The sequence below is a fragment of the Vibrio harveyi NBRC 15634 = ATCC 14126 = KCTC 12724 genome (assembly GCF_001591145.1).
Classification (GTDB): domain Bacteria; phylum Pseudomonadota; class Gammaproteobacteria; order Enterobacterales; family Vibrionaceae; genus Vibrio; species Vibrio harveyi.
The window spans coordinates 1-57671 of record NZ_BCUF01000010.1 but is presented as its reverse complement, the minus strand read 5'-3'; the positions used below and the strand labels follow the sequence as shown (position 1 = coordinate 57671).

General features: G+C 43.3%; 47 protein-coding genes and 1 pseudogene (1 of these 48 running past the window's edge). 33 read left to right on the top strand and 15 right to left on the bottom strand.

What is annotated here, in order from left to right:
* Together VHA02S_RS07605 and VHA02S_RS07600 are read right to left on the bottom strand one after the other, a co-directional pair.
* A protein-coding gene (locus VHA02S_RS07605; RefSeq protein WP_009697491.1) for a TolC family protein crosses the window boundary here: on the bottom strand, positions 1-514 show its beginning. Its footprint begins 902 nt before the window's first position; only the first 514 of its 1416 coding nucleotides appear in the window; it begins with the start codon at positions 512-514; its stop codon lies off the left edge, out of view.
* Positions 515-664: 150 nt separating this feature from the next.
* Positions 665-892, bottom strand: a complete 228-nt coding sequence (locus VHA02S_RS07600; protein ID WP_005446009.1) for a hypothetical protein — start codon at positions 890-892, stop codon at positions 665-667.
* A 580-nt stretch (positions 893-1472) separates the two neighbouring features.
* Between VHA02S_RS07600 and VHA02S_RS07595 the strand changes: the two genes are divergently transcribed.
* On the top strand, positions 1473-3092 hold the full coding sequence (locus VHA02S_RS07595) for an ATP-binding protein (RefSeq protein WP_038897902.1): 1620 nt from the start codon (positions 1473-1475) through the stop codon (positions 3090-3092).
* On the top strand, positions 3089-3775 hold the full coding sequence (locus tag VHA02S_RS07590; RefSeq protein ID WP_017818094.1) for a response regulator: 687 nt from the start codon (positions 3089-3091) through the stop codon (positions 3773-3775). Before VHA02S_RS07595 ends, VHA02S_RS07590 begins: the two co-directional genes overlap by 4 nt.
* Positions 3776-3935: 160 nt before the next feature.
* Here the strand turns inward: VHA02S_RS07590 and VHA02S_RS07585 are convergent, their stop codons facing one another.
* Together VHA02S_RS07585 and VHA02S_RS07580 are read right to left on the bottom strand one after the other, a co-directional pair.
* Positions 3936-6071, bottom strand: a complete 2136-nt coding sequence (locus VHA02S_RS07585; protein ID WP_038897903.1) for a TonB-dependent siderophore receptor — start codon at positions 6069-6071, stop codon at positions 3936-3938.
* A gap of 122 nt (positions 6072-6193) precedes the next feature.
* A complete protein-coding gene (locus VHA02S_RS07580) occupies positions 6194-7132 on the bottom strand; it encodes an AraC family transcriptional regulator (protein WP_038897904.1) in 939 nt (312 codons plus the stop codon).
* Between the two features lie 545 nt (positions 7133-7677).
* On the opposite strand from VHA02S_RS07580, the gene zwf reads away from it, so the two are divergent.
* From zwf to gnd, 3 genes are read left to right on the top strand one after another with little or no spacing between them, the layout of a single operon-like run.
* Complete coding sequence (gene zwf, locus VHA02S_RS07575; protein WP_005445999.1) at positions 7678-9180, top strand: glucose-6-phosphate dehydrogenase; 1503 nt, start codon at positions 7678-7680, stop codon at positions 9178-9180.
* Positions 9177-9893, top strand: a complete 717-nt coding sequence (gene pgl, locus VHA02S_RS07570) for a 6-phosphogluconolactonase (RefSeq protein WP_009697496.1) — start codon at positions 9177-9179, stop codon at positions 9891-9893. The genes zwf and pgl overlap by 4 nt, the downstream gene beginning before the upstream one ends.
* A 40-nt stretch (positions 9894-9933) precedes the next feature.
* Positions 9934-11382, top strand: coding sequence for a decarboxylating NADP(+)-dependent phosphogluconate dehydrogenase (gene gnd / locus VHA02S_RS07565; protein ID WP_005445995.1), 1449 nt, complete (start codon positions 9934-9936; stop codon positions 11380-11382).
* 178 nt (positions 11383-11560) lie between these two features.
* On the opposite strand, the gene VHA02S_RS07560 is transcribed toward gnd, so the two are convergent.
* The 3 genes from VHA02S_RS07560 to VHA02S_RS07550 all read right to left on the bottom strand — a co-directional run bounded on the left by VHA02S_RS07560 (position 11561) and on the right by VHA02S_RS07550 (position 15910).
* Positions 11561-12499 carry a universal stress protein gene (locus tag VHA02S_RS07560; RefSeq protein ID WP_038897905.1) on the bottom strand — a complete coding sequence of 313 codons (939 nt, stop codon included), beginning with the start codon at positions 12497-12499 and terminating at the stop codon, positions 11561-11563.
* 229 nt (positions 12500-12728) lie between these two features.
* Positions 12729-13439, bottom strand: a complete 711-nt coding sequence (locus VHA02S_RS07555; protein WP_038897906.1) for an EAL domain-containing protein — start codon at positions 13437-13439, stop codon at positions 12729-12731.
* 173 nt (positions 13440-13612) lie between these two features.
* On the bottom strand, positions 13613-15910 hold the full coding sequence (locus tag VHA02S_RS07550; RefSeq protein WP_038897907.1) for a M9 family metallopeptidase: 2298 nt from the start codon (positions 15908-15910) through the stop codon (positions 13613-13615).
* Positions 15911-16175: 265 nt separating this feature from the next.
* On the opposite strand from VHA02S_RS07550, the gene VHA02S_RS07545 reads away from it, so the two are divergent.
* The 3 genes from VHA02S_RS07545 to VHA02S_RS07535 all read left to right on the top strand — a co-directional run bounded on the left by VHA02S_RS07545 (position 16176) and on the right by VHA02S_RS07535 (position 21760).
* Positions 16176-19211 (top strand): M6 family metalloprotease domain-containing protein, encoded by a 3036-nt coding sequence (locus tag VHA02S_RS07545; RefSeq protein ID WP_102949581.1) that lies wholly within the window; start codon positions 16176-16178, stop codon positions 19209-19211.
* Between the two features lie 46 nt (positions 19212-19257).
* Positions 19258-20238, top strand: a complete 981-nt coding sequence (locus VHA02S_RS07540) for a GlxA family transcriptional regulator (protein WP_017190213.1) — start codon at positions 19258-19260, stop codon at positions 20236-20238.
* Positions 20239-20851: 613 nt separating this feature from the next.
* Complete coding sequence (locus VHA02S_RS07535) at positions 20852-21760, top strand: LysR family transcriptional regulator (RefSeq protein ID WP_009697503.1); 909 nt, start codon at positions 20852-20854, stop codon at positions 21758-21760.
* A 47-nt stretch (positions 21761-21807) separates the two neighbouring features.
* Here VHA02S_RS07535 and VHA02S_RS07530 read toward each other — a convergent pair whose 3' ends face one another.
* On the bottom strand, positions 21808-22254 hold the full coding sequence (locus VHA02S_RS07530; protein ID WP_038897909.1) for an A24 family peptidase: 447 nt from the start codon (positions 22252-22254) through the stop codon (positions 21808-21810).
* Positions 22255-22446: 192 nt separating this feature from the next.
* Between VHA02S_RS07530 and VHA02S_RS07525 the strand changes: the two genes are divergently transcribed.
* The 16 genes from VHA02S_RS07525 to VHA02S_RS07450 all read left to right on the top strand — a co-directional run bounded on the left by VHA02S_RS07525 (position 22447) and on the right by VHA02S_RS07450 (position 36375).
* Positions 22447-22701 carry a Flp family type IVb pilin gene (locus tag VHA02S_RS07525; RefSeq protein ID WP_038897910.1) on the top strand — a complete coding sequence of 85 codons (255 nt, stop codon included), beginning with the start codon at positions 22447-22449 and terminating at the stop codon, positions 22699-22701.
* A 56-nt stretch (positions 22702-22757) separates the two neighbouring features.
* Entirely contained in the window at positions 22758-23513 is a 756-nt protein-coding gene (locus VHA02S_RS07520; RefSeq protein ID WP_038897911.1) for a CpaB family protein, read from the top strand.
* 2 nt (positions 23514-23515) lie between these two features.
* Complete coding sequence (locus VHA02S_RS07515; protein ID WP_009697506.1) at positions 23516-24859, top strand: type II and III secretion system protein family protein; 1344 nt, start codon at positions 23516-23518, stop codon at positions 24857-24859.
* Complete coding sequence (locus tag VHA02S_RS07510; RefSeq protein ID WP_005445974.1) at positions 24859-25308, top strand: hypothetical protein; 450 nt, start codon at positions 24859-24861, stop codon at positions 25306-25308. The genes VHA02S_RS07515 and VHA02S_RS07510 overlap by 1 nt, the downstream gene beginning before the upstream one ends.
* 3 nt (positions 25309-25311) lie before the next feature.
* A complete protein-coding gene (locus VHA02S_RS07505) occupies positions 25312-26511 on the top strand; it encodes a CpaE/TadZ family protein (RefSeq protein ID WP_038897913.1) in 1200 nt (399 codons plus the stop codon).
* Entirely contained in the window at positions 26508-27773 is a 1266-nt protein-coding gene (locus VHA02S_RS07500; RefSeq protein WP_005445970.1) for a TadA family conjugal transfer-associated ATPase, read from the top strand. Before VHA02S_RS07505 ends, VHA02S_RS07500 begins: the two co-directional genes overlap by 4 nt.
* On the top strand, positions 27770-28684 hold the full coding sequence (locus tag VHA02S_RS07495; protein ID WP_038897914.1) for a type II secretion system F family protein: 915 nt from the start codon (positions 27770-27772) through the stop codon (positions 28682-28684). Before VHA02S_RS07500 ends, VHA02S_RS07495 begins: the two co-directional genes overlap by 4 nt.
* Positions 28684-29550: a type II secretion system F family protein gene (locus tag VHA02S_RS07490; RefSeq protein WP_017818104.1), complete on the top strand. Its 867-nt coding sequence runs from the start codon at positions 28684-28686 to the stop codon at positions 29548-29550. The genes VHA02S_RS07495 and VHA02S_RS07490 overlap by 1 nt, the downstream gene beginning before the upstream one ends.
* Entirely contained in the window at positions 29550-30638 is a 1089-nt protein-coding gene (locus VHA02S_RS07485) for a tetratricopeptide repeat protein (protein ID WP_038897915.1), read from the top strand. The genes VHA02S_RS07490 and VHA02S_RS07485 overlap by 1 nt, the downstream gene beginning before the upstream one ends.
* Positions 30635-31177 (top strand): TadE family protein, encoded by a 543-nt coding sequence (locus VHA02S_RS07480; RefSeq protein ID WP_005445962.1) that lies wholly within the window; start codon positions 30635-30637, stop codon positions 31175-31177. The genes VHA02S_RS07485 and VHA02S_RS07480 overlap by 4 nt, the downstream gene beginning before the upstream one ends.
* The gene (gene tadF / locus VHA02S_RS07475; protein ID WP_017190205.1) at positions 31167-31745 is read left to right on the top strand and encodes a tight adherence pilus pseudopilin TadF; all 579 of its coding nucleotides are present in this window, start codon (positions 31167-31169) and stop codon (positions 31743-31745) included. Before VHA02S_RS07480 ends, tadF begins: the two co-directional genes overlap by 11 nt.
* Position 31746: 1 nt before the next feature.
* Positions 31747-33129 (top strand): TadE/TadG family type IV pilus assembly protein, encoded by a 1383-nt coding sequence (locus VHA02S_RS07470; RefSeq protein ID WP_005445959.1) that lies wholly within the window; start codon positions 31747-31749, stop codon positions 33127-33129.
* 1 nt (position 33130) lies between these two features.
* The gene (locus VHA02S_RS07465) at positions 33131-33694 is read left to right on the top strand and encodes an OmpA family protein (RefSeq protein WP_005445957.1); all 564 of its coding nucleotides are present in this window, start codon (positions 33131-33133) and stop codon (positions 33692-33694) included.
* Positions 33695-33979: 285 nt separating this feature from the next.
* Positions 33980-34420: a hypothetical protein gene (locus VHA02S_RS07460; RefSeq protein ID WP_017818106.1), complete on the top strand. Its 441-nt coding sequence runs from the start codon at positions 33980-33982 to the stop codon at positions 34418-34420.
* A 247-nt stretch (positions 34421-34667) separates the two neighbouring features.
* Entirely contained in the window at positions 34668-35759 is a 1092-nt protein-coding gene (locus tag VHA02S_RS07455) for a linear amide C-N hydrolase (RefSeq protein WP_038897924.1), read from the top strand.
* A 427-nt stretch (positions 35760-36186) separates the two neighbouring features.
* Positions 36187-36375: a hypothetical protein gene (locus tag VHA02S_RS07450; protein ID WP_005445954.1), complete on the top strand. Its 189-nt coding sequence runs from the start codon at positions 36187-36189 to the stop codon at positions 36373-36375.
* Between the two features lie 20 nt (positions 36376-36395).
* On the opposite strand, the gene VHA02S_RS07445 is transcribed toward VHA02S_RS07450, so the two are convergent.
* Positions 36396-37679 (bottom strand): mechanosensitive ion channel family protein, encoded by a 1284-nt coding sequence (locus tag VHA02S_RS07445; RefSeq protein ID WP_038897925.1) that lies wholly within the window; start codon positions 37677-37679, stop codon positions 36396-36398.
* Between the two features lie 292 nt (positions 37680-37971).
* On the opposite strand from VHA02S_RS07445, the gene VHA02S_RS07440 reads away from it, so the two are divergent.
* Complete coding sequence (locus VHA02S_RS07440) at positions 37972-38532, top strand: HdeD family acid-resistance protein (RefSeq protein ID WP_009697518.1); 561 nt, start codon at positions 37972-37974, stop codon at positions 38530-38532.
* Between the two features lie 176 nt (positions 38533-38708).
* Here the strand turns inward: VHA02S_RS07440 and VHA02S_RS07435 are convergent, their stop codons facing one another.
* Positions 38709-39614: a DMT family transporter gene (locus tag VHA02S_RS07435; protein WP_009697519.1), complete on the bottom strand. Its 906-nt coding sequence runs from the start codon at positions 39612-39614 to the stop codon at positions 38709-38711.
* A 121-nt stretch (positions 39615-39735) separates the two neighbouring features.
* Between VHA02S_RS07435 and VHA02S_RS07430 the strand changes: the two genes are divergently transcribed.
* The 6 genes and pseudogenes from VHA02S_RS07430 (at position 39736) to VHA02S_RS07410 (ending at position 43135) form a co-directional block, all read left to right on the top strand.
* A complete protein-coding gene (locus tag VHA02S_RS07430) occupies positions 39736-40218 on the top strand; it encodes a MarR family winged helix-turn-helix transcriptional regulator (protein WP_038897916.1) in 483 nt (160 codons plus the stop codon).
* A 66-nt stretch (positions 40219-40284) separates the two neighbouring features.
* Positions 40285-40503 (top strand): annotated as a pseudogene (locus VHA02S_RS26315) (MmcQ/YjbR family DNA-binding protein).
* A gap of 116 nt (positions 40504-40619) precedes the next feature.
* Complete coding sequence (locus tag VHA02S_RS07425) at positions 40620-41054, top strand: Mpo1 family 2-hydroxy fatty acid dioxygenase (protein WP_038897918.1); 435 nt, start codon at positions 40620-40622, stop codon at positions 41052-41054.
* 103 nt (positions 41055-41157) lie between these two features.
* Positions 41158-41706, top strand: a complete 549-nt coding sequence (locus VHA02S_RS07420) for a class IV adenylate cyclase (protein ID WP_038897919.1) — start codon at positions 41158-41160, stop codon at positions 41704-41706.
* Positions 41707-41858: 152 nt separating this feature from the next.
* Positions 41859-42179, top strand: coding sequence for a hypothetical protein (locus tag VHA02S_RS07415; protein WP_005445937.1), 321 nt, complete (start codon positions 41859-41861; stop codon positions 42177-42179).
* Between the two features lie 341 nt (positions 42180-42520).
* Positions 42521-43135, top strand: coding sequence for a sugar O-acetyltransferase (locus VHA02S_RS07410; protein ID WP_005445935.1), 615 nt, complete (start codon positions 42521-42523; stop codon positions 43133-43135).
* 71 nt (positions 43136-43206) lie between these two features.
* On the opposite strand, the gene VHA02S_RS07405 is transcribed toward VHA02S_RS07410, so the two are convergent.
* From VHA02S_RS07405 to VHA02S_RS07395, 3 genes are read right to left on the bottom strand one after another with little or no spacing between them, the layout of a single operon-like run.
* Positions 43207-44310: a porin family protein gene (locus VHA02S_RS07405; RefSeq protein ID WP_005445933.1), complete on the bottom strand. Its 1104-nt coding sequence runs from the start codon at positions 44308-44310 to the stop codon at positions 43207-43209.
* A 1-nt stretch (position 44311) separates the two neighbouring features.
* Positions 44312-44791 (bottom strand): hypothetical protein, encoded by a 480-nt coding sequence (locus tag VHA02S_RS07400; protein ID WP_038897920.1) that lies wholly within the window; start codon positions 44789-44791, stop codon positions 44312-44314.
* Between the two features lie 11 nt (positions 44792-44802).
* Positions 44803-47964 (bottom strand): response regulator, encoded by a 3162-nt coding sequence (locus VHA02S_RS07395; protein ID WP_038897921.1) that lies wholly within the window; start codon positions 47962-47964, stop codon positions 44803-44805.
* 439 nt (positions 47965-48403) lie between these two features.
* Here VHA02S_RS07395 and VHA02S_RS07390 point away from each other — a divergent pair, with 439 nt between their 5' ends.
* The gene (locus tag VHA02S_RS07390; RefSeq protein WP_038897922.1) at positions 48404-49945 is read left to right on the top strand and encodes a diguanylate cyclase; all 1542 of its coding nucleotides are present in this window, start codon (positions 48404-48406) and stop codon (positions 49943-49945) included.
* A gap of 86 nt (positions 49946-50031) precedes the next feature.
* Here VHA02S_RS07390 and VHA02S_RS07385 read toward each other — a convergent pair whose 3' ends face one another.
* The gene (locus VHA02S_RS07385; RefSeq protein WP_005445925.1) at positions 50032-50658 is read right to left on the bottom strand and encodes an OmpA family protein; all 627 of its coding nucleotides are present in this window, start codon (positions 50656-50658) and stop codon (positions 50032-50034) included.
* Between the two features lies 1 nt (position 50659).
* Positions 50660-51976 (bottom strand): TolC family outer membrane protein, encoded by a 1317-nt coding sequence (locus VHA02S_RS07380; protein ID WP_038897923.1) that lies wholly within the window; start codon positions 51974-51976, stop codon positions 50660-50662.
* 403 nt (positions 51977-52379) lie between these two features.
* On the opposite strand from VHA02S_RS07380, the gene VHA02S_RS07375 reads away from it, so the two are divergent.
* Positions 52380-57671, top strand: a 5292-nt coding sequence (locus VHA02S_RS07375; RefSeq protein ID WP_155725046.1) for a Calx-beta domain-containing protein, incomplete at its 3' end; no start/stop codon positions are given.

Below are 57671 nucleotides of genomic sequence, written 5' to 3'. Positions count from 1 at the left end.
AGAAGTAGTATTTGGAGAGATCTTCAAAGCGAGCTTGCTGCTCCATTGCGAGTTGGCTTTTTGCCTCGTCCGTTTTACCTTCTGCGGCGGTTTGAGCTGCATTGATGCGACCACCAGTAAATATCGGCCAGATAGCACGAATCGAAGAAGAGAAGATGTCGCGTTCGGTGATCGTCGATGTGGTATTCGCAAGAGCGCTAAAAATAGGTTGGAAAACAGGTGGCACGCTAATGTGTTGCCCAGTGCTGTCGAGAATTTGCTGACCAGACAGTGTTACGTCGGTATCTAAGCGTGTGTAGTTCGCACCAATACTGACTTGCGGCAAATTGAGGTTATCAGTTGCGCTTTGTTGGTATTCGTAGCTTTCAACATTGGCACGTTGTGCTTTAAGGGAATAGTTGTTTTCTAACAACAAATTCCATGCATCATCGAATGTGATGGGAGCCGAGTGACAGGCAAGGGAAATTGAGCTGCTGAGAAGACCCAAAATCCAGAACTTTCCGGTTTGTTTCATAGTGGCTACTTTGCTTTAGAGTATAAGCTCTAATATAAAGTATTCACTACAAAGTGTTAAGTGATTGGGCAAAAGAAATGTTGGTTAAATGTTGCGCCCAGTTAAGTGGGGCTTAGCTGGACGCACCGTTGTTGTGTGACTTGTACTGATTCACTTCATCGAAGGGCAGTGAAATTCTGCTCTCCACTCAAGCTGACGAGAGCCTCGCATAGTATTCAGTAAGTCTTTACCACTCATCTGTGGGAATGAAAGCAGCACCTTGAGATCAGAAGAACTGGTGTCACTCTTTTCATAAGCCCTGACGTGCGTAAACGTTGAATACATATTCTCTGACAGCATAGCCTTATTCAGGCAAATTCCAAATGTATCGCGTTCCATGTTTTGGTGTTCCTTCTAACTATAAAAGCACCTCTGTTTATAGTTATTGCAGTTGCAGATGGTGTCTAAGTGGTTGTCCTACGGTCAGTATTTGTATTTTTATCAATGTATCTTCAATTTACTGACGCAAGTGTTGAGCGTTAAATAGACTTCCAGTTGGCTGCTTTCTTTATTCGAAGCTCTGCTAGGCTTCTTGACTAAAAATTATACGATCGAAAGTCTAAAAACGCCTCAAAAACCGCTAAATTTGGTGTGATCATGTTCAAGATTTAGATGGCAATTTATGTATGATGTTGAATAAATTACAACATTATTTCGTTAGCATTATGATTGAATTTTGATATTTCACGGCGGCTATAAATGCGCTAAATGAGCCATGAGTGACAAAGCTAAGTGTTGGAACGGGTTTGTTCGAACTGAAGAAAGCACGGCACGCCTATAAATTAACCGTAAACCGTTCAGAACGTTTCGTCTGTTCACAGATTTGTCATTTGATTAGAGCGAGCATGTTAACTCAGTGTTAACTTAGGCAAGTGTGCCACAGTGACGTGGAAAACTGGCGAAGATAAAGGAAATATCAATGAGTTGGAGTCGGATCAGCTTTCGTAAGCGCATGCTTATTATTATGACGCTGTCGGGTTTGATCGAACTTCTTATTCTGGTGGCTGCGGGCTTTACCTACCTAAAATTCGACCAAGAACAAGAGATGGGGGAGAAAGCGCTTGGCGTTGCTCGTTTCTTGTCTACTTCTCATATTGTTCGCGAAATGATTGAGTCTCAGAATACCGACCCTTATCAACAGCGGTTTCGTGAAATGACTGAGGCACTTGGTGCTGCGTTCATTGTGATTGGGGATAAAAATGGTGTGCGTTTGATTCACCCTGTCGACGAGCGCATCGGTAAGCCAATGAAAGGCGGCGACAACCAACGAGCGCTGGTGGAAGGTAAATCATACATCTCGACGGCTCAAGGATCATTGGGTTATTCCGTCCGTGGTAAAGCGGCAATTTTCGATCAACAAGGCAACATCATTGGTGTGGTTTCGGTCGGTTATTTGCTGGAACGCTTACAAGACCGCATCGAGCCTTTCTTTGCATTCCTTATCTTAATGGCATTGATCGTTGTTGCTGCCAACGCGATTGTTTCCAACTATGCATCCCGAAAATTTCAGCGTGCCATTTTGGGTTTTGAACCAGAGGAAATAGGGCGTTTGTACGGTGAACTCGACGTCACCATGAGCACTATTAAAGAAGGGGTATTAAGTATTGATGCCCAAGGTGTATTGCGTTCCATCAACCGAAGTGCGTGTCAGATTTTAGGTATTGAAAGGGAATCGGCTCTGAATAAACCGCTGACAGATACCCTGAGAGACAGCGATTTGTATACCGTGCTGGAAACAGGGCAAGAAGATCACGATATCGAGATCTTCCTTAACCACAAGCGTTTAATTGCCAACCGTTCGCCAATCTACGTCGAAGGAAAAATCGTCGGTGCGGTTTCCAGTTTCCGTCTGCGTGATGAAATAAACGAACTTACTGAACAGCTTTCGCAAACTAAAGAATACGCCGATTTGCTTCGCTCTCAGACTCACGAGCACAGAAATAAGCTTAATACGATCAGCGGATTGGTTCAGATGGGGGAACTCGAAGCGGTTCAACAATTGATTGGGCAAGAGACAGCGCACTATCAAGCGATGATAGAATTTTTACGCGATACCATCAAAGACCCGCTTATTGCTGGCATGTTACTGGGTAAAACCGAGCGTGCACGTGAACTGGGATTACAGTTAGTGGTAGAAGAAGGCAGTCGATTGGAGCCATTACCTGAGTGGTTGAATGCAGAAGATCTGGTCACGGTACTTGGCAACCTAATCGACAACGCTTTCGATGCGACGCTGTCTGCTATTCGTGTTGAGTCTGCGTTTGCATTAGAGCGCCGCAGCATTGATGTGTCGATCAGTGATTATGGCAACGAAGTGATTTTAGAGGTTGTCGACCAAGGGTGTGGACTGCCGGAAAACATTGAGCCACAAGAGCTTTTGAAAAAGGGCATTTCAACCAAGTCGCGTCAGAATCGAGGTGTGGGATTGCATCTTGTTAATCAACTGGCGACGCGTTATCACGGTTATGTTGAGATGCTACCAAATACAGAACATGGAACGAGAATTATCGTGTATTTGCCTAAGGAAGAACAAGTATGAATACGGCAACGCGAGTCATGATCATCGAGGATGATATTGCCATTGCAGAGCTACATCATAAATATCTGAGCCAACTCTCTGGCTTGGAAGTGGTGGGCATTGCAACGACACGGATGGAAGCAGAATTACAGCTTGAGGTGCTCAAGCCTGATTTGCTGCTCATGGATGTGTATTTACCCGATGGAACAGGATTAGAGATCCTCAATACGCTTCGTGCGAACAATCAAACTTGTGATGTGATTTTAATTACCGCGGCAAGAGACGTAGATACACTGCAACAAGCGATGCGAGGTGGTGTAGTTGATTATCTGCTTAAGCCAGTGATGTTTCCAAGGTTGGAGGCTGCATTGCAAAAGTACATTTCGCAACGCCAACAACTCCATGTCGCAGAAAGCTTGGACCAGAATTTAGTTGATAAGATGCTGCAATCAAATGTGGTACCAGACACGTCGTCGCACAGATTACCCAAAGGGATTGATGGGGTAACTTTGGATAAAATTCGAGGATTGTTCGTCGGTGAAGAGATGTATACGGCGGATGAAGCTGGAGAGCAAATTGGAGCCAGCCGAACAACGGCCAGACGTTATTTGGAATACTTGATCAGTTCTGGTGAATTAGAGGCAGACTTAAACTATGGCACGGTAGGGCGACCTGAGCGTTGTTATAGAAAAGTGACAAGGTAACTCAATTCGAACTTTAAATACTGTTCAGAAGCGTTCTGTAGTAAAAGCTAAGAGAAATGAAAAGCGGTGGCTTATTGGTAGCCACCGCTTTTCATTTGTGAGATATACAGTTTGTTTTTATGTTCTCGAAAAAGAACTTGTTTGAGCGGCTTGTTAGGCGTTAGAACTTGTACTCAAGCTTCGCTTCGATAGATCGTTCAGCACCAAACCAACAGTTGTTCTTGTCATAACAGCTGTAGTATTCCTCATCAAAGATATTGCTCGCAGACAGCGTGACGCTTGCGCCGTCGAGTGATTGTGAAGCCGCCGATAAGTCATAGCTCGCCGCTAGGTCAACCAAGGTGTAATCTGGCACTTGGTCACTGTTTTGTGCATCCATTTCTGTTTTACCCACGTAACGAACGCCAGCACTGGTGCGAAGCCCTGTCAAAGTACCTTCGTAGTAGTAATTTGCCCATAAAGAAGCGGTTTGTTCTGGTACCCACACTGGTGTTTTGCCTTCTTGGTGGTAATAGCTGTCTTCTTTAATTTCCATATTGATATAGGTGTAGTTTAGCGTTAGGTCAGCTTGCGGTGTTGCTTGCCATTTCGCTTCTAGCTCTGCACCCTGAGAAACCACTTCACCAGCTTGGTATTGCGGTGCGTATGGGTTGTTAGGATCGGTCAAGATCGCGTTTTTCTTGGTGATATGGAACAGCGCTAGGTTGCCTGATACGTCACCACCCAGAGGGGCGTATTTGAAGCCCAGCTCCCATTGATGACCAGTAGAAGGGTCGAACGCTTTACCTGATGCATCAGCCCCCGCGATTGGTTCAAAACTCTCTGAGTAAGTCAGGTAAGGAGACAGACCAAAATCAAGCTCGTATAACGCACCAACTCGGAAAGATACGTTGTTTTCATCAAGCTTTTCCTTGCTCGGTGTGACTGTGCCTAGGTAATCACTCACAGTGTTGGTGTCGGATTCGTATTTATCCCAGCGAAGTCCGGCAATCATCACAAGGTTTTTGTAGCGAAGTTGGTCTTGGAAGTAAACGCCAAGCTGTTTCGTCTTGATATCCAGTGCTTGCTGGTAAGCGAACTTTAGAGCGTCGCGGTCAATCTGATTGTGATTAGGATTAAAGATGTCTTGCGTAAGCGAGTAACCTAAGGTGTCTTTGTATTTCACATCAGAATCTAGGTATTGGTAATCTAACCCAAGTAGCAAGTTATGCTCGAAATTGCCATGGGCAACGTAGCCTGATAATTGGTTATCAATCACAAATGAAGTTGAGTCTTCATCCGTGAGGTAAGCATTACGACCAATCGTGCGATTATCAGCGGCTAATGGGCTGTTGTACGTGTTTTCTTGGTACGAGTCAGCCGTCATGTAGCGTGCATTTTGCAAGAACTGCCAGTTGTTATTGAAGTCGTGCAGAATTTTGTAGCCAACCATCAACACTTCACGTTCATAGGTGTTCCAGTTTTTGTCGCCCAAGTAAGTATCAGGAGACAACGAACCGAGTGGGTTATCGAGAACGGAGCCCGCTGCTGGAACTGTGGTGTAAATACCTGCCGAAGGATCGTTTTGGTAGTACACGTTGACATTAACAAGCGTGTTGTCTGTCGCTTGCCAGTCGAATGACGGCGCAATCAGATAACGCTCGTCTTCTGATGTCTCTGCTTGACCATCTCGCTGTTTCGCCATCCCTACGATGCGGTAGTTCACGTTTGAGTCACCAATTTGCCCCGTAGTGTCGAAGTTCACTTCTTTCAGGCTGTTGGTGCCAGTACTGACTGATACCGTGTTAGCTGGCTCAGATTGCGGAGTCTTTGCGATGATGTTGACCATGCCGCCTGGTGGAATGTTTCCATATAAAACAGACGTAGGTCCTTTGAACACTTCAACTTGCTCAACCGCAGCCGCATCAATTTGTGGCTGTAAGTTCCAACCGTTGAATAGGAGAGGGAGACCATCGTAGAAGTTGGTGTAGTTAATGAAACCACGGATATTGAATAGGTCTAGACGCGTAACGGCACCACCGCGCAGTTCGGTATTTACACCAGATGAGTAACGAAGTGCTTCGCTGACCGTGCTCACTCCGCGTAAATCCATCTCATCCTTCGTAATGATGGTGATTGCCTGTGGGGTTTCTTCTGGTTCTAATGACGTTTTTGTTGCCGTATTTCGGTAAGTTTCACCTAATACGGTCATTGTTTCGAGTTGAGTTACGTCTTCGTCAGCAACAGCGTGTCCTGCGATCAGCGCAGAAACAACAACTGCAAGTGTTGAGCGACGAAATTTAATCGGGGTTTCCATTTTTCCTAATTCCACTACTTTTTCTAGTTATTGATAATGATTGTTATTTGTATTTTATAGATAGGAAAAATAGAAAAGTTAACAATTTGGTGCAACTCGCTCTAAAGGATAGGACTTTTCTCTTACTTCGAGTATCGGCTGTAACAACGCTCTACGGGTAACCAGTATTGCATTTGGGCGTTATCACTGTCGGGTTGGTAGTCTGCCGGATAGTTTTCAAGCTCATACCCATCGACGCCGCGATAATTTGAAGCAGGTAACCAACACATGATGAACCACTCAAGGGTTTGTGCAAGTTTCGCTGCCTTACCGATGTGAGTGATTACGGCATAAGTTTGCTGTGGTACGAATAAGGTCTCTAACTGGTCAGACACTGCATTTGGAATGCTTGGTAAATGAACATTGCCATCGAGTTCATAACCTGCCCAATATTGAAGATTCGAACCATCAAAGTGAGGGTGGGTGACATCAATAACACCGAGATGGCGAACTGGTGACTCTTCGACTTGATCGGCAATGAGAGAAAGCTGAAGCCATAACTGCGGCACTTTGTAATGGAAGTTTGGAGAAGGGGAGAACAAACCGCAGATTGGTTGAGAAAGCCCCTGAAGATAAAAGCTTGGTTTCGTTTCAATCTTTACTTCGATAAAGTGTCCGTCATTGTGCGACGCTTCTGGAAGGTGGCGTAACGTAAATGGTTTACGTAACCCTGATAACTGTTGGTTTTTTCTATATTCGCGAGGGCTGACAGAAAACATCTGCTTGAATGCGCGGCTGAATGCGTGCTCGGAGGCAAACCCCATTTCCAGCGCAATATCCAAAGAGCGCTCACTTCCGCCGACTAATCGCTCTGCTGCGTAGCTTAACTTAAGCTCTCTAACGTAGTTTGCAACCGAAAGTCCTGTTTGCTGCTGAAATACGCGCTGCAGCTGCCAGCGAGACCAGCAACTTTGTTGCGAGATGTCATCAACGCTCAAAGGGGAATCAAGATTACTATGAATGTAATCCAATACGCCTTGAATACGATGCGTCGATTGCTGTTTTGCTGAGCCCTGATTCATAGCAGTCCTAACGTGTGTTGATAGAATTCTCCATTATCTTTAATTAAGTATCATTATCAACAACTATGAAGTAGAGTTGTAAATTCTGCATAGTGCACAGAGCTTATGTAATGGATTGCAAAATTGAACAATAAATAATCTTTTTAGAGTTTTTGCTTAAATTTTATCACTAGACCGAGCAGGGTATTTATTTCTTTTAATTCAATTGATTATGATGATTTGTGTAAATTATTTAAACGTTTGCACCGCCAAGTGTTGATGTAAATCAAATAGTCGTAGACAATACGCCCCCGTGTCGGAAATCTCCTCCGAAGAGTGCAAGGTTGTACTCGAGAGACATAAGCGTCTTATATGACCTCCAAATGTTGAGAACCTGACTATGTTTAAGGGGCTCAGTAGTTGTAGTGATTTGAGACTATAGGCTTTACCTATCAACGTAATAGGTAAGACCAATTTTCTATTTTTGAGTGCCATTGATAGGGTTGGCTCAATCCTTTAGCCGTATCCGGGCACACAATAAGTACCTCGTTTTTAAGGGAAAGATGATGGTAATACCAGAAAACAGCAGCATCGTTATTTTTGGTGCTTCAGGTGACCTTACGTACCGTAAGTTAATTCCTGCTCTCTACCACCTCTATGCGAACAAACAGCTTCCAGAGAATTTTGCCATTCTTGGCGTAAGTCGTACTGAGTACAGCGACGATTCTTACCGTGAAAAGCTGAAAAAATCGCTTCAGGAAATGGAGAAAACTGAGCCAGAAACGCTTAATGCATTTATCAATCACCTGCATTACCAAGCAATCAATACTTCTGACACACAAGATTACAGCAAGTTGGCGACACGCTTAGACCAACTGGCAAACGAATACCAATTCGAACAACGTAATACGCTTTTCTATCTTGCAACGCCACCAAGCCTATACAGCGTGATTCCTGCCAGCCTTGCAGCTCACGGTCTGAACAATGAGGAAGATGGTTGGAAGCGTCTGATCATTGAGAAACCATTCGGTTACGACCTTGAATCAGCGCGTTCACTGGATAAAGAGATCCACGAACACTTCCAAGAGCATCAGATCTACCGCATCGACCACTACCTAGGCAAAGAAACGGTTCAAAATCTGCTTGTTCTTCGCTTCTCTAACGCGATGTTTGAGCCGTTGTGGAACCGTAACTTCATTGATTACGTGGAAATCACAGGCGCAGAATTCTTAGGCGTAGAAGAGCGTGGCGGTTACTACGATGGTTCAGGTGCTGTACGCGACATGTTCCAAAACCACTTGCTACAAGTACTGGCAATGGTTGGTATGGAGCCGCCTGCACAAATTAATGCTGACGCGATGCGTGATGAAGTTGTGAAAGTGCTTCAGTGTCTTAAACCACTGGATGAAGACGCACTTCGCAACGACCTTGTATTGGGTCAGTACACGGCGTCTGAAGTTCGTGGTCAACAACTCCCAGGTTACCGTGAAGAGAACGGCGTAGCAGACGATTCTCGTACTGAGACTTACATCGGTCTGAAAGCTTACATCAACAACTGGCGTTGGAATGGCGTGCCTTTCTACGTACGTACAGGTAAGCGTCTACCGACTCGCGTGACAGAAGTGGTTATCCACTTTAAACAAACACCACACCCAGTGTTTGGACAAAACGCACCAGAGAACAAGCTGATTATTCGTATTCAGCCAGACGAAGGCATCCAAATGAGCTTTGGCCTGAAAGAGCCGGGCGCAGGCTTTAAAGCGAAGGAAGTGAAAATGAACTTCCACTACGCTGACCTGCAAGAAACCCAAATGCTAACTGCTTATGAGCGTCTACTTCTTGATGCCCTAAACGGTGATGCGACGCTATTTGCTCGTAGCGATGCGGTTGAAGCGTGTTGGAAATACGTGCAACCAATTCTAGATTTCAAGCAAGACCCACAAGCGCTATTCGGATACGCATGTGGTACATGGGGACCAAAAGAAGCGGACGACTTGCTACAGCGAGCTAACCGCGCATGGCGTTTCCCTTGTAAAAACCTAACAGATACGGACTACTGCGAACTATGATCAACCACAAGATCTACCAAACAGCAGAGCAGGTAGTAGAAAGCCTTGCTAACGATATGAAAGCGTTTAGCGAAATGGGCCGACCTGTTCACATCTCTCTTTCTGGCGGCAGCACACCTAAAATGCTGTTTAAGCTTCTGGCAACAGAGGCTTACGCGACGTCAATTCAGTGGCAAAACCTCCACTTCTGGTGGGGTGATGAGCGCTGCGTTGCGCCTGATGATGCAGAAAGCAACTATGGCGAAGCAAATGCTCTACTCTTTACGCAGGTCAATATTCCTGCTGAGAACATTCACCGTATCCGTGGTGAAGAAGAGCCAAAAGTAGAAGCAGAACGTTTTGCGAAAGAGATGGCAGAAGTGATTCCAACTGAAAATGGCACTCCTGTGTTTGATTGGATCTTGCTTGGTGTTGGCGCAGATGGTCATACTGCATCACTGTTCCCGGGTCAGACAAACTACGATGATGAGAACCTATCAGTGTTGGCGTCTCATCCTGAGTCTGGTCAGATTCGCGTATCAAAGACGGCACGCGTATTAGAAGCAGCGAAGCGCATCAGTTACTTAGTACTTGGTGCTGGTAAAGCAGATATCATTGAAGAGATTAACAGCTCACCAGCACGCGTACTTCCATATCCGGCGGCGAAGATCCAAGCGACATCGGGTCTGACGGAATGGTATTTAGATTTAGACGCAGCGGCGAAAATCGTTTAAGACGGTCGCTGGTCGAATAAAAGACAATTGGAGAGAAACAATGAAAGGTGATATCGGTGTAATCGGCCTTGCTGTAATGGGTCAAAACCTTATCCTAAACATGAACGACCACGGCTTTAAAGTTGTGGCTCACAACCGTACTGCTGCTAAAGTAGACGAGTTCCTGGAAGGTCCGGCGAAAGGCACAAACATCATCGGTGCATACTCTCTAGAAGAACTAGTAGAGAAGCTAGAAGCGCCACGTAAAGTGATGTTGATGGTTCGCGCAGGTGAAGTTGTAGACAAGTTCATCGAAGCTCTAGTACCTCTACTAGACAAAGGCGACATCATTATTGACGGTGGTAACACTAATTACCCAGATACAAACCGTCGCGTTGCTGCACTACGTGAAAAAGGCATCCACTTCATCGGCACTGGTGTATCTGGTGGTGAAGAAGGTGCTCGTTTCGGTCCATCAATTATGCCTGGTGGTTCTGCTGAAGCATGGGAAGCTGTTAAGCCTATCTTCCAAGGTATTGCAGCGAAAACTGACGCTGGTGAGCCTTGTTGTGACTGGGTTGGTAACGATGGTGCAGGTCACTTCGTTAAGATGGTACACAACGGTATCGAATACGGTGACATGCAGCTTATCACTGAAGCTTACCAGTTCATGAAAGACGGTCTTGGTATGTCTGCAGATGAGATGCAAGCTGTATTCGCAGATTGGAACAAGACCGAGCTAGATAGCTACCTTGTTGAAATCACTGCTGACATCCTTGGCTACAAAGATGAAGACGGTGAACCACTAGTAGAGAAGATCCTAGATACAGCGGGCCAAAAAGGTACTGGTAAATGGACTGGTATCAACGCACTAGACTTAGGTATTCCACTGACTCTTATCTCTGAGTCTGTATTCTCTCGTTGCCTATCTGCATTGAAAGACCAACGTGTTGAAGCTGAGTCTCTATTCGGTAAGACAATCACACCAGTTGAAGGCGACAAGCAAGAGTGGGTTGATGCACTACGTCAAGCACTACTAGCATCTAAAATCATCTCTTACGCTCAAGGCTTCATGCTAATGCGCGAAGCATCGAACGAAAATGGTTGGGACCTAAACTACGGTAACGTAGCACTAATGTGGCGTGGTGGTTGTATCATCCGTTCTGCGTTCCTAGGTAACATTCGTGATGCGTACGAAGCGAACCCAGATATCGCATTCCTAGGTTCTGATGAGTACTTCAAAAACATCCTACAAGGCAGCCTAGCGGCATGGCGTAAAGTAGCAGCGAAATCTCTAGAGTCTGGTATCCCAATGCCATGTACGATTTCTGCGCTATCTTTCCTAGATGGTTACACAACTGCTCGTCTACCAGCTAACCTGCTTCAAGCTCAACGTGACTACTTCGGTGCTCACACTTACGAGCGTACGGATCGTCCACGTGGTGAATTCTTCCACACAAACTGGACTGGTACAGGCGGTAACACAGCGTCGACAACTTACGACGTTTAATTGCGCTTTAGTGATTTAAAACAAAAGGATGCCAAGTGGCATCCTTTTTTAATGACTGTTGCAACCTGTGTTCCTTGGGTTCAAATCTAACGTAACGCTCAGAATCCATACCTTGAAGTCACTTGGGCATATAGGCATATTTCGTCCTTATATTCCCTCCTGGTGTTGGTGTTTTGACTCAAACCGAAAGGGGAGAAACGAAACTCTTTGGTTTTAACGCCACCAAAGAACAGTCGAGTGACTGCAAGACATTCTCTGCAGTATTACCAATGACCATACCTTGAATGCCCGTTCGAGCAATGGTGCCCATTACAAGCACATCTACATCCTCTTTATTGACCCAGTTTGGTATCTGCTCATCAGCGGAACCGTGCAAGTGATGGATAAAGAACTCACCATCAATTTCAGAAATTTGGATGATGGAATCCAATGCTTCACGGTGTGCGATTCGGTGAGCATCGATTTGTTGATCGAGCACTTCATCTTCAATCTGAATCCAAATATGATGCCTTAGATAGCTTTCCATCTGATACTCCCAACAAGACACGATGTGCAATTGTTGGTTGTAGGAGTCTGCGATGGAGTGGGCTAACTGGAGAAGATGAACTGTTAATTCTTGTTGCTCTCCACTGGAAATGATGGGATCGATAGCCACCGCCACTCGTTTCGATACCGTTACATGTTTTGCTGCTCGGTTTAGCCATACAGGGCAAGGGCATTTACGCAATAATTTCATATCGAGCGCTTTAAACCCTTTTGTTCCCTCATCCAGTGGCTCAGCATCTTTGATTACCAGATCGTAATGGTGTTTATTAACTTGTTGAATGATAGAGACAACAGGTTTGTCACCACTCTCAACGCTGATTGGGAACGGCTCTACATCGTCAGAGAAAGGATCATTCAACTGAGCGGTTTTAATGTCAGTAAATAGGGAGTCTATCAGAGAGTTTTCGTAGGTCTGTTGGTATTCGCGCATATTGGATGGCATCTCAGGGCACACGATAAGCCCAGATAAGCGAGCGTCATGGATTGTGGCAAGTTTCATTGCTTGTTCCAGTGAGTCACTTTTGCCAGCCAATCCTTGGCTAACGAACAAGATATTTTTGAATCTTTTCATACACACCTCCTTTTTATTAAGTGTTGTATCAGAAAGGTAATATTTCCATGTTTATAGTGTGGTTACTTGACCTGAAACAACATAAATTGGATGTGCAAACTGAGATCAATACCTTAGCTAGATTACGGATGATTGAGTTTGAACGCGGCTTGAAAATGAAAACGCCCAAAGAGGGAATCTTTGGGCGTTTCGTTATCTGGAGGAATGGTTAGGAAAAGAAAGTCGTTTGTTAAGAACACAACGAAACAGCTTCTTCAGACGGCAATGGGTAAGGGCGCGAATAGTGGTAGCCTTGGACCAAAGAGTGGCACTCTTTAAGCATCTCATGATGTTGAGTGTCTTCGACACCTTCAAAAATCAAACCACGAGAACAAAATGGTGCTAAGAAGTACTCTAACGCTTGTATAGACTCTAGATCCGCGTACTTGAGGAAGCTTTTGTCGATTTTAATACGGTCCCAAAAGATGGTGTCGAGCGACATATTGGCGAGTTTGTTGTTGCTATGATAATCATCCAACCAAATTTCGATGTTGTTTGCCTGTAACTGCGACAAGTTATGGTGTATTTCTTTCGATTCGGTATAGCAATCAAGCTCACTGATTTCTAATGCGAACTTGGCTCCGTTGAAGCTTAAGAGCTTTTGTACAAAGTGCTCGTCAGCCAAACATGAAAGCTTAATATTAAATGAGTGTCGCTGGTGTGGGTATTGGGCGAGAGAAAATTGAATTTGCTGTAAAGCGAGCGTTTGAATAAACGAATTATCTACAATTGAAAAGAAGACGTCGTTATTAATGTTATTTTTGTCAAAAGTACAAATCTTCGATAACGTTTCGTAATATTGAATTTCTTGACTTTTAGGGCAAATGATAGGTTGTACTAATGTTTCTATATCAAAGTCAGTCAATTTGAAGTTAGGCAGGTAAGGCTTATTCCTTTGCATATTATTCACTTTTTCAATTTAATATTACGACGTTACACTTAAGCATTGTTTTGCATTTTATATCCAAAGTAATTGCTTCAGGAAATTAAGAATTATAATAGCGCTATAAATTATATTTAATGTTCATTAAGCACCGTGAGGAAAGCAGGTGCTTAATGAAGGTTGAGAATGGCTTATTTCGCGACCACTGATAGCTCTACGTCGAACTCGTCACGACCACTGATGCTGAAATAGTATTGACCCGTTTTTATGGTGCCGTCTTCATTCTTTGGAATCGAAATGGATTCGTTACTGCCATGAGTAAAGTTGGTCCACTCGTACTCAAAGTAGTGACAGACTTTGTCATAACAAGCATATAAATCGGCGTCACCGCTACCGGTAATCGATACTTCCAATTGATTGAAGCTCTGCGTCACGTCGACAAAGAAAAGTTTCTCTGCGAACTTTTCACCACTAACTTGAACACTGGTATTGAGCTCAATTTTCTTCGGTTTTTCTTTTGGCTTCGGCTTAGAAATGTCCGTGTCATCAATGTCTTTGGTTACTTCATCTAGCCATGAGTGAAACTCTGTATTGTAGGTAGGACCGAGTCGTTCAAGGAGTTTAACCCACTCTTTGTATTGTCCGGTACGTGAATATCCCAAAAGCTCGGTTACGTCTTCAGGATGCTTTTCTAACATAAAGCGCACGGCTAGGTAGCCCCAACGGTAAACACGATTCAAACCGTCGCTGTAGTTGGTACGGAACACTTCATCTAAAGTATGAGTTTTGTCTTTACCAAGTACTAATGCCGCGGTATAGCCGTCTTTGTAGTGCATGTATTCAGCGAAGCCTTCTAACCACCAAACGATGCTACCTTCGCGCATTGTCTCGTGGAAGTCACCGTATTGGTTAAATCGTCCGTCCAAATAGTGAATGTATTCATGCTCTAAGTTTAGAATCGAAAAGTCGTCATCCCATCCGTTTTGATAAGCGACGAATCGAGGTACATTTCCTTGCTTGGAAGGGTCTCGTTCGAGGAATTGTCCGCCGTTGTTGGTCGTGTTACCGAATAGGAAGCTAGAGTAGGTTGAATAGTCGTTTTTGGTTTTAAAAACAATAACGTCAACACTGTCGCTATGATCATCAGCGACAGGCTGATATCCCGTGTTAACAATTTGGTGGAAGTCATCTTCTTTCAGGTTCAATGTTTCGCAGCTTGTCACTGCTTGAGCTTCAGTCATTTCCTGAGCGAGTATTTGCGCAGGTCCACGACAGTCGTAACTGAATGTCATGATTTTCTGTTTTAGATCTTGCTTCGCATTACCAAGCCCGAGTTGTTCTAGGTAATCCGACGCATAAGCATTGACCATTTCAGCAATACCAACCCATATTCGGTCCGATTTACCACCGAGTGGGTAACGTGCCAACAAGCTACGTAAAGTATCGATGACGACTTGTTTTGTGCTCGCATCTTGGGTTTTGACAAGTCTAGCGAGCTCTCGGGCGGCGTTGCCGAGTAATTGTTCAGAGTCGGTGCCAATTGCCCATTCGTTATTGGTAATAAAAGCACTCATTCGGTGAATATAACTTGGGTCAGACTCGATAAGGTCGTAAAACGCTTTGGTTTGAGAGTGTCCAGCCATAGCGATAAAAACATTGTTGATCGCTTTGCGGTAGTAATAGCTTTCGCTTTTATCTTGAGAAAAGCTATCGAGAACGTTGAAGACGTCAGGAGCGGCAATGGCGAGCTGTCGAATGCTATCGACGACAATCAACATTGATGCAAGAGCTTCTTGTTGCTCGCGTCCTTCAGTTAAGGCATGTGGCGAACGCAAAAACTGTTGAATTGTGTTAGCAATGCGTTCGCTCAATTCCGACGGGAAAGGTTGTAGCTTTTTAGCAAACGTATCGTGGCGATTTTTGTAAGCCGCTTTAATAAATTCACCCAGATAGTAAATTTGCTGAGCTTGCTCTTTTGTACCTTTGTAAGCTTCAATTGCCTTTTTTAAACCTACGTCAACTCGACTGACACTCAATGTGCTAAAAACGGTATCTGCTTGTTCAGCAGAAGGGGAGAACCAAGTTCTCATACACTCGTAGTCGCTGTTGGCGACACGTGATTCGATATTAACTCGGTCAAGGTTAAGTTCCGTAACAGTACATTTTCCTTTGTGTGGGAAAAGCTCGGTATCGTCATCTACGTCAGTATCGTCGTCAGTGGTTCCGTCGTCTTTGGTAGAGTCATCATCACCCGTAGTGTCATCATCTGAGTCTTTATCATCGTCTGATGTTGTATCATCATCGGTAACGGTGTCGTCATCGTTGACAGTATCCGTATCGTCGTCATCTGCTGTAGAATCTGAATCTGAATCTGAATCTGCGTCAGTGGTGTCATCATTTTTATCGCCGGAATCCACATCAGCGATAGGAACTGTCGTGACACCACCGGAAGAATCATCGCCACCACATCCAGTTAAAACACCAAGCATGGATAAAAGAAGACATGCGGTTGTAATATTTTTCATAGAATTAGTATTGTAATTAAAATGGGATTTAAATATATATTTTTACTAATCCATAGTTAAATAATAGGATTTAATAAGAAAATAAATATGTCTTATGATCCTTGAGGATATTTAAATGTGATATTAATCAGATAACCAATTTTTATAACGTTAGTAGAATTGTTAATTGGGAAGAAAAATTTGATTTTGATATACATAACGTCACTTTTTAACCTTAGTCGACGAGTATATGAAAAAAATATATTTTCCGATCATCAGTACACTGATGGCTTCTTTTGCCCATGCTAATACGTTACCTGCACCTACTTGGCATGAATTCCAATTAAATGACGGCTCTAGGAAAGAGCTAAAACTTTATGGCGACCAAGAATCTTTTTGGTATCAAGACCGGGAAGGCATTATCTACGTCTATGACGAAGATACAGGATGGTTTTATGGTCAACACGAAGTGGTTGATGGTCGCTTTGTTGCGACTTCAATTGGTGTGGAAGCCAAATTAGAAACACCACAATCAGTGAAAGCACTGTTAAAAGAAAAAGTCAGTCCGACGTCCTCTTTAGTACCTTCTAGTCGTATTGATCCGCTAAGTGATGCCTATTTTGAGCAAACGCCACCTCGAGCGGTTAACGCGACAGATGACCCAAAGCATCAACCTTTGTTGGTTGTCCAAGTAAGCTTCAATGATGAAGCGTTTGTGAACGACTTTACCGATGTGATTTTTGGTGACAACCAACAAAGCGTCAAAGACTACTTCCACAAGAACAGTTACGGACGTTATATCGTTGAACCGGCGAGAGAAACACAAGGCACAGCGAATGATGGTGTTATCGATATTACGCTGGACATTGCGCATCCGAATTGCCATTCAAAAAATGATTCGACGTGTGATGGTAAGCTAAAAGCGGCGTTCAAGGCGGCTTACGATAAGTTAGATCGTTACGTAGATTTGTCGACTTACGACGATAACAACGATGACAAAATTAGCCCTGATGAGCTGTCGGTGATGTTTGTATTTGCAGGATACGATAAATCTGCGGGCTCAATTAACACACCATATATCTGGCCTCACCGCTTCAGTCACAATACAGTTGAGATCGATGGTAAGACGATCCGTGATTACTGTTTGTTTGCGGACTTCCAAGGCAATCATCAGTCTACGATGGGGGTCATTGCCCATGAGCTTGGACACTTGATGCTTGGACTACCGGATTTATACTCCTACAAGCATTCTGGTTCCGTGGGCCAATGGGGTCTTATGGGCGGAGGAAGCTGGGCAAGCAAACAAGGCGATAGCTACGCAGGGGAAACTCCGGTCAATATGCTGGCGTGGAGTAAGGAAGCTGCTGGTTTCATTAAACCTAAGGTCATTGATACTTCTGGTTCCGCGACCATTGAAACGGCACAAGGCGAGGGAGTGATGTATCTCGACCCTTACTTGAAGCAACAAGGACCTAGAGCGTACTTCGAAAACCGCCGCAAAAACCAATATGACCGTGCGTTATCTGGTGAAGGACTACTAATCACAGCAGTGAGCGTGGACAACCGCTTTAACGACAATGGTCCAATGCAAGTACAGGTTTTCCAAGCGGATGGGCTTGATGAATTACAAACGCGTGGTTGGTCTGATCAGGGGGACGTGTTCCCTGGTTCAAGCAATGTAGTGACAGTTACGGACGATACATCGCCTTCGCTAAAAACAATCACTGGCGGGCGCGAAACCAATATCTCAATTAATGATATTGCGAGTACAGCGCAAAATGGATCGCTACGAGCGTCAATTCCTTCTTCAAACAATAAATCGGCGTGGATCACCTCACTGTCAAGAACTTACGTTTATGAAGACTCACGCAATAACACAATAGGGTTTGGGTTAGATAACAACGAAGGTTACAAGACATTGGTAGGTTTCTACTTGTATGCGAAACCAATTCAGCCAAATGCCGATATGCGCTACCGCATGTTTAAGTATGACTTAACGACTAACCGCTGGGGGAATGCATCTATCAACGTTGATACACAAGTTGAAGTGTCATCGGGTGCGATTCCTGATTCGGGCGGTCGAGTGATGTTTGCTGCACCATTTGAGATTGATGACGGCGAACAGCTGTTGGTGATTGAATTAGAAAACGCAAAGCCGGAATACAGCTACTCATTCTTGGATGCTTACTTGTCTAACGGACAGAAAAAGAAACAGTTTTTCGGTACTACAAATACGTACAAGACGAATGGTTTAAGCGAAGGTCGTGGTCGTAACTATCCGTTTGCTGCTTTGTTAGAAAAACCTCAAGCAAAACCGAGCATTACTGCCCAGAGAGACTCTGTGACGTTGATGAGTGGTGAAAGCGTTACGATTGATGTACTAGCGAACGATCGTTCTTCTGATGCAAATAACACCATTAAGTTGGACAAAATCACAACAAAACCAGCGATTGGCAGTGCAGAAATTGCTGGGCAGAAAATTCGTTACTCAGTACCTGTTTCAGATATTCCTGAGCAGAGAACAGTGATGAAGTATCAAGTGTCTGACGATTTTGGTACGACGGCTGAAGGTGAAGTTGTTATCACCGTCAATTCTCCAGTTGTTACAGCGAGCAACCTTCAATACAAAACCCAAGAAGACAAGCCTTTAGCACTTGAATTACGGCAGCAGCAAGGATTGGAGAAGGGTGACACCATCGTGATTAAAACCGCGCCTAAGCATGGTAAGTTAGATGGCGATACCTACCAAAGTGATGAAAACTATTTTGGTAACGACCAGTTCGAATTTGCAATTGTGAAAGAAAACGGGCGTGAATCTAACACTGCAACGGCTGTAATAACGATTGAAGCGGTCAATGATGAACCAACGTTTGCGGTAAAAGCAAGCCGTAAAGAAGGTCTAGAAAACGACAAAGTTACATTATCAGCCCTTGATCTAAAAGATGTTGACTCAGCTGATCACTCGTTCAAATGGCGCCAAGTTTCAGGAACCACCGCTAAGTTTACCACCACAGAGACACCAAATGTGGAAGTGACTTTACCGAAAGTCAGCAAGAAAAGTGAAAAGCTGACGTTTGAAGTGGCGGTAAACGACAAAGATGGCGCGATCATTACCAAAACCGTTGAAGTGGTCGTTAAGCAAGCTGTTGTGTCGGAAACCGATCCTGGTAAAAGTGAAGAAGGTGGCTCAATGGGCTTGTGGATTACTTTGTGTATGATGCTAATTAGCCTAAGAACAAAGAGTAATAATTTGTACAGATTCATAATAAGGAATGATATTCCGTAGAAAAGCATTATAATTCATTGCCTTATATGCACAGGATGAATGCAGATTGAAGGAAAACAATAAGAAAAACCTCCGTGTCGTAGCATTAGCTCCGACAGGGAGGTATTTTGCGTCAATAATAAGCTCATTAGAGATCCTAGAAACAGCGGCTGAGTTTGCTGAGTTCCCGGGTTTCATGACACATATCGTAACGCCAAACAACCGGCCATTGAGCGGTCGAGGAGGGATAAGCGTTCAACCAACTTCTCAATGGCAATCTTTTGATTTTACTAACATACTAATTATTGGCTCCATAGGAGACCCCTTAGAATCGCTTGATAAGATTGATCCTGCACTGGTTGATTGGATCAAAAAATTACATAAAAAAGGCAGCAAAATAGTTGCCATTGATACCGGTATTTTTGTCGTTGCGAAGGCGGGGCTTTTGCAGCAGAACAAAGCGGTAATGCACTCATACTTCGCCCACCTTTTTAGAGAGCTTTTCCCAGAGATCATGTTAGTGACTGAGCAGAAAGCGCTCATCGATGGGAATCTCTACTTATCTTCAGGACCGTACTCTCACTCAAACGTCATGTTGGAGATTGTCGAAGAGTACTTCGGAAAACAGACTAGAAACCTAGGTAACCAATTCTTAAGCACAATAGAAGGAAGTGGAAACTCGCATTCATATTGTGATGTCTTTCGCTACATGCAACACAAGGATGAGCTAATTCTTAAAATCCAAAAATGGATTCTTACTATGGACTTGGACATCGTTACCATCAGCGACCTAGCGAATGAAGCTTGTTTGTCAGAGAGGCAATTAAAGCGCCGTTTTAAAGATGCGACCTCTATTAGTCCACTTAAGTTTATTCAACTAGGTCGTTTGTCTTTCGCTAAAGAGTTGTTGAGATCAACAAAACTGTCCATTGATGAGGTCGCTAGTCGTTCTGGCTATGTGGATACACAATTTTTCAGGCAGATATTCAAGAGAGAAAATGATTGCTCACCACTTGAATATCGCAAGAAAAAGCAAGCAAAAGTCTAATTATAAATTTATCTTATGACCTATAGCCACTCTACATGTAATTTTATTAATAAGATTGTCATTTCTTTAGTCGTTTAATGCTTGCTCGGTCATTCGAACGAAAATGGCAAACGTTTGCTATTTTCGTTCGAATATAAATGAGTTGGTTTTAGATTGATTTTTAATAACGTTAGCTTATACTCACATACATGGATACTTATAATGACTTAATTTCCATTAATAATATTGTCGTTCTTATAATGTATATCGTTTGTTATAAATTAAAACTGTATGCATATTATTAAGTAGTCACTCGAAATATAAAGGGGGGGTTTAGGCCTCATAAAGGGGGTGATTAAGACACAATATTATAAAATTATCTTTTTTTAACTAATTATTTCGCAACGCGAAATAATAAATAAAACAGTCATTTACACCAAAATAAATCTCCTCTGATCAGTTGCAAATTTGAGAAATAAGCAACGTGTTTCTTATACAACTGTTGAATAGTTAGACGTAGAATAAGACGCTGAGTTATAGCGGGAAGCCAATTATTAACTGGCTCAATGTGTAGCTTTATGGATGTATAACAATTATAACTATCGGATAATTATTGGGTCTTGGTGTTAATTAAATGAAAGCTAATAAACGAACCATTGATGTAAAGTACTTACGCACTTTTTCACATGTTGCAAGACATAGAAGTTTTACTGCAGCTGCAGAAAGTCTATATTTAACCCAACCAGCCGTTTCACAACATATTAAAAAACTTGAATGTACTATAGGCGCAGAAGTCTTTGACCGAAAGGATGGTTTTAACTTGACTAAACATGGTCAAATATTACTAGATTATACGGATCAGACGATGTCGTTATATGATCAATTATTTGATGAGTTGGCTCAAGTTGATATGTTTGATCGGTATTCTATTGCGATTTCTGATTCATTCGCCCCTGAGTTAGTCGCAAAAGTAATCAGTTCTTTCAGAGTATATAACGACGTCGAGTTGGCTGTGACAAGTTATAGCGACCTTAATTGTGTCGATAAAGAAAACCACGATTTGGTGTTTGCCATCGGTGATACCACATCTGTGGAAGGGCGTGTATTTCCCCTAAACAGAGAACAATACATTTTAGCTTGTGACTGCGCGGTTGATCCTGAAGAGTGCTATCCCGAGCGAATCGTCTTTTGTAACTCTCTTTCTAGGCGAGATGCCGAGGTGCTTCTTGATTCTTTTGGTGTAGATATTTCTAAGGTAAAACATTGGCTTACGACCTCATCATCACGACTGATGATTAACGAACTACAAGCAGCAAACACGTTTGTCGTTTGTCCAAGTTGGACCTTAGGTGATCACAAATGTAGCCAATATTTATTACCAAAATACATTGAGATGTATGTTTGGTGCAACGATTCGGCAGCCAAGAAAATTGATCAAGAACGTTTAAGAAGTTTGATTACCGAAACTTTCCGACTCACATCTAAAGGAGTGGTAAGTAGAAAACCTCCCACTTCCTTACTGACCAGTTGTGAAGTAATGTAGTAAAACGCCATGCCTATTATAAATAGGCATGGCGTTTGTATTTATAGTCAAGAAAAAAGGGATAGATAAAAGAAAAAAAGTCCACTAATACCGATCGGTATTGTGTAAGGAATGCCATTTTTAAAAGGAGGAGCTTGACGAAAAATGGCCGTCATCCACATCAAAAGAATTTGAATTCCGCCCAATAATCCAATAGCAATCATTGCTAATAACATATATTCACTATGTACACCTAAAAATAGTGCACCGATTAATTTTACATCCCCACCTCCAACTACGTTCATCATCCAAAGCAAAAAGAATGCAATAAAAATACATGTACTCACCAGAACTTGATTAAAAGGAGCTGGAGAATAATACAAGCTAGCTAATGAGGTAACACTGATAAGAAAAATGAATCGATGCTTCACAATCCTATAGCGAATATCACCATAAAAAATACACATCACGCTGGTAAGGCAAGTTAGCCAAAAGATAAATTTTATATAATTCATTTTACTATTTTAATGGAGGGAGATTGGAATTCAATTGCTTCCTAATAATAAATTATTATGTAACGGATTACATGTGTTTATAACAACTATTTATAAGTGAATAAAAAAGCTTAATTGGTGTGATTGTTTCTATTGAGGTAGATTTTCTACGTTCACGAAATGAGTGATTAATTCAAGGAAATAGAGGTAAACATGCTTTTAAACATCAATTCTAAACTTCGTAATATCCGTAACAAATTTAAGTCAGACAAACGTGGTGTAACTGCAGTGGAATACGCAATCATCGCTGTAGCAATGTCTTCAATTATTCTGTTTGTATTTAAAGATGGCTCTTTGAAAACAACGCTAAATGACGCGATGGGCAAAATTTCTACTTCAATGGAAAGTGCTAACTCTGCTGGAGGTTCTGGCAATTCTGGCAATAAAGCTGACGGTAAACAAGGATAAGTTAACCAGTTATAAATTTAGAGAGGGGAAACCCTCTCTTTTAAGGTTTTTATTCTATGAGTAGAGCATTAGTTTTTGTATTTGTTGCCATCACTATGTTTTTGGCTTTTTTCTACGTCAGCGATTTTTTTGATCAGCCTGAGCCAGTGGCAGTGGTCGAAAATGAAGTGTTTGTAGAGGTCGCATTCGTTAATCGAGTTGTAAACAAAGCTGAGCCAGTTAACGCCAATGCAATAGATATTCGTGAGTTTCCCGAGTCGGAAGCAAAACAGCATTCATACGTTCCTTACGCGAGCATCAAGATTGATTCAGGTGCGCTATGGGCGAAAGACGTCAAAGAAGGTATGCAATTAACACCAGACTTGGTTTCTAATCCTGGTGAAAAAGATTACATGTATCTTTCACTTAAAAAAGACCAAGTGCCTTATTACTACTTGTCGCAAGGCAGTAGCATTGTAGAAGCGCTACCAATTCAACCTGGCGATCGCGTCAGTTTTGTTGCCACAACCTCATCTCAATCCAATTTATTAGAAAGTGGCTATTCCGATATCGATAGCTTAACGAGCAACGTCATCATTGACGGGGCTTTGGTTTTGCAATCGATGAACGTTTCTGAAGATGATGATTCGTCAAATGAAGAATATGGCTTGATTATCGCGTTGACCGTTAAACAGGTACTTAAGCTTGAAATGGCACAGAAAATTGGAGCCATAACTCTGGTTCCAGCAAAGATGGTTCATAAATACTTATCTGTAAAAAGTAGCGATTTGATTGAGCATCGATTTGGCGTTCGACAGCTGAGAGGGAATTAAGGGTGTTCAATAAAAATATATTATCAGTCACGCTGGGATTGGTTTTGCTTCTCCCAGCTTCCGCGTCAGCTGGGGATCTATTAAGCCTTGATAAAGGTGCAGCGAAGACGATTAATGTAAAACGCAACATTGATACCGTGTTTGTCGCGGATACTCAAATTGCGGATTACAAGGTCATCGCAAACGGGAAATTAGTGATTTACGGCATTGGCCGTGGTGCCACTTCCATTATCGCTTACGACCGAGCAGGAAACGAAATTTACAACGCAGAAGTGGTCGTAAATAAAAGCTTAAGGCTTTTAAAACAAACGCTTATTGCAAGATATCCCGATGAAGATATTAAGCTGACCAATATTGGTGAGCAGGTTGTTATTGATGGTGTCGTGAGCAGCGAAGAAATCAAAAACAAGGTGTATCGCCACGTAGGTGAAATGCTGAAAAAGAGCAAACAAAGGAACACTTTTGAGCTCACTAATGCAAACGGAGAATCTGGCGATGCTCTCGACTATACAGCGACTTATGTGTTTGAAGACATCATCAACAATCTGAAAGTTCTCACCACAGATCAAATCAACGTAAAGCTGACGGTTGCAGAAGTTTCAAGTTCATTCTTGACCGAGCTAGGGGTTTCATACGCTGAAACAAACGGTAAGTCCATTGGTGGTGCTGGCCAGTTCGTTAATAAGATTTTGGACTTTACTGCTGAGGATATCGTTGCGGTTATTTCAGCGAGTGGTAATGACAGCATTGGACAAGTGCTTGCCGAACCAAATCTATCTGTGATTTCCGGTGAGTCTGCAAGCTTTCTAGTTGGTGGTGAAATCCCTATTACAGTTCGCGATAACGATGGTATCTCTGTTACTTATAAAGAGTACGGGGTAAAGCTGTCTATGGTGGCTAAGGTAACGGATTCTGAAAACATTCGTTTGTCACTGCTACCGGAAGTGAGCTCTATTGATAAGACCAATGGTGTGAATTCTGGACTCATCAGTGTGCCTTCTTTGAGGACTCGCAAAGCCCAAACGACCGTACAATTGAAAGATGGTCAAAGCTTTGTTCTAGCAGGTCTGTTGACATCAGAAGAGCAAGAATCACTAGCCAAAATCCCTTACCTGGGTGATATCCCGATTTTGGGTGCGCTGTTTAGTAAAACCAATACTGAAAGAAGAAAGACTGAGCTGATCATCGTAGCGACAGTTAACCTCGTCGATCCTGTTAAAGAAACCGATATTAAACTGCCGAAGTTTAAACGAACAAGTGATCTTGAGCGTTTGTTGAAACTTGATCTTTCAAACGTTGATGACGAAGAGCTGGAAAATACGATAAAGGCGGGAGGCTTTAACTAATGAAGGCAAACCTATTGTTGGTGGTTTCTGTATTACTCTCGGGTTGCTCGGTATCGGTAACACCAAACAAAACAACCGTAGACACAATTGTAGAAACCTTTGAGTTTCGAGTCACAAACAAAGAAGTGGCGATGGATAAATCGGTTAACTTCGTCAATCAAATCAATCTTCAGTATCCGAAGTCGACATTTGCAATCAATTACGACGCCAAAGAAAGTCAGTTTGTTGATGGCTTTGTGAAAGAAATCAAAGCCAAAGGCGTAAACAAGTTGCGTTATACCCTAAACGCAAACAGCGAAAGCAAAGGCGTAAAAATCGTTGCGAAATACCACAAGATGCAAGAGCAAACTTGTGATGCTGTTTCATTCAACACCCTTAAACATCATCCATTTGGGTGCAGCTTGGAATACAACAGACGCTTGAGTATGACGAATCCTGTGGCGGAGTAAAAAATGGATTTAGATAACCTATTCAAAACGACTTCATCAAGCAAAGATAAGAAGAACAACACCATTGATCTGGTTGTTTCAGATGATTTGGCTTTTCTTCAAGCAATCGACGAGCTCTACGCAATCGAAGGTTTCGCTTCACCTTTAAAAGTCGACGATATTGATGACGAAAGTTGGCATAAAACTAACGCTGAAATAAAGCATGTCATTCTTGACTTAAGAGCATGTGGCGAGTTGATTTCAGAAGTTGCGGAGATCTCTTCAAGATTAGACGTCAGCATTTCTCTTATTGTAGTGAGTAACATGGACTCAATACTGATGCGAGATAAAGTCTTGTCATTGGGAGCCAACTACATTCTTTGGGACCCTGAACTCGATGGTCTATTAGGGGCGCTTAAAGAGTCAAGTGCAGCGACATTCTCACCAACAGTTAAGAAGAAGTCTCGTATTGCCAAGCGAGTCTTAATGCTTGGTAGCAAAGGCGGGGTGGGCGTGTCCACGATCAGTGCTTTTCTTTCACACAGTTTGAGTCAACAAGCGAACTTAAAAACCTTGCTTGTTGAGCATGACACCATCGCACTTAACTCAGACATATTTCTAGGCTTAAAAGGGCTAAAAGCGCAGCAAAACAGCATTGATTTGAACCAGTCTGAACTGGATGCCGCGATTGCCGGAAGCTACGTGAAACCTGTCAAAGATAGGCTCAACTTCCTCACACTAGAAAAGAACGTTGCTTGCTTGAGCGATCATGTAGATTCGCTGTTTCGCATCTCTAACGAACTGGTTGATCAATACAACTTTATCATTGATTCCATGCCGCTTAGTGCGATTGATGAGCTGACAGCAGAAGACATCAGTGACCGATACAACCGTATTTTTATTGTTTGTGAACCTTCCGTGGCGTCACTAAGAGCGTACCACTCGATCAAGAAGAAGTTGGGTAAGTCTGAGCATCGAGTGATTTTCTCGATGACACGATCTCAGAAGGACTACATGATGCCGCTTCAAGGGGCGAAAGAGAAAATCAAAGCAAAAGACGCGATTGATTTTGCTTATGAAGCCAATCTAGAGAAGCTCATTATTCAACAAGGCATTCAAAATACGGCAAAGCTTAAGTTTGCACCTGCCATTGCCAATATTGTGAATTCGTTGACGGGTAAAAAAGTCAAAGTACAGAAAAAGTTCGCGTGGTTTAAGAAATGAATCACTTGAAAGAAGTTTATATCGAGATCCGGGACGAAATCTTTGACGCCTTAGATGCAGCCTCGTTAGTTGACGTTGAACCGTTGGAGCTTGAGAGCCAACTAAAAGACTCCGTTAATATTCTTATTGAGAAGAAGCAACTTCAAATCAGTAGCTTAAAGCGTTTAGAGCTGGTTAAAGCACTGCTTGACGAGTTGAAAGGTCTTGGACCCCTTCAAGCGTTGGTCGATAACGATGAAATCTCGGACATCATGATCAATGGTCCCTCAGACATTTTTATCGAATTGAACGGTAAGGTAGAAAAGTCACCAATTCAGTTCGTCAACGAGAAACAGCTCAACACCATTGCTAAGCGTATTGCCTCAAATGTGGGGCGTCGAATTGATGAATCAAAACCGCTTTGTGATGCTCGTTTGGAAGATGGAAGTCGTGTAAACATTGTTATTCCGCCTCTTGCAATCGATGGGACATCCATTTCGATTCGTAAGTTCAAAGAGCAAAAAATCAAGCTAGAAAACTTGGTTCAGTTTGGCGCGCTATCGGTTGAAATGGCAAAGCTGCTTTCGATTGCCAGCCATTGTAAGTGCAACATCCTTATCTCTGGGGGTACGGGTTCAGGTAAAACAACCTTGTTGAACGCATTGTCCGGTTTCATTGGTAGTGGTGAACGTATCGTTACCATTGAAGATGCGGCCGAACTTCAATTGCAACAACCACACATTGTTCGATTGGAAACTCGTCAAGCAAGTGTTGAAGGGACGGGTGAAATCACTGCGCGAGATTTGGTAATCAACGCCCTGCGTATGCGACCAGATAGAATCATTGTTGGTGAGTGTCGTGGTGGTGAAGCGTTTGAAATGCTTCAAGCAATGAACACTGGTCACGATGGCTCAATGTCTACGCTTCACGCGAACACCCCTCGTGATGCGATTGCTCGTGTGGAGAGTATGGTAATGATGGCGACAGCCAGTCTACCGCTTGAGGCGATTCGTCGAACCATCGTGAGTGCGGTTGATCTGATAGTCCAAGTACGACGACTCCATGATGGTAGTCGTAAGATCTTGTTTATCAGTGAAATTGTTGGTCTCGAAGGTGACAACGTTGTTATGGAAGATATCTTCCGGTTTGAAAACAACGGAATGGGTGATGAAGGCAAAATCTCGGGCGAATTTCGAACGCCAGGTCTTTCTAAGCGCTCTGTAATTTATGAGCGTGCGAAGTTCTTTGGCTTGGATGGGGCGCTGCAGGAGCTGTTCTCATGATGCTGATTGTCATTTTGCTATGGGTTGTAATTGCGTTGTTTCTGTTTATTGGGCATTCGAAAAAACAGAAAGAAATCACATCGATCATTGAGCAATCTAATACGTTCGAGGGCGTTTCTGGTTCTCGAGCGGTTATCGATTCAGAAAGCTTTGATATCAGCTACCGAAAAAAGATTAAGGATAAATTTAAGCAGTTGAAAAAGCTGTTGAGTCCTAATGCAGGAATCAAATTAATTGGCTTTTTTGCGGGCTCTTCATTAGCGGTTTACTTCGTTAACGATTGGTTCTTCATGCTTGAGTATTGGAAAGTGTTGCTTGCATTGGAGCCAATACTATTTGTGATGTTTATTCTCAAACTTAGTGGCATTCAAGCGCAGCGATTCAAGGATAACTTCCCGGATGCGCTGAACATTCTTTCTGGTGCGCTCTCCTCGGGTCAGAGTATTGTCCATGCGTTCGAATATGTGGGCACTCAGCTTGATAATGAAGTAGGCGAAGAGTTCAAGAAGATGTCAGAGCGCCTGCTTATCGGTGAAGACCCAGATGATGTCTTGGCGCGAAGTGCTGCGTCGTTCCCTTATGTTGAGTACTTTTTCTTTGCGGCGACGATTCGAATCAACTTGAGTCGAGGTGGTCAACTAAAAGACGTCATTAACCGTATCAACCGAATCATGTTTGAAGCAAGGGCGATCGAGAAGAAGAAAAATGCACTGACGTCAGAGGCGCGTGCTTCAGCAAAAATCATCGCGGCTCTGCCGGTAATCTTTATCATGATTTTGAAAGTAACCAGCCCTGAAAATTATAACTTCGTGATGTTTGAAGATGGAGGGAAGCCTATTTTCTATTACGTGTTGATCAGTGAAGCTATCGGATTCTTCTTTATCTACATGATATTAAGAGGGGTGAAGTAGTGGTCGATATAAAATTAATCTTTTTAGCATTAGGGTTATTTATTTCACTATCTGTCGCGTATTACTCGTTAAAAGTGTTTGATAAAACCAAAGCGAATATTTCGACAAAGAAGATCATTGACTCAACCCAAGAAAAGACGCCTTTTGCGGATAAGTTGGCAGTACAACTTTCGCGCCTGTCTTTTAATAAAGAAGAAACGAAAAACAACTTAGTTAGAGCAGGGATTCATAGTGATTTTATTGCACAAGCTTATTACCTGCTGAAGATTATACCACTTTTATTTTGCTTAGCATTTATTGGTTATTCTTACATGCAGGGAGACATGGAGTTTTCATCTGCGTTTATTTCATTCTCGCTTTCGATGCTTGTGTGTTTGATTGCGCCAGATATGTACATTTCATCGAAAGGGAATGCGAACGTTCGTCACGTCAGTAGTCGACTGCCTTTCTTGCTCGACTTAATGAACGTGTGTGTGCATACCGGGATGACGCTCGAAGCGAGCTTGGAATATCTGTCGAACGAGCTAAAAACAGTCGATGAAAACCTGGCTTATGTTGTTAAAAAAACGTCAGAACGAGCCAAAATTGTTGGTTTGGATCGAGCGCTTACTGAGTTCTATGATCTGGTTCCAACCACAGAAGCGCAAAGCTTTGTCATGACTCTTACTCAAAGCTTGAAGTACGGCTCATCAGTAGGTGCGGTATTAGCTTCCCTCGCTTCTGATATTCGAGAAATAAACATGCTCGATTTGGAAGAAAAAATAGGAAAGATGGGGGCAAAAATGTCCATACCAATGATCGCTTTTATCATGGTTCCTATTGTTGTTCTAATCGCAGCGCCAGGGATAATGAGGATGCTAGGATAATGAATGTAAAAAACTATATTTCCCTTTTTGTTTTACTGCTTTTAAGTGGTTGTTCAACCATCAATCAGGAATTAGTAACCAAAGAAAAACTACTAACTAATTCTGGACAAACTGAACAACTGGTCGAGTTTTATAAAGCAAATTTGGTTGAAGTTCCAAGCTATAAGATAAAACTGATCAATTTATACCTCGATAATAAAGACCAAAAGTCTGCCGAGTTATACATAAATACTCTTGAGAAGAAAGACCTCGAAGATCCAGAGATTATTTACATCTTAGCTAAGTTGGAATATCTAAAACGTAATTATGACGCAAGTGAACGCTATCTAGATGACTATTTAGAAAACGGCGGTCCGAAGGGTAATTATTATCTTTTAAAAGGCAAGATTTTAGCGCGTAAGAAAGATTACAACGGTGCAATCGCCAACTTTAACGACAGCAAGAAAAACGGCGCATCGGACCGAGAAGCGAATAACAATATTGCCGTCGTGATGATGTTGCAAGGTCGTCCGGAACCTGCGATGGAACTGCTCTACAGCTTGTTTGCGGCTAATCCGAACGATGAAAAAGTCCGCTCAAATCTACTATTAGCTTCGACTCGCTCACACCGACCTGACGTAGCACTGGAAGTGTTAAAGCACGACAGCAGCGAACAGGAAGCGCGAGTCAAACTGAAAAAACTCATGCAGAGCGTTAAACCGCTTCCTAAAAAAGTAACGAAAACAGTTCAACCAAAGCAGGTCGCTAAAGTAAAGGAAAAGAAAAATATGGAAATGGAAACGAAATCAGTCGATTTGAAACCAAAGTACGTAGCACGCTCAGTTCTAGATCCAAAAAACTTACGCCCTAAAGCACCTTCAATTTACCGAATTCAAGTTTTGGCAACCTATAAGGTGATTCCTTCGGATTACTTAAACTATCTGAAAGGCAATTATGGAAGTGTGTATTCCTACACGCACGGCTTATGGAAGCGTTACTGCATTGGTGAGTTCAGTGATATCAATGACGCAAAGAAATTTCTTGAAAATATGGATATCAAAGGTGCCTTTGTTGTTGATTACACGAAGAAAAGGTACGTCGAGCTATGATCAAGTTTCAAAAGGGAAGTTTGACGGTCGAGACCGCAATGGGCTTGCCAGTTTTACTAATGGTTCTGTTTACTTGGTTTGACTTGTCGGTTTTAACGTACTCAATGGGTGTGACGGATCATGCATTAACCACAGCAGTGATGAGCAGTAAAAAGCAAGGCAGCTCTCACAGTACTGAAAAGGTCGACTACCAAGACGTAATTAAAACCAAGCTTGAATCAAGTGGTGGCGCACTATGGTCAAAAGTTGTTGATCACTCAACAGTTTCGGCATCGGTTTATTACTTTAAAAACCTAACTGACTTTATCCATTGTAATCGCAGTGGAAAAGCGTTGAGTGAATGCCCAAACATCAAGAAAGGCGACACTGCTGAAAACTCAGTCAACATGCCAATTGCCATATACCAATTGAGCTTCACCTATCAGCCTCTGTTTAACTTTGTTATGCCAAGCATGAACATTAGTCGCGAGATGGTCGCGGTTCAGGAGTACGAGCGCTGTACGTTCAAGTTAGGAGAGGAGATCAGTTGTGGTAACTAAGTCAAAGCAAACCGGTGCTTTTATTGTTGAGCTTGCATTGGTCTTACTCTTTTTTGGCTCCATTATTGCCATGCATATCAACTACACCATCGCCGTTAATAAAAAAGGGCAATTGGATAGGGTTGTGTATTCGATCGTCAGTGTTATTAGTGAACGCCGACAGTTGTTTGCCAATGAGCTCGATATTTGTGGCGCAGGAGGTAAGCAGTGCGAGACACACATGAACAATTCGTTCGATATGGCGAAAGGCATGTTGAAACGCACACTACCAGATTTTGACGAAAATGAGCTGGGGATGCGAGTCATAGAGCTATCTTTAATTGATAAAGATAAGAAGCTTGTTAGAACCACCGCCTTAAAAGGCATGACGGCGGGGTGTAATTTTCCGGATCTAGAGGAAATTACAGTGGAAAAAGCAACAAAACTATTGCCTTTGACTACGCAGAACCGACGCCTTCCTCTTTATCATGTGTCTCTTTGCTACAAAACGCCGTTTAACATTATCGGTCTTATGAGCGGTGAGCCGATCAAAGTCGTGACCAGTTCCTATTCATTTGCAAGGATTTAATATGAAGCGCTTCACTAAGCAAAAAGGGGTTGCTGGGATCATATTTCTTTCGTTTCTCCCTATATTAATCATCACTTTCTCGTTTTCTGTTGGCTATACGCAACGTTTGCTTGCGCACTCAAAAATAGAGGAGGCGGCTGAAGTTGCGAGTCTTGCCTTGATTGCAAGTCCAGGCAAAGACAATCAAGAAGACAAAGACTATGCGCAGAGAATTGTCGACTTATATATTACCGACAATATTAGCGACATTCAGATCAACGTATCGACCAAGAAGTGTGAGTACAAAGACGGTTGTGTTCAGAAAGCCAATGAGTTATCGCCATTTGCAGACTTCACCGTGGTTGCGACCTCTGAGCATGATTCATGGATTTCACATAATGAAATCGGCGTAGAGCCAAAATTCAAAGTGTCTGGCGACTCGATCACCCGGAAATACTTACCTCAACCGGTGGATATCTACTTCATACTGGATACCAGTCAATCGATGAGTAACCTGTGGTATGGGCAAAACAACAAAACCCAGATGCAGGTGGTGAAGGAAACGATCACCAAAGTTGTCGAAGATTTGAAGGACTTCAAAACCGGTGAGAATAAGAAGAGTCGCGTTGCCTTGTTGACTTACAACGCCTACAACGTGAAATACGATAAAAAAGATCGCAGACTAAAATTCTACGACTATGCAAGTGAGTTTTCTCACACAGAAGCATCTTTCCAAAGCATTGTCGATGATATGTTTGACCAGTCTGTGGATGAACAAAACGTGTACCACTCTAGTTATTACAATCAGGCACGAGATATTCCAATAACAGACAACTATCAGGAATTTATCAATATCTTGAATTCGAATAAGGTAATGCCTGCTAGGGGCGGCGGCACCAATTCTTGGTTAGGTCTGATTGCAGCAGCGAAAGAGGCAGACAAAGTTAAGAAAGAAGAGCGTAACCCAGAACAGGTGTTTATCTTCCTTTCTGATGGTGCAGATACAGACGTACGATTCCCTGACTATCTCCATCGAAACAGTACGTATAGAAACAAATACGACGTGGTCACGAAAAGTTATCGAGACAGTTATGGTTATATTCAGTATCAACAAGTTTACGACAAGTTCTTGAAGTCATTAGTGCGTGAACACAACCTTTGTGAACAGCTCAAGAAAAGAATTTCTAGCAAAGAAAATAAGTTTCAAAGTGAACACGCGAAGTTAGAAGGTGAAAAAACAAAAGTCACTATGGGCGTTATAGGTGTTAACTACAACGTACAAAAGGACGATGGATTCGGTGATTGTGTTGGCGAGAAAAATATTTATCACGCAAAAAATGGTAAAGATGTCTACAAATACATATTAAATCTGATTAACGAAGAGACAGGACGATTAAAAGATTAAAATGAAAAAATTATTATCAATCGCGATTATTTTTACCTCAAATGTCGCACTCGCTAATTGTATTAATCATGATGAAAACTACGTGAGCTCTAAAATTCTTAAAAGTTCCGAAACAAAAGTCACTCAGGTTGTTGGTAAGTTAGCGGTGACGGTAAATGAAGAACGCTCTATTGTACAGGATAAGAGAGTAGTTAAGGTTGAAGGGTTGAATGCGACCGACAGCTGCACCTTTGATAAGAACTCGATGTCGTTGATCCTCAACTATGATACTGATAAATATCGTTTAACAGACACTCACAAACAAGCGATTTCGCAATACTTGGAACTGGTTGACGAAGGTACTCGTGTTCTTGTTGAAGGGCATACTGATGAAGTCGGATCTCAGGCTTATAACAAAGGCTTGTCTGCTCGTCGCGCGAATGCCGCAACAACATACCTGAAACAAGGGTTAGGTCTAGGCAACAGGATTGTTGAAAAAGCATTCGGTGAGTCTGCGCCGATTTGTAAGGTAAATGAAAACAAAGTATCTGGCTGTAACCGTCGAGTTGTATTAACGATAGACTAATGTGTAATCCACTATTTGCTGTTGTCATTATAATTTTTATGTGCTCACTATTAAGTGGGGTTGTTTAGTAAAAGAGCTTGGTACTTACCAAGCTCTTTTATTACTGATATTTATTATGGAATAATAAATGTCTATTTCATTTTTAAATCATTAATCGATAGCATTTAATTTTGTTTCTATACAACGATAATTAAAATGTCTATTTCTCGATGCGTTATCGCTTCTACCTTTTTTCTATTCATTAGCAACCCAGTATATTCAGCGGAGCTCATTATTGGACCAAGCATGAGTTCGCAGTTAGAGAGGGTGATATCAAATCCTTCCATTAAGAAGGACGTATCCGATTCATTGTTAGGAATCGACAAGAATCACAATCACATCCGTGACGACGTGGAAGCTGTGTTGAAAGCACTCAAAATCAGTGAAATTAATCACGATTTTCTTTTGCGTTACGTACAATATTCTTCAAGCATTTTGCAACACGACTTCTCGAGTAACGATGCGAATAATCAGCTCTTGGCATACGAGATCTACAAAGATTACCGTTATGTCAGACATTGCTTTAAGGAAGCCGGGGTGGACGGTAAAGATCTTTATGATGCGATACACGCGGTAAATCGACTGATGTTCAATACCGATGCTCGAATTGTCGCGTACCTGAACTACGAAAAGTACATCGACATAAGTACCATGTATGAGGGCATTAGTTACGATTGTAATAACTAGGGGGTGTTGTGATTTCAATTGGGAGGGACTGGGTTAGAGGAAGATTTCTTATACCTTGGAAATAAATGACAGTGTCACTTTTTACTTATAGTCTTTTGTCTTAGCTAGGTATCCGCTCAAAGCTAATCACTTTGAGCGCTTTAGTTGTTCATCCTCTATATTCTACCGATTTTATATATTTTCGATTGTAAGTTACTTAAAAAGGAATACAATCGCGAAATGTTACCCCTCCTTGGTGGATCTAAAAATGATAAAGAAAACCCTCCTAGCTATGGCACTTTCTGCCAGTATTATTGCGCCTGCAATCGCTTGTACTGGCATCTCTCTTTCAACTACTGCAAATGACCATATTCACGCTCGAACGATTGAATGGGGTGAGAGCGATCTCAATAGTAAACTGATTGTCGCCCCGCGTGACTATATGTTCACATCAACCATGCCAGACCAAAAGCACGGTTTAAGCTGGAAGAGCAAATATGGATTTGTTGGTATTTCAGTGAGTGATGACCGCTTTATTGGCGAAGGTATTAACGAAGAAGGGCTAACAGCTGGTTTGTTCTACTTTAAAGGGTACGGTTCTTTAAAGGCTTACAACCCGAAAGATCGCGCAAATAGTATCGCTGATATGGACTTTGTCCGTTGGATGTTGTCACAATTTAAAACCGTTGAAGAAGTGAAAACCGCAATGAAAAACATCGATATTGTGCCAGTGTATATCGATGAAAAAGGGCAGCCATCACCAACCGGACATTGGCGTGTTACTGATAAAGCAGGCAACAACATCGTAATTGAAATTATGGATGGTGGTCAGGTACATATTTACGACAATGAGGTGGGTGTACTGACTAATTCGCCAACCTTCCCATGGCAAGTAACGAACTTGAACAACTACATCCATCTGCAACCGGGCACCAGTGCGCCGACCAAGTTTGGTGACGTTGAAGCGAAATCTTTTGGTATTGGCTCCGGTTTCTTAGGTTTGCCGGGAGACATTACGCCGCCATCACGTTTTGTTCGTGCTGCGTTCTTTGTTAATACCGCGCCAGAATCAAAAAACTCGCAAGAAGCGGTCTCTCAAGCGTTCCATATTCTAAACAACTTCGATATTCCAATTGGTACTGAGTTTAACGCCGAATATCGTGAGCATATCCCAAACTTGCCAAGTGCCACTCAATGGACATCAGTGATCGACCAAGGAAATGGTGCGCTTTACTACACAACCATGCATGACAGCCGAATTAAAAAGGTTGATTTGAAAAAGATAGACTTTAACCAAAAGCAGGAGCTTAAACGTCAGCTTGATAACGGCTCGTTTACAGTTGAAGAAATCCGTCTTTAATTCATAAACCCAAGAGAGCAGGTGAGAGCCTGTTCTCTTTCAGTCATTTTCCTTTTATTTCCCTTCTCTTTTCGTAAATCTCTCTTTTTCAACGACAAGCTCCCAAAGGGCATCCTTTGCAAATAGTAAGGGGCTTAGCTTGCATGCTTTGTAGCGGATTCTTGATTTAGACCCACTAGACCTTTAAATCGCCGCCGCGTGTTTAAACCAATTCGTTCTCGCTGAATCAGGTATCTCGAGGTATATAGCTAAGATTAGAAAATCAGGCAGAAAGTGCTGTTTTTAGCCTTTTAATTCGGTTTTATGCGATTCTCATAGGCATTCTTTCAGAAATGTTCTAGCGTATGCTATCCAGACTTCCTCGGATATTTGCCAGAATCTCCCTAAATATATAAATGTTAGTTGGGGAAGTGGCGTGAAGGATAAAATGGAGAGATATTGGATTCAGTTGGTTGATAAAGCAGGCACTGCTTCTGATTTGTCGGATTTAACCCGTTTAAGGTTGCGAGGCTGTATTGGTAAATATGGCTTGAGATATAAGGTAGAAGGGGGCGTGCTTGCCGAGCATCGTTATGATCGAAAACGTCTTAGCCTAAATTTAGAGAGTGAAGAGTAAGCTCCACTCTCTAAGATGTCTTATGAATTGCTTTTGCTGGTTATTTTTTCTAAAGCGATTTGTTTAGCATCATTACTTGTGAACATTTGGTATGGACGCAGACCAAACAAAGGCATGATTGAGTAGATATGATCGAACAAGTCCGCTTGCACACCTTCATAGTAAGCCCAGTCAGTATTGTTGGTAAAAGCGTAAACCTGCAACGGAATACCCTCTGGCGTCGGCTCTAGTTGCCTCACCATAATCAGCATGTACTGGTGAATGTCTTTGTTCGCTTTCAAGTAAGCATTAATGTAAGCGCGGAACATACCTAAGTTGGTCATTTGACGTAGGTTGCCGAAAGCGGGTTCCTCACTCATTTCTTGATTGTAATCACTGATTTCACGCGATTTTTCATAAATGTACTGACGAAGGATTCGGATGCTTTTTAGCTTTTCAATTTCTTCATCAGATAAGAAGCGAATTGATGTGACATCAACATTCACGGACCGCTTGATACGGCGACCGCCAGAATCTGACATGCCTTGCCAGTTAATGAAGGCGTTTTGCACCAATGCGTAAGCAGGCAGCATGCTCACGGTGTTATCGAAGTTTCGAACTTTTACTGTGGTGAGTGAGATTTCCTCTACTGTGCCATTCGCACCGTAAGAGTCCATTTGAATCCAATCGTTCAGGCTGATCATGCGGTTTGCAGATAGTTGAATGCCTGCAACAAAGCCCAATATCGTATCCTTAAACACCAACATGACGAAGCCCGTCGCAACGCCTAAACCTGATAGGAAAATCACCGGTGATTCGTTGGCAAGAATCGACATGGAAACCACAACACCAACAAAGAAGGTGAACAGTTTTATCAGTTGGACGAAGCTTTTGATCGGCATTCTTCTCGTGATGCCTTTAAACGTCGCAATGTCATTTAACGCATCAAGCAGGGCAAAGATCATCCAGATAAAAATGACTAAAATAGAGATGCTTAGAATCCGGTCAAAGATGTTCGCTAACCAATCGTAGTGACCTACGGCGAGAGGGATAAAGACATCCAACACCATGATTGGGATCAGTAATGAGAGCTTTTCTAAGACATCATACTTCGCCAAGCTTTCAGCGAGTGGTTTATTGGCTTTTTGTAGAACATTATTGACTGACCGCACGATCAGGTGATGCACTATCAAGTAGCTGATCGCTGCTGCGGTTAAGCTCGCAAGAATGAAAACGGTTGTGAGTTCGATGCCATAAGGGTCACTATTGATGCCCACGGAACTGAGTTTGTCTGCTATGAAAGTGCGAATGTGATGATCGAGCAAAATGTCATCCTCAAAATGTAACCTGAATGAAGAAGTGAGAACTTCTTTGAAGAGGTCAGGCAACAGGCGTTAGAAAGCCGCTCATCCTACTCTCCATCTCTTTGTTTTGCACTGGTTTAATCCAGCAATCTTGAAACTTATTATTCAAAAATAGCGTATAGCCGATGATGTGATACAGGTTTAACATCCAATTATGCAAACGGGACACGTATTTCTGTTAAGTCTGTGAACTCCCTATGTTTTATTAGACTAGACTGAGAAGGCGGCTCGCGTTTAATTCAAGAGGCATTCAATGGAAAATTCTAATCAATCACAACAGCCTACATTTTTGTCTAAAGGCTGGAAATACTTCGTTATCGTTGGCGTTATTATCTCTTTAATGGGCATTGGTGCTATGAGTTTGCCAGTGCTTGCGGGCGTAACGATATCGACTATAGTAGGTGCGGTACTACTGTTCAGTGGTTTGGTTCAGGCATACCACACGTTTTCTATTAATGTGTGGAAAGAGAAGCTTTGGTACGTATTAAGTGCTGTGCTGTATATTGTCGGCGGTCTGTTCATTCTGTTTAAACCATTGGCAGGTTTGGTGACCATTACTATGTTGATGGTGATCGTGATGATTCTAAATGGTTTAACCCGTGTATTTTTCGGCTTAAGTAATCGCAGTTTACCAAGCAGTAATGTGATCGTGCTCAGTGGCGTGATTTCTGTTCTGATTGGTGGCTACTTCTTTATGTTGCTCGACGATCCTGCGTTCTCGACTACATTGCTAGGCACTTTTGTTGGTATCTCATTATTGATTGAAGGCATTAGCTTTATCTTTATGGGGATGCAAATGAAGAAGCTCTCTTAAAGAGCGCCATCTAGTATCTCGAGGTTACTTGGGTATAGAACAGTACAAAGTGCCTGCCGATTCGGTGGGCATTTTTTATAGAACGATAAAGGTGAAGGGATTAACGAAACAACAAAAAGCCCGATCATCAACTCGGGCTTTTATTGTGAATTAATGAGATCTGTTAACGCTCTGCGTTATTTGGATTCATAAGGTTTAGTGAGGCTGACATTGCGCTTTTCTTTGAATGAAAGAACCAACTGAGGCACAAGTGACATCGTAATCATGCCGATCATTAGGCTGTATTGAATAGGCGTGAAGCTTTCACCCATCAAAACCAAACCAGAGACAATGCCCGCAACAGGGTTAGCAATGCCACCGAAAGTAAAGTCCACAACCGACATACGCTGCAATAACCACACGTACATGCCGTAGCCAAGTGCGGTGTTGAGTATGATGACCCACAGTAGTCCACTTAGGTTTCTTAGAGTGATGTTTTCGACTGCTTGAACGTATGGCTCAGGGTTAATGCTTGCTAGTACACCTGCCGCGATAGATAAAACAACGCCGCCTAAAATAAGTTGCCAAGTGAGTACTGTCCACCAATGCATTCTTGAACCTAGAGACTTAGTTACGCTGCTGCCGATCACAATACACATAATGGCAGAGAGCATAGCCACTAGACCGATCGGGTTTAGCGTAATCGAGCTTGGGTCGAACAAAAACCAAGCCAGGGCGATAAGGGTGGCCCCGCTGACTCCTTGAATAAGGCTCGGTTGGCGCTTGTAAACCACCCACCCAAACAGCATGGCAAAGACAGGTACTGAAATCATACCCACACCAGAGATTGCAGAAGGTAAGGTTAACGCCATCACGAAAATGAGACCAAAAAAGAGGGCAATATTAATCGTGCCAAGCACAAGCAAGATCTTCCAATCTTGTTTCTTTGGTAAAGAAGGTTTGATAGCAAGTAGCAATAGACCAGCTGGCAATGCTCGCAGTGCACCAAGTAACACTGGCGGCCAGTCTGGCAAAGTAAACTGTGTCACAGCGTACGTTGTACCCCAGAAGAACGCCGGAATCATCGCGAGTAAAATGTTCATGTTAAATATCTTTACGTTGAGATAATTTGTTGTAAAGGTACGCTCGTTATTGCTTCTTGTAAAGTATCTTTATGTTAAAATAAATTGGTCAATCAAAATGTCTTTGGAGATAAAAGGATAAATGGACGCAATTGATAGAGTGGTAAGTCAGTGGACTAAGGAAAAGCCTGATCTCGATACCGAGCCAATGGCGATCATGGGGCGTTTAATGCGGATTGCTAAATATATGGAAAACCACGTTGCCGAAGTGCATAAGCGCTACGATCTTAAAATGGGTGAGTTCGATGTATTAGCTACGTTGCGTCGTAGTGGTGAACCTTATCGTTTAACCCCTTCGGAGTTGATCTCATCGATGATGCTGACGTCTGGTGCCATGACCAATCGACTCGACAAGCTGGAAAAAAAAGGATTGATCGCTCGCGAGCACAGCAAAGAAGATCGCCGCAGTGTGAGTGTTCAGCTTACTTCAAAAGGTTTTGAGCTGATCGATGCGCTTATTGAGCAACATTTACAGGCTCAGCATGAATTAATGGGGTCGTTGACTCGTGACGAAAGAGCACAGGTTAATCAGGCATTAAAATTGTTATTGCCTCAATATGAATAAATGAATTCAAAGGTTTAGGATAGGGATGAATCGATTAGATAGTTAGCGCAGTTTCTCGATACATTGATGTGTGCAGAAAGTGACTTTCCGTTCGGTCCTGATGCGTTGGTTTTTAAAATCAAAGGGAAGATGCTCGCCATTCTAGCCGAGTGAAATGGGAGAGAGTACGTAAGCGTTAAAGTAACGCCTGAAGACGGGTTAGTACAAGATTTGTGTGAACGCTCATATGATCTTGTGGTCGCCAAATTAACCAAAGCTCAGCGTATTTCATTGGGATATCAGTAAGATAGTTTGTTATTGCTCACAGATATTCGGCTTATTATCAATATCAATAAACAAAAACTCGCACCTTTAACTCGCACCGACTATATAAATGTTATGGTGATGTTAAAGGTGAAGTTATGCGTGCACTCTCTGAATGGTTAGAAGCTTACGGTGAAAGCCATCAAAATCCAATCAACCAGAAAATTCATAAAGTTGCTTTCCCTGGCATCTTTCTTTCTGTCGTCGGGTTGATATGGTCCATTCCGCAGATTCCTTTGTTTGGGTTCAATCTCAATTGGGTATGGCTGGCGGCGTTACCAGCTTGGATCTTTTATTTCCGACTCTCACTAAGCGTATTTATGATGATGATCGGCTACACGGTTGCGTGTATTGGCTTGATATGGTCAATGGAGATACTCGGTTGGCCGATACTCCACATCTCAATGCTGCTATTTGGAATCCTTTGGATATTCCAGTTTATCGGGCACAAGATAGAGGGGAAGAAGCCCTCGTTTTTCGAAGATATTCAGTTTCTTTTGATAGGACCAATCTGGGTCTTTCGTAAACATTAAAAGAAAGGTCTGTTTATCAGATTCGCGACTTAGGCTGTGCTACCATCCTGCTGCTTTGAAACACCCAGAGGTATGAGGTGTAGAGCAGTAATGAGGTTGCCACATGAGTGCAGATCAGCATTTTCAAGGTCAGTTTGAAGTCGAATTGAAGTACCGTGTACAAGATAAACAAGCTTTTTTAGCGGTGTTGAATGGTTTAGAACATGAAGTCATGTTTGAAGACAATCAAGAGTCTGATTGGTTCTACGACACGCCAGAACGCAAACTCAGTCATGAAGGAAAAAGTCTGGTAATTCGAGAAATCGAGCCGTCTGGTATCAAACTTTGGATTGTCAAAGGACCGGAAGAGGATCGCTGTGAAGCCACCGATATTACTAAGTCACATGCTGCCAAAAGTATGCTAGGAAACATGGGCTACGAAGTGATTCTTCAAACCAAAAAAGTACGCAGCATTTACTTTATCGGCTCGTTCCATATTACTCTCGACCATCTAGAAGGCATTGGGCACTTTGCGGAATTCGCCATTATGACCGATGACGAAAGTTCACTTGTTCGTTATAAACAAGAGTTAGAAGCGCTTGCGGCACGTTTTGGTTTGGATGAGTCGAACAAGGAGTTCCGTTCATACAAGCAGATGTGGCAGTCTAGGTAAAATTCACGTCATTTCTTATTGGTCTGACAAGCAACTCCCTCCAACAGCACTATGATTAGAAGTAGTGTGTAAGCAATGCGCCTACGCCCATTAACAAAATAGGTAACCATTTGCGATAGTATCCATGACAATGTCACGAACTTGGAGGGGCAATGTACAACCGCGAGCACAAATACGTGTATTGGCGAGAAGAGCGCAAGAAAGGCAAGTGGCACTATATTATTAAGTCTTTCTTGATGATCTGCTGTGCGTTGCTGCTTGGCAAAGTCATTGGCTTGTTTATATTCGGTGAGCTGCAAACCTTTAAAGACATCACGGAGCAGTTTCCTGCGGATTTATTTATCGTGATGCTGGTAGGCTTTCCGATTAGCGTGATAGGTTGGTATCACGAAGAGTCTAAATTTTTCCGTGCTCTAAAGCGTCGAAACAAGAAGTTTAAAGCTCGATTAGAAAACCGCAAAAAGAAGAAATAAGACCGTTTGATAACATACCCAAGTAACCTCGAATCAATGACAACACTCTGAACTCCGCATATCAAAGTCACTTGGGCATAAGCCGTAAGATTCGATTTTCGCGGCATTTTTGATGGCAACTTTCATTTCAACGTTTCATTCTTTCGTCTTGTCTCATCTCCATTCAATTAGTGTTTAACCATCTCCCATTTTGTCTGTTGCTCGTATCGCGTGAAATTGTGCGCCTGATGGCATTATTTATTTCTGATTGCGATGCGGTGCTACTTTCATGATTTTTGCCAAGATTCTTTGAGCGTCTCTTTGCTAAATTTTCGCAAAGAACATCCTAAACAGGAACGGCAATGGATAAGAAAATCATGCTACACAGCCAACAGGTGTACTTCTGCAATGATGAAGCGTTGGCAGCAATGCAAACTGAATGTCTAGAGACCTTATACGACTACAATCAAACACGTCCTTCGGAGGGAGAGAAGCGCTCTAACATATTGAACCACTTGCTCGCATCGGTTGGAAAGAATTGCTACATCGAACCGCCATTGAGAGCTAACTGGGGCTGCCATACCCACCTAGGTGACAATGTTTACGCTAACTTTAATCTGACTTTAGTTGACGACACTCATATTTATATCGGCGATCATGTCATGATTGGACCGAATGTCACCATCGCGACTGCTGGGCACCCAATTGATCCGGAACTAAGGCGTGACATCGCTCAGTTTAATATCCCAGTTCATATTGGTAATAACGTTTGGATAGGGGCGAACTCGGTGGTATTACCGGGCGTGACAATCGGCGAAAACTCCGTAATTGGCGCGGGGAGTGTCGTGACAAAGGATATCCCAGCTAATGTTGTTGCGGTTGGCAATCCTTGTCGAGTATTACGAGAAATCGGCGAGCACGATAAAGAGTTTTACTTTAGAGATCGTAAGATTGAGCAAAACATGTTTAATGGTTAGCCCGTTACATGAACATCGTTTGAGCATTTCGGAAAAGCGGGCAGGTCGGTATTACTCGACCTGCCATGGCGCTAAAAGACAAAGTTCACCATGATGGTGTACATGTTTGCATTATCATCCTCTGGTGTATCGACGAATGCGCCAGATGCATTGCGATAAGCTTTGAAGTGTTGCCATTCTGCATTGAGTGACACATTGTAGTGAAGATCGTATCTCACACCAAGTAGGTAGCTGTCCCCAACCTTGTGCTCGTGGTCATCAAACTGCTGACCATAAGTCACGTAAGGGGTAAATTTGTTCAGGTTATACGCGCCTTGAGCGTACCAAGCGGAAGCGATATCGTTGGTTTGACCTTCGACGGTTAGCGTGAAGGCATCAAACTCGTACTCAGCACCTAATGAATACAATTTAATGCTCTCATTTTTCAACTTATCAGTGTATGACGGAAGAATAATGATTGAGCCATCAGGCGCTTGAACCGGGAAGTTAGTTAACTTGGTTTCTTGGTCATAGTTCGAATCCAAATACGTGAAATTCCAACGATAGTAATCGCCACTTAAGATGAAGTTAATACCGTACATTTCATTGGTCTTGAAGGTGAGCTCAGTACTGTCATTGAAGTCGACCGTACTTTCATCGTGGAAGCCGACAAATGGCGTAGTCGTCAGTGTCATGCTGTCATTGATGTCATAGTTCCACAAGAATGAAATGCCGTTAAACGCGGTGATGCCTAAGATACTGTCATAAACTTCATTTGGTGGGCGAGCAGGGGTAAATGCGTGTCCGACATAGTAGTATTCAGAGGCTAAGAACACGGGCATTCTCAGACGACCGCCACGAAACTCAATATTGCCATAGGTATAGGCGAGGTAAGCCCACTCTAGTTGCGGGTCACTCCAATGGTCTTGCGGTCTTTTCACCACCTGCGCGGATGCTTTAAACGCGTCGTAGTAAAAATCCAGTTGAACACCTAATGTGGTGTCACAGTCATAACAGTTTTCGTCATCGATAAAACGATTCACTAATACTGGCGTTTTGTTGTCTGTTGTCGCCCATGAGGTTGAGCCAAAGCCACTTAACGATAAGTTATCGGTGAGTTCGATTGCTGCCAAGCTCGGGAAAGCGACGCTACTTAGTGTTGTTGCCGTGATGGATGCGATGAGTGTTTTCTTCATATTATTTCTCCGAACTTACAACGTAGAGGATTTGAGCATTTGAAGGAAGGCTACTCACTGGTGCATACCCAATGCGGTTAGGCTTTTCTTTCATCCATTCTAAAAGGGCTTCCATACTGGAATTATCAATGACTTTCGGTGGGCGAGCTTTACCTGAAAACGACAAGCTAGCCCAGTGCGCATTCATTTGCGCCGCGTTTTTATTGAGTAAATAACGGTAGAACTCTAAACGTTCAGATGACGCATCCGGCCAATCAGACAGTTCGATTCGCTTACCTTGTAAACGCTTGGTTTTACCACGATACAGTTTTCTCGCTTTGGTTATGTTGAGCTCATCAAAATTAGAGTCGAGGGAAAAAATCGCATAGCTATCGGCTGCGAGAGCTTCACTATCGAACGACATCAGCAAAGCAAAAGCCATCAAAGCTGTAGAGAGCGATTTGAGAACGTTATTTTTAGCTATAGAGAAGTGGGTATCCATACTATTACCCCTTAAATGACGCTTTCAATCTGGTGCAGAAGTTTTTCTTTTCTGACAGGCTTCGGTACGTATGCATCCATGCCAGAGTCGTAGCAACGCTGGATATCATCGTCCACAACACTTGCTGTCAGTGCAATAATCGGCGTTTTGGGTAATCCCGAATTTTTTTCGTAAGCACGGATTTCTTTCGTCGCTTCGAAGCCGTCCATTACAGGCATCATGCAATCCATCAAAATGATGTCGAAACCGTTATCTTGTTGAAACATATCAACGGCGATCTGACCATTTTCGGCAATCTCAAACTGATACCCAGCTTTACTCAGCAATAACGAGGCAACTTTCTGATTCACCGTATTATCTTCTACAAGCAAAATGCGCTCAGAGCGGCTTGGAAGTGTATTGATAGAGGTCGGTTCAGGTTTATCTTGCAGTTTAGATTTCGCGCTAATGCCAGTACCAGAGAAGGCAGACGATACGTTGTCTTCAACGATTGGAACAGTCGCCGCTTTTGCTAATTTCTCTTTCAATATGTTGGCTTTGAAAGGTTTCGGTACGTAATCATCCATGCCAACATCAAAACACTTCTGAATGTCGTCATCGACCACACTTGCCGTTAACGCGATAATTGGGATCTTCACACTGCGATTTTGTTCGTGTTCCAGCTGTCGGATTTTCTGCGTGGCCTCAAATCCATCCATAACTGGCATCATGCAATCCATAAGAATCAAGGAGTATTGATTCTTTTTGAACATCTCGACCGCTTCTAGTCCATTTGCTGCTAGGTCAAAAGTAAAACCCGCTTTGGCTACGTGCAAGCCTGCGATTTTCTGGTTTACGGTGTTATCGTCGACCACCAAAATCTTACTTTGCGACGGTTCTGATGTACCCACCACTGCTTGTAAATTTGCTTGGTTGAATTTGGTCTCGCAATTTTCAAGCGCTTTGACCAGACGTTGCCCAAGAAGAGGTTGCGTAATGATGGCACTGACACTTTCACCAAAATCAAATTGGTCACTATGAAGGTGTTTAACCAAGCATAAGCGGACGTTCTGCGATTCAAGCTTGTTGAAGTGATCTTCGCTTTCCATTGCAGCATTTGGTCGAGTTTCAGCGTAGATAACAATGATGTGCTCATTGTCATTAATCCATGTTGGTAAACTCTCTAAACTCGTAACCGATTGGTGAACAGCGATACGGTAGAAGTTCAATTCATCACGAAGCGTTGTTTCCATGTTGGTGTCGTCGCAGACCAACCAAATTTGTCCATAATTTGCGGTGTGTTTTGCATCAAAGTCGAGTTGAACAACAGAAGGGTTCAGTTGGAAGAAGAAGCGGCTACCTTTGCCTTTTTCTGATTCAAGTTGAATTTGCCCACCCATTAACTCAACCAGTTGAGTGCTGATGGCTAAGCCCAGCCCAGTACCGCCAAATTGGCGGGTAGTGGAGTCATCTTCTTGTGCGAATGGTTCGAAGATCTTTTTCTGTTGTTGCTCATCAATACCAATACCGGAATCTTGAACAGAAAACTCCATTACGGCATTTGAACCAGAAACAACATGAGTTGTAACAGAGAGGAGCACCGTTCCTTTATCAGTAAATTTAACGGCGTTAGACATAAAGTTCATTACGACTTGGCGTAAACGGTGATCGTCGATCATTAAGCGGAAAGGCGTGTTGCGGCTGATGTTTACTTTAAGGTCGATGCCTTTCTCTTTTGCTTTTGGTGAAACGATAGAAGCAATATCGTAAATGGATTCACGCACACAGGTCGAGTGCGGACTGATCAATAACATACCTGATTCAATCTTAGAGAAATCGAGTATGTCGTTAATCAAGCTAAGTAATAGTTGGGAGGACGTTTCAATCGTATCAACATAGTCGCGCTGTGTTGCGGTTAATGATGTATCAGATAGCACTTCAGAAATACCAATAACGCCATTAAGAGGGGTGCGGATTTCATGGGACATGTTGGCTAAGAAGCTGCTTTTCGCTTTGCTTGCTTTAATTGCATCGTCTTTTGCGCGCTCTGCGTCTTCTTTCGCTTGAGTTAATTTAACCTTGGCTTGTTCTCGTTCATAACTGAGTCTCTCGACTTCTTGGGCAAACTTACTCAGTTCGTCTTTACCTTTGACTAATTCGACAAGGGGGGATTCTTCGCTGTAACTGTCACGACGTAAGAACTCAAGAACCAGTTGAAGATTACTGGTTACTTTTCGAACCAAACGCACGGCTAAGCTCACGACGAGAATTGTCATGACTGACATGACGCTAATGAACATCAGTCGTTGTTGGTTTGCCGCGGAAATGGCATGTTCTACGTCTGCTTGCAATTGCTCCGTCATTTTGTTGTCGACCGCCTTAAGCAGAGCGAGTCGACCGTTTAGAGCTGTTAAACCAGCTGCGATTTCTTGTGGTGGAAGTGTACTAAGTGCTTCTTCATTTAAAAGGAAGCTTCTAAATTCTTGACTGCGTACAAAGACGTCATTGGTGAAGGTTTCAATAAGCAATTCAACTTGCTGTTGGTTAGCGTTTAATGTGACGAAGCGTTCTAAGAACAGTTGCTGATTCTTAACTAAGGAGTCGATCTCGCTGCTGACATCTACGTCATAGCTTTGATTTTGTTCAATAGAGTAAATCAAATATTGACTGAGCAGGTTTTCTTCTTGAGACCAGAACATTAACCACTCAATTTGCATCAATGCTGAAAGGTGGGCTTGAATTTCAAAAGTTGCATCATTGAATGGCACCTTTTCTAATGCCAATAAAATCTGTTTGTAGGTATCTGCACGCCACTCTGCGATATCGAGACGCTCGTCCATGTCGGTGGCTGCCGACAGAGAGAGGTTCGCTTCTTCGAGGCTAGAAAGAAGGTCTTTCATCTCAGCGCCTTTATCCAAGAAAATGCCATTGGCACCATTGCTGAGTGATTGAGTTACCGATTTTATTTCTGCTTCAACATCGGTAACTTCAGTGTTATTCGGCAAATTATAGAGATAAGAGACTTTGTCCATATAGTCAGAGAACAGTTGCGCTTTCTCAAGATCTTGCGCTTGGCTAGATAGTCGATGAACTTGCTGTCCGGCTAGAAAGAGAAGCAAAATGATGGGTAAGAAAACCAAGCTAAATAGCTTGTGTTTTACCGATAGGTTATTCCATGAAAACGATCCGACCACTGTGCACGTCCATATCCAATAAGTTGATATGAAAAGTGTAGGCTAACTATCTCAATTGTTAGAAATTCAGCACAAAAATTCGTACTTTTGCCATATGAAAACTGTGACACCTGCGACAAAAGTTCGATTTGTTAAGGATATAAAACTTTAAATCTATCAATAAAAATTGCGTTTCTCATTCAGTGAGAATTATTCAATTTACTGATATTTATAAACAAATTTCATTTGTTGAATGATTAAAATGTTTTGTCGTCAAGACTACTAAAATGTCTGTTTCGATATACAGGGGTGAGTATAATTGGCGGATTTTCTTGCTGGTGAGACCGTAGTGTAAACGTACTTGTATTTTTTAAAATCTGTACGCCAACATTCAAGGCCCATGAGCTGGAAAAAGGCTTAAATAAACCGCTAATCGATGGCAAATAACAATAACTAAATCATGAACGTATCTCGAAGTCTTCAGTCAGTCACCCTGCGTTACACTGTCCCAATAGTGTTGATAGCACTCTTTACTAACTTTACTTATTGGGCGTATCAACAAGTTGATGAGGCGAAAAACCTAGCTCGATACCATGTAAAATCGGCAGAGATCAACCTAGGAACCATCATCGATGGATACCGCGATTTACTACGAGCAATGAGCAAAGACGAACACTTCATCGAACCCGATATTACGTTGCAAGAACGGGCAAATCGTGCGGTCCCTTACAAGCAAGCCTTTGAGCTTGCGGGTATTGGCTTTAGTGATGGAGTCGGGAACATGGTGAGCACGCACAACAATAAGGTGCACTCCATCGCTCATCGAGATTACTTTCATCAAGTGATTCGCAGTAAAAAAGCAGTGATGACCGACGTTCTCACTGATATCTCAAACGGCAATATCGTATACGTGTTATGTCGCCCTATGTTCGATGAATTGGGAGACCTAATGGGTACTATCTCAGCTTCTATTCATTTTGGTGAAATTCAAACCGCGCTCCAAAGCGACAGCGAAAATGATATCTACAGCGTTTTACTGGATGAAGATCTGAATATCATCAGCCATTCTAAAGATGAGTTCTATGTAGGGGTAAACTTATTCAACTACGGTTATGAGAAGCTGTTTGATCGCGAAGGGAATCTAAAAGCACTTACCAGGGCAAATAATGGGGGATTCTTTACTTACAGTTCGCCATTTGATCTATCTTACGTTGAATTCACTAAAGTAGATGGAACACCTTGGATTCTGTTATCCAAAGCTAAGTTCAGCAGTTTGTTGGGTGAAGGCACCATGATGTTTGGTGTGAATGTTCTCATGATCATTGCTATTTACGTTGTGATTGCTCGTATGATGGGGAAACAAGTGGTTGGTTTGACCCAGCCCCTTGACCGATTTTTAGAAGAGAGCCAAGTGGTGTTCAACGACACGTCCATGGAACTAAAGGAACATTTTGAACAAGTTCTTCAAGCAAGTCGGAATGGTGTTTTTTGCTCACGAAGTGGCTTGCTGACTCGTGAATACTTCTTGCGTGGCGCTGAAAAGTCACTGTCGCTCAGTAACAGTCCTAAAGCATGTATCTTCTTTGATATGGACAACCTGAAGTTTATCAACGACACCTATGGGCATATGGCTGGGGATAAAGTGATTGCGTTGTTTGTGGCAGTGTTGCGAGAACATTTTGCTCACAAACGAGACCTCATCGGTCGTTTTGGTGGGGATGAGTTTGTTGTTCTAACTCAAGAGTTTAATAGTAAGCGAGAGCTAGAATTAAAGTTGGATCAGTTTCTTCACCAACTCCAAGCAACCGCAGACCGTTTAGGTATTGATATTAATCTAACCGCGTCGATTGGTGTTGTGATGACAGAGGATGTAGAGCGAGATATTGAGACGCTTCTCCATTGCTCAGACATGGCGGTGTACCGCGCAAAACAACTAGGTAAGGGGCGCTACAAGTTTTACCACTCATCTATGATTGAAGTACCTTTGGTCAGTTCGGTGTAGAAAGCCCAAACGAAAGCCAGCAATGATATCTTGCTGGCTTTTTTGTTATTGCTTGAGATGGTTACCTAACAGAGAGGCTTTAACTATTAATTCTTAGGTAGCGTTGTGAAGATAGTCCATTCTTTCTCGACTTCACCTTTGTATCCGACCACGGTTGCGGTTACACGGCGATTGAGTGCATGACTTCTTTCATCTGTCCCTTGAGCGGCAAGCTTGGTTTCACCAAAGCCGACGATTCTTAGACGATCTGGTGATATCCCATTTTGAATCAGCTCGTTGCGAACGCTTTCTGCTCTGCGTTTCGAAAGGGCAAGATTGTATTCATCCGTACCAGTGATACTGGTGTAACCTTGCAGTTCAATTGACGTTGTTGGGTACTCTTTAAGGAAATCAGAAAGGTCGCTAATTTGCTGAGCAAAGACAGGGTTGATTTCAGAAGAGTCGTTAGCAAATAGAACTCGAATCTGCATTTCTTGGGATGATTTCGCGTATTCCCCACAGCCGTCGTTATCGATCAAAGAGCCTTCTGGTGTTCCAGGACACAGGTCTCGTGCATTAATAACACCGTCTCTGTCATCGTCGATTAAGTCAGCAATCTGGTTAGCTGTCGGTGTTTCCATGTATTCGTATTCATCACCGGTTACTCTGTTTGAATTAGAGCCACTACAAGCGGAAATCAAACCAACCATGAAAAAAATAGGTATTACTTTCATATTAATACTCCACTTTCTCTAGCCACTCTCGTGGTATATCGATACGCAAAGAGTTAAGCAGTTGACCGGTTGCGTTCATTACGCGGTATTTTGCGTATTGCTCAGCATATTTGGCATCCAAGTAGTCCTTACGTGCTTCAAACAGCTCATTTTCTGTGTTGAGCAAATCAAGTAGGGTACGCTTACCAATACGATATTGTTTCTCGTAGGCAATGACTGTTTTTGCGGCTGAATCTACGTGATCGGATAGGAACTCTTTTTGTTGCAGCGTAAGATCTAATGCGCTCCAAGATAGCCTTAAACCTTCTTCAACATTTTGATATGCACCTTCACGAAGGTCTTTCGCTTTGTTGAGTTGGTAAGCGAAGTTTTCTGAGTTCGCTGCGTCACTACCACCGTTGTAGAGGTTGTAGCGCAATCTGAGCATAGCCAGTGTTTCGTCGCTTCTGCCTTTTAGACCGTCAGCATCATCACGCCAAGTCTGAGAAGCTTCAATTGAGATGGTTGGGTAGTTAACGCCCTTAGATTGTTTGTACTGGAACTTTGCGGAATCCACATCAGCCAACGCGACTTGGATGACTGGGTGGACTTCAAATGCTAATCCGATTGCTTCGTCCACGGTGTAAGGAAGGAAGTTTTCATCGGCACGTGGAAAGATCAAACCTTGTGGTGTTTGACCCACTAAACGAGTGAACATGGTATGAGAATCGAAAAGGTTGTTCTGTGCAGCCGCCAAGTTACCGTGCGCTTTCGCTAAACGAGCTTCAACTTGCGTTAAATCGGCAGTCGATCCAATCCCAGAACTTACGCGCTTTTTAATATCTGCGTAAATTTTCTTATGCACTGCAAGGTTGTTCTCTGACAGCGTTAATATTTCGTACGCTTTCACTGAGTCTAAATAAACTCTGGTTACTTCTAACGCGGTGTCTGAAGCGTCAGCGAGTAGTTGAAACCTTACCGATTCAGCATCTGCTGCAGTTCGGTCCATATCATTCAGTGTTGCGCTGCCATCCCATATGAGCTGGGTTAAAGTGATGGACGCTTCCTTTCGTGTTAAATCCGTGTCTCCACGGCTCACTTCTTCAGCCGGGTCAATCCCTTCATAACCGATGCCCGCATCCAAGTCTATGGATGGTAAATATGCTCCAGATGAGGCTTCGTTGATGTATTTACGACTGTTGAACTCATTGAACGCACTCTTGATGTCTGGGTTATTCTTCAACGTGAGCGCTACGGCTTGCTCTAAAGTTTGACCGAACACGGGTGACGTCAAAATGAAACTGCAGCAGCAAGCTATTTTTAGTCGATTCCATTTCACAGTGGTTCTCCTAGAAAATTTGTATAGCTTTTTAGTTATTTCATCTCAAGATTGAGACGAAACATCACAAATAACAGCTTATCGTCGATGGATTAATCAACATTCTGTTAACCCTAGGCTTTTATTCAGAAAATCCAGTGATCCGCCTAATAAAACCTTAGCACATATGAGCCAGAGTGCTCATTTGGTTGGCAGCCTTTATCAGAAGAAAAGCTTGAATTCTTAATATCATAGCGTCCTACAACCTGTTTCGCGCCTGAAGTAAAACGATCCCCGCCTATGGAACTCGTTCCCATCTCGTTGTCGCCATATACAAAGAAAACACGATGATTTTGACTAAACTATAGTCGTATTTGTTGGGGTGACAAACTTTTGACAACTTGAAAGCCTGGTGGGGTGATTTATGGATCGAGTAACCTTTAGCTCGCTTGCGAGTAATATCGTAGTTATTGGAATTGACGGGGAAATTAGGACCTTAGAACCAGGTCAGGTCCCTGCATCTGGGGAATTGGTTATCACTGAAGTGTCTGACACTTCTCAATTGAATTTCGAACAAATAGCCCCTGATGGCAGCTCAATTAATGTAACGGACGATATCACCGCACTAATTGAGGCAATCGCAGCCGGGGAAGACCCTGCACAGCTTGAAGGTGACTTTGAACCTGCAGCGGGTGAAAGCGATGGTTCGAGTCCACAGTCGACTGGAGCAATTGATCGTACAGGCGCAGAGGCCCTTGCTAGTACGGATTTCGAAACGGTCGGTACAGCAATACCCCTATCAGAAACTCAAGAGCTATCGTTGCTTGAGTTTATCAACCAACAAATAATTATCCCTGCTCAGGTTATCGTTCAGGACATATCCAGCCCGACAATAAACGAAGGTGATCAAGCGTCTTTTGAAGTCACTCTCGACCAGCCCACACAGCAAGAGACTGAGGTGACATTATCCCTTAGTGATGATTCTGCGACAGGGGGAGCTGATTACGACAACTCGGTTATTACTATTACTTTTGAAGATGGAAGTACGGATCAAATAAATGTCGGAGAAGATGGGACGTTTTCTGTTTCAATCCCCATTGGAGATGAGTCGTTCGTAATCACGGTGGATACGATTGATGACGACGTATTTGAAGGAAACGAAACTTTCACGTTAAGCGGTGGTACGGAGAACCAACCGGAACCCGTTACAGGTGTGGCAACAATAACAGATGATGGCACTGGTCCGGGTGAAGAGCCTGATGACGATCGACCGACCGTTGCTTCTGTCAGCGATACAACCGTAAACGAGGGTGAGGAAGCTGTGCTTGAGGTAACGCTTAGCAACCCGAGTACGTCAGAAACGACGGTGAACATGACGTTATCTGATGGAACTGCGGAGGGTGGATTAGATTACACAAACACTTCCGTCACTATTACGTTCGAGGATAACAGCACTCAGATTGTTAATGTAAACCCAGACGGTAGCTTTGCTGTCACTGTCCCTGCGAATGAGGTTAGTTACAATGTCACGATAAATACGATAGACGATGATTTGTTTGAAGGAACGGAGACGTTTACGTTATCGGGCTCAACAGAGAATCAAAATGGCACAACGTCAGGAACGGGAACCATCGTTGATGACGGTTCTGGTCCCGGCCCCAATCCGGATGACGATAGACCGACAGTTGCATCTATTAGTGATACTACGGTTAATGAGGGCGATTTAGCCATATTAGATGTGACGCTTAGTAACCTAAGTACGACCGATACTGTGGTCAGTATGAATCTGGCTGATGGTAGCGCTGAAGGTGGAATAGATTACACCAACACATCCGTTACGATTACTTTCGAAGACAACAGCACTCAAGTCGTAAACGTCAATCCAGATGGTAGCTTTGATGTATCCGTGCCAGCGAACAATATAAGCTACAGTGTCACTATTAGTACGATTGATGACGACCTCTTTGAAGGCTCAGAAACATTTACTTTGTCTGGAAACACTGGCAATCAAGCGATTCCTCAGACGGGAACAGGGACCATTGTTGATGATGGTACTGGCCCGGGACCTGACCCTGATGACGACCGTCCAACGGTATCCATTAGCGATGCGGGAGTTGTTAATGAAGGTGATACGGCAAACTTCGTTGTGTCTCTAACTAATGAAGCTGATTCTCCAGTCCAAGTGGAACTAGGTCTTGATCTTGGTGATACCGAAACGGGCGATCTTGGCGTCCTAGAATACAACACTGGTTCAGGTTGGGTTGCCGTTCCAAACGATGGTGTAGTTACGGTACCTGCGGGATTAAGCGAGTTTGATGTTCGCGTTGCTACTATTGATGACGAAGTGTTTGAAGGTCCTGAAGAGTTCAGTGTTAGTGTGACAGGTTTGGACTCAGTTCAAGGTTCTGATTCAGGTAGTGCAACGATTGTCGATGACAATACTGGTCCTAGTCCCGATCCGGATGACGACCGTCCAACGGTATCTATCAGTGATGCAGGTACGATTAACGAAGGCGATACCGCTAACTTTGTAGTCTCGTTAACCAACGCTTCTGAAGCCCCAGTTGAGGTGCAACTCGACCTTAACCTCGGTGAAACGGAAGCAGGTGACCTTGGTACTCTTGAGTACAACACTGGTTCAGGATGGGTTGCAGTACCTGTCGATGGAATAGTAAGCGTTCCTGCTGGTATGACTCAATTCGATGTTCGAATCGCATCGATTGATGACGAAGTCTACGAAGGTCCTGAAAACTTCACGGTAGATGTGACCGGTCTTGGTCCTGTTCAAGGCACTGATACGGGTACCGCAACCATTGTCGATGATGGTACGGGACCTGATCCCGATCCGGATGATGACCGTCCAACGGTATCTATCAGTGATGCTGGCACGATTAACGAAGGTGACACCGCTAACTTTGTTGTCTCGCTGACCAATGCATCTGAATCCCCAGTCGAAGTGCAAATCGACCTTAACCTTGGTGATACCGAAGCAGGTGACCTCGGTACTCTTGAGTACAACACGGGCTCTGGTTGGGTAGCCGTTCCTGTCGATGGCGTAGTGACTGTGCCAGCAGGCTTAACTGAGTTCGATGTACGAATCGATTCTATTGATGACGAAGTCTACGAAGGTCCAGAGAACTTCACGGTAGATGTGACCGGTCTTGGTCCTGTCCAAGGCACTGATACGGGTACCGCAACTATTGTTGACGATGGTACTGGCCCTGATCCCGATCCGGATGATGACCGTCCAACGGTATCTATCAGTGATGCAGGTACGATTAACGAAGGCGATACCGCTAACTTTGTTGTCTCGTTAACTAACGCTTCTGAAGCTCCAGTGGAAGTGCAGCTCGACCTTAACCTTGGTGACACCGAAGCAGGTGACCTTGGCACTCTCGAATACAACACTGGCTCAGGTTGGGTTGCCGTCCCGGTTGGTGGTGTAGTAAGTGTTCCTGCAGGCTTAACTGAGTTCGATGTGCGTATTGCTTCGATTGATGATGAAGTTTATGAAGGTCCAGAGAATTTCACGGTAGACGTAACAGGTCTTGGTCCTGTTCAAGGCACTGATACGGGTACCGCAACCATTGTCGATGACGGTACTGGCCCTGATCCCGATCCGGACGACGACCGTCCAACGGTATCTATCACTGACGCAGGCACAATTAACGAAGGTGACACCGCCAATTTCGTTGTATCACTGACCAATGCTTCTGAAGCCCCAGTTGAGGTTCAACTCGACCTTAATCTCGGTGATACCGAAGCTGGTGACCTAGGTACTCTCGAATACAACACAGGCTCAGGATGGGTTACAGTGCCTGTCGATGGCATAGTAAGCGTTCCTGCTGGTATGACTCAATTCGATGTACGAATCGCTTCGATTGATGATGAAGTCTATGAAGGTCCAGAGAACTTCACCGTAGACGTAACAGGTCTTGGTCCTGTCCAAGGTACTGACACGGGCACAGCCACTATCGTCGATGATGGTACGGGGCCAGAGCCTGAGCCAGATGATGACCGTCCGACGGTATCTATCAGTGACGCTGGCACGATTAATGAAGGTGACACCGCTAACTTTGTTGTATCACTGACCAATGCTTCTGAAGCCCCAGTAGAAGTGCAACTCGACCTTAACCTCGGTGATACCGAAGCAGGTGACCTTGGTGCCCTTGAATACAACACCGGCTCAGGCTGGGTAGCCGTTCCTGTCGATGGCGTAGTGACTGTGCCAGCAGGCTTAACTGAGTTCGATGTACGAATCGATTCTATTGATGACGAAGTTTATGAAGGCCCAGAGAATTTCACCGTAGACGTGACCGGGCTCGGCCCTGTCCAAGGTACCGATACGGGTACCGCAACCATCGTTGATGACGGTACGGGACCTGGTCCAGATCCGGATGACGATCGCCCGGGCGTTACTATTAGTGACGCTGGTGTCATCAATGAGGGTGATACGGCTAATTTTGTTGTTACTTTGGCGAATGTTTCTGAAGATGATGTTCAAGTCGAGCTAAGTCTCAACCTTGGCGATACCGAAGCAGGTGACCTCGGTACCCTTGAATACAACACGGGCTCTGGTTGGGTTGTGGTGCCTGTCGATGGCGTAGTGACTGTACCAGCAGGGTTAACTGAGTTTGATGTACGAATCGCTTCGATTGATGACGAAGTCTACGAAGGTCCAGAGAATTTCACGGTAGATGTGACCGGTCTTGGTCCTGTCCAAGGTACTGACACAGGTACCGCAACCATCGTTGATGATGGTACGGGCCCTGACCCAGATCCAGATGACGACCGTCCGACGGTATCTATTAGTGATGCTGGTACGATTAACGAAGGTGACACCGCCAATTTCGTTGTATCTCTAACTAATGCTTCAGAAGCTCCAGTGGAAGTGCAGCTCGACCTTAACCTCGATGACACGGAAGCAGGTGACCTCGGTACTCTTGAGTACAACACCGGCTCTGGTTGGGTAGCTGTTCCTGTCGATGGCGTAGTGACTGTGCCAGCAGGGTTAACTGAGTTCAATGTACGAATTGCATCGATTGACGATGAAGTCTACGAAGGTCCTGAAAACTTCACGGTAGACGTGACCGGTCTTGGTCCTGTCCAAGGTACCGATACGGGTAGCGCAACCATTGTTGATGACGGTACGGGACCTGGTCCAGATCCGGACGACGATCGCCCTGGCGTTACTATTAGTGATGCTGGTGTCATCAATGAGGGTGATACGGCTAATTTTGTCGTTACTTTGGCAAACGTTTCTGAAGATGATGTTCAAGTCGATCTAGGTCTCAACCTTGGCGATACCGAAGCAGGTGACCTTGGTACTCTCGAATACAACACCGGCTCAGGTTGGGTTGCCGTTCCTGTCGATGGCGTAGTGACTGTGCCAGCAGGGTTAACTGAGTTTGATGTGCGTATTGCATCGATTGATGACGAAGTTTATGAAGGCCCAGAGAATTTCACCGTAGACGTAACAGGTCTTGGTCCTGTCCAAGGTACTGACACAGGTACCGCAACCATCGTTGATGACGGTACTGGCCCAGATCCCGATCCGGATGATGACCGTCCAACCGTATCTATCAGTGATGCTGGTACGATTAACGAAGGCGATACTGCAAACTTTGTTGTATCACTGACCAATGCTTCTGAAGCCCCAGTCGAAGTGCAACTCGACCTTAACCTTGGTGACACGGAAGCTGGCGATTTAGGCATA

Bases quoted from the DNA above. Each gene is read 5' to 3' on its own strand.
- VHA02S_RS07600 (WP_005446009.1), bottom strand. From the start codon at position 892: ATGGAACGCGATACATTTGGAATTTGCCTGAATAAGGCTATGCTGTCA.
- VHA02S_RS07595 (WP_038897902.1), top strand. From the start codon at position 1,473: ATGAGTTGGAGTCGGATCAGCTTTCGTAAGCGCATGCTTATTATTATG.
- VHA02S_RS07590 (WP_017818094.1), top strand. From the start codon at position 3,089: ATGAATACGGCAACGCGAGTCATGATCATCGAGGATGATATTGCCATT.
- VHA02S_RS07585 (WP_038897903.1), bottom strand. From the start codon at position 6,071: ATGGAAACCCCGATTAAATTTCGTCGCTCAACACTTGCAGTTGTTGTT.
- VHA02S_RS07580 (WP_038897904.1), bottom strand. From the start codon at position 7,132: ATGAATCAGGGCTCAGCAAAACAGCAATCGACGCATCGTATTCAAGGC.
- zwf (WP_005445999.1), top strand. From the start codon at position 7,678: ATGGTAATACCAGAAAACAGCAGCATCGTTATTTTTGGTGCTTCAGGT.
- pgl (WP_009697496.1), top strand. From the start codon at position 9,177: ATGATCAACCACAAGATCTACCAAACAGCAGAGCAGGTAGTAGAAAGC.
- gnd (WP_005445995.1), top strand. From the start codon at position 9,934: ATGAAAGGTGATATCGGTGTAATCGGCCTTGCTGTAATGGGTCAAAAC.
- VHA02S_RS07560 (WP_038897905.1), bottom strand. From the start codon at position 12,499: ATGAAAAGATTCAAAAATATCTTGTTCGTTAGCCAAGGATTGGCTGGC.
- VHA02S_RS07555 (WP_038897906.1), bottom strand. From the start codon at position 13,439: ATGCAAAGGAATAAGCCTTACCTGCCTAACTTCAAATTGACTGACTTT.
- VHA02S_RS07550 (WP_038897907.1), bottom strand. From the start codon at position 15,910: ATGCTTGGTGTTTTAACTGGATGTGGTGGCGATGATTCTTCCGGTGGT.
- VHA02S_RS07545 (WP_102949581.1), top strand. From the start codon at position 16,176: ATGAAAAAAATATATTTTCCGATCATCAGTACACTGATGGCTTCTTTT.
- VHA02S_RS07535 (WP_009697503.1), top strand. From the start codon at position 20,852: ATGAAAGCTAATAAACGAACCATTGATGTAAAGTACTTACGCACTTTT.
- VHA02S_RS07530 (WP_038897909.1), bottom strand. From the start codon at position 22,254: ATGAATTATATAAAATTTATCTTTTGGCTAACTTGCCTTACCAGCGTG.
- VHA02S_RS07525 (WP_038897910.1), top strand. From the start codon at position 22,447: ATGCTTTTAAACATCAATTCTAAACTTCGTAATATCCGTAACAAATTT.
- VHA02S_RS07520 (WP_038897911.1), top strand. From the start codon at position 22,758: ATGAGTAGAGCATTAGTTTTTGTATTTGTTGCCATCACTATGTTTTTG.
- VHA02S_RS07510 (WP_005445974.1), top strand. From the start codon at position 24,859: ATGAAGGCAAACCTATTGTTGGTGGTTTCTGTATTACTCTCGGGTTGC.
- VHA02S_RS07505 (WP_038897913.1), top strand. From the start codon at position 25,312: ATGGATTTAGATAACCTATTCAAAACGACTTCATCAAGCAAAGATAAG.
- VHA02S_RS07500 (WP_005445970.1), top strand. From the start codon at position 26,508: ATGAATCACTTGAAAGAAGTTTATATCGAGATCCGGGACGAAATCTTT.
- VHA02S_RS07495 (WP_038897914.1), top strand. From the start codon at position 27,770: ATGATGCTGATTGTCATTTTGCTATGGGTTGTAATTGCGTTGTTTCTG.
- VHA02S_RS07485 (WP_038897915.1), top strand. From the start codon at position 29,550: ATGAATGTAAAAAACTATATTTCCCTTTTTGTTTTACTGCTTTTAAGT.
- VHA02S_RS07480 (WP_005445962.1), top strand. From the start codon at position 30,635: ATGATCAAGTTTCAAAAGGGAAGTTTGACGGTCGAGACCGCAATGGGC.
- VHA02S_RS07470 (WP_005445959.1), top strand. From the start codon at position 31,747: ATGAAGCGCTTCACTAAGCAAAAAGGGGTTGCTGGGATCATATTTCTT.
- VHA02S_RS07465 (WP_005445957.1), top strand. From the start codon at position 33,131: ATGAAAAAATTATTATCAATCGCGATTATTTTTACCTCAAATGTCGCA.
- VHA02S_RS07460 (WP_017818106.1), top strand. From the start codon at position 33,980: ATGAGTTCGCAGTTAGAGAGGGTGATATCAAATCCTTCCATTAAGAAG.
- VHA02S_RS07455 (WP_038897924.1), top strand. From the start codon at position 34,668: ATGATAAAGAAAACCCTCCTAGCTATGGCACTTTCTGCCAGTATTATT.
- VHA02S_RS07450 (WP_005445954.1), top strand. From the start codon at position 36,187: ATGGAGAGATATTGGATTCAGTTGGTTGATAAAGCAGGCACTGCTTCT.
- VHA02S_RS07440 (WP_009697518.1), top strand. From the start codon at position 37,972: ATGGAAAATTCTAATCAATCACAACAGCCTACATTTTTGTCTAAAGGC.
- VHA02S_RS07435 (WP_009697519.1), bottom strand. From the start codon at position 39,614: ATGAACATTTTACTCGCGATGATTCCGGCGTTCTTCTGGGGTACAACG.
- VHA02S_RS07430 (WP_038897916.1), top strand. From the start codon at position 39,736: ATGGACGCAATTGATAGAGTGGTAAGTCAGTGGACTAAGGAAAAGCCT.
- VHA02S_RS07425 (WP_038897918.1), top strand. From the start codon at position 40,620: ATGCGTGCACTCTCTGAATGGTTAGAAGCTTACGGTGAAAGCCATCAA.
- VHA02S_RS07420 (WP_038897919.1), top strand. From the start codon at position 41,158: ATGAGTGCAGATCAGCATTTTCAAGGTCAGTTTGAAGTCGAATTGAAG.
- VHA02S_RS07415 (WP_005445937.1), top strand. From the start codon at position 41,859: ATGTACAACCGCGAGCACAAATACGTGTATTGGCGAGAAGAGCGCAAG.
- VHA02S_RS07410 (WP_005445935.1), top strand. From the start codon at position 42,521: ATGGATAAGAAAATCATGCTACACAGCCAACAGGTGTACTTCTGCAAT.
- VHA02S_RS07405 (WP_005445933.1), bottom strand. From the start codon at position 44,310: ATGAAGAAAACACTCATCGCATCCATCACGGCAACAACACTAAGTAGC.
- VHA02S_RS07400 (WP_038897920.1), bottom strand. From the start codon at position 44,791: ATGGATACCCACTTCTCTATAGCTAAAAATAACGTTCTCAAATCGCTC.
- VHA02S_RS07390 (WP_038897922.1), top strand. From the start codon at position 48,404: ATGAACGTATCTCGAAGTCTTCAGTCAGTCACCCTGCGTTACACTGTC.
- VHA02S_RS07385 (WP_005445925.1), bottom strand. From the start codon at position 50,658: ATGAAAGTAATACCTATTTTTTTCATGGTTGGTTTGATTTCCGCTTGT.